Source organism: Verrucomicrobiia bacterium, from assembly GCA_035629175.1.
In the GTDB taxonomy this organism is placed as follows: Bacteria; Verrucomicrobiota; Verrucomicrobiia; order Limisphaerales; family DASXHY01; genus DASXHY01.
The window spans coordinates 1-57,671 of record DASPIL010000107.1; the positions used below are offsets into that span (position 1 = coordinate 1).

A 57,671-nucleotide genomic window follows, 5' to 3' on the forward strand; every position below is an offset into this window, starting at 1 on the left:
GCGGCACTGAAGGGGCTGGCTTGTCCTTCGTGTCACGCACGAACCTGATGGCTGCAGTTCAAACAGCAGTGATCCAATTCTTCGCATCGGTTGGTGTTGACCTTGCTCCTCAAAATGGCAAAAACGTGTTCTGGAACGACCGCGAAGGGACGCTGATGGTCCGTGCGACATCTCAGGAACTCGATGTCATCGAAGCTGCGATCAACACGCTCAATATCGCTCCTCCTCAAATCAACATAAAGAGCAAGTTTGTGGAAGTTACGCAGAATGACTCCAAGGCGCTCGGGTTTGATTGGTACCTCGGAAATTTCCTTATGGGCAATGGCTCGATGGGTGTGCAGGGCGGCACTGCGCCCAGCTTTGAAAACGGCCAGCCAGGCGGTGAGTTCCCAGGCAATATTGTGGGTGGGACCACGATTCCTCCATCCACCAGCGATCAATTGCTCACCGGCGGGTTGCGCAATACAGCCCCCGCGCTCGGAACGCTCACCGGCATCTTAACCGATCCCCAATTTCGCGTGGTTTTACGCGCGCTCGAGCAGCGCGACGGTGCTGACGTTCTGACTGAGAGCAGTGTGACTACGCTGAGTGGCCGCCAGGCGCAAATCCAGGTGATTGATCTGCGCTTCATTGTCACGGCCGTTGTTCCCTTTACCGGCGATGCTGGCGGAGGGGCCGCCGCGGGGGTGGGCCAGGTCGTGCAGCAAGCAGTTCCGTTCGGTGTTCAACCGATTCCAACTCCAATCCCCCTGGGCCCAACACTAGACGTGATTCCCTACGTTTCTGCTGATGGCTATACCGTCCAGATGACGCTCATCCCAACCGTGACTGAATTCATCGGCTATGATGATCCCGGCCAGTTCACGCTGCAGATCCAAGCGACGGGCGGCGGCAGCGGGGCGTCGACGCCTCTGGCGCAACCCGTCGCGCTTCCGCGCTTCCGTGTTCGTCAGGTCACCACATCGGCTATTGTTTGGGACGGCCAGACCGTTGTCCTTGGCGGGTTGATTTCTGACAACATGATCCGCACGAAGGACAAGGTCCCCGTGCTGGGCGATCTGCCGTTCCTTGGGCGCCTGTTCCGCAGTGAATCGAATCAGACACAGAAAAAGAATCTGATTATTTTTGTAACTCCGACGATCATTGATCCTGCCGGAAATCCGGTTCACAACGAGGAGGAGTTACCATTCGCTCAGTCCAGCATCCCGGTTCAGGAACCCCGGATGTAACCGTTTGAACGAGCCACCTCGTCAAAATGCATCGACAAGTTTTCTCAATCTGATAGAAACAGTATAGAAGTATGCCTATCTCGTTGTCCCTCCGGAGTTTTCTAGTTTGCGGCTGTCTGTTACTTAGCCGGGGTTTGGGTGTTGGACAGAGTGTCAATCCGGATGGTGGCGAGTGGCCGGTTGTTGGGCCGGTCCTGGGGGACCAGTTGTTTGCGAGCGGGGCAGTTAATGATTCGGGTGGTTACCTCGTATGGTCCGACAATTCCGTCATTAAACTGGGAAGCCGGATCCGCGTCCAGCGACTTGCCTCGAATTTTGCACCCGTCGGGGCTCCTTTCACCGCCACCTCGGCGTGGAAATCGAAAACGGCAGGCGATCAGAACGATCCTGACATTGGTGTTTTTGCGGACGGACGCGGAGTCGTTGCGTGGTCTGGCGGAAAGAATGGCAGTCAGCAGATTTATGCGCGGTTCCTTCGAGCAGACGGGGTTCCCCTTCGTAGTGATATCAGGGTCAGCGGCGGAAAGACCCAGAAGTCCGATCCTGCAGTCGCTGTATTAGCGGATGATAGTGCCGTTGTGGTCTGGAGCAGTCACGGTCAGGATGGCAGCCTGCAGGGCATCTATGCCCGGCGCTACTCTGCAAATGGTGCTCCTCTTGGAAAAGAGTTTCGGGTGAACGAATGGACAGAAGGCAATCAGAGAAGTCCTGCAGTTGCCGCTCTTGCCGGGCAGGGCTTTGTTGTGGTGTGGGTTTCGGAGCTGCAGCGCGACGAAGTAAGCGTCGATATTTATGGCCGCGTGTTTGACTCTGCGGGAAGCGGTGGGCCCGAACTGCTGATCAACAGTGCCACCCAGAAGCTTTGCGCAAACCCTGCGGTAGCTGGGTCCAAGGCAGGTGGTTTTGCGGTGGCTTGGAGCCAGCGGGAGATTTCAAGACATTCTGCGCCAAGCGACCCCAATGATCCTACAGGGTTTGAAGACCCGATCGCAAAGCCATGGGCCACGCGATTCGAAAGCACCCAGAAGAATGCGGATGGCTGGGACGTGTATGCCCGGTTTTATGACCTGGAAACAATCGGTTCGGACACAATCCGGATCAACGCTCATACTTTCGGCGATCAGTACGGCCCCCGGCTCGCGAACAACGGAAATGGTTATTTCATCGTGTGGACGAGCCTCGAACAGGATGGCGACCAACGGGAGGGAGTATTTGGGAAGCCATGCTCTCTGACGGGAGCCCTGCCAGGGCCCGATGTTCATGCCAACACCACGACAATCAGTCGCCAGTATCTGCCGGCAGTGATTGCCAACGGACAGGACCGGTTCCTGGTCGTGTGGTCAGGCATCCTCCCGACATTCGGCGTCGATCTCCAGGCCCAGGTCTATTCGTTCTCAAGCAACTAAAATATGTCCTGCAGAATCTATTCACTATTTTTGGGCGTAATTCTTGGTGCGGCTCCCTGCGCCTCGGCCTTTTCTCTTCTGGGTCCGGAGCCCGACTGGCAGACATTCCGACTTGGTTACCAGGTGGGCGGTCTCGATATCGGCGGCACGATGAACCTCACGGAAGAGTATCGACTGAACATCAAAACCATCTCGTATGGTTTCGACAAAACCTTCATCGATTATTTTGGCAAGAGGGGAGTTGAGGAGGTCAACAAGGCGATGGCGATCATGAACGCGCTCCCGCCTGTTTCGAAAATGAGCCGGAATCTGCTGGAGTTTCCGAACGATACACGCCGTTACAATTCGCGTGCCGCAGCGCTGAACATTCTGGATTTGAAGTCGGCTACCATGGCGAATTTGCTTGAGCAGATGGGACTCGCCAGTCCTGAACGGTTTGTATGGTCGCTTCGGTCCCGTGTTCCCGTGCCTGGCGCACCTGCGGGTGTGAATTGGTATGCGGTTATCATGCGGAACTTTGATCCTGTCACGTGGGAGCCATCCCGTTATATCAATGGAACTCTTTACACCTATACCATTATTGATGCGTACTGGGCTGCAGACAGTTCCGAAGCCGTTGAGATTCCCGTCGATCCCCTGGCACCGACTTACACTGCGGTGGCAAGTTATTTTTATTCCTCCGCTGTTTCGGTGAACTTATACGGGATGTTCTACACCGGGTTGACCCGCGACGACGTCGGTGGGCTCCGCTACATTTTGCGACCGAACAATTACAACTACGAGAACCTGCTCCCCGGCACGCTTCCGGGTACCGCGGCATGGACTCCTGTCGGCGGAACCAACAATCAGAATACCAACCTGCTGGTCAACCTGGCACTTCGGCCCGGGGTCGACAAAATCGTGTTCAAGCGCGTAGGCAATGAGAGCGGTGTTGGGTGGGTGAAGGTGGTTACCAACCGGTATACTGACACATACATCCTGAACGGACGAAAACGATCACAAAAAACCCAGCGCGTTCTTGCCGGTTCAATCAACGGCGGCGTGACCAACGGACTTCCTGATCTGCTGTTTGCAGCGGGGGACATTGGGGTCGGAGCGTCCGGATATCCCGCGATTTTGGAACGTTTGACCGTTCTTTGGGAAAACAACTCGGCATTAAACTCGCAAAGTGGAAATCTGCAGGCTGGGCCTGGCGTCATTCAACCGCCCGCGGTCATTACGTTCAACAACGTTGGGCCGTTTAATTTCCATCAGTCTCCCGCCTTCGCGGATGAAGCCAACGTGCTGGAGGTCGGGTATGTCTGGGGAGCGTTCGATGGCACTACTAACCCACCGGTTATATTTCCTGAACGGGAGAGCGTGGAAGCTTTGGAGAACAGGGTTCTCAGAGGCAACAATTAGTCAGCCAGCTGGATTTCTATGAAGCGATTGTTCACTGCCTCGCTGTTCGTCAGCATGATTCTATCCGGGCCCATCGCCGCGGGTCAGAACTTCTTCAACGACACGACGACCACTTTCTATTATAACAACGGGTTTTCCGGGGATTCTCCTCCGATCGACGCCCTCAACTTTATCAACAACGGCACGTTCATCGCCCAGAATGGTTTGGTCTTGACGGTTCTGCAGCAAATCCCATTTGAGACGTCCAGCACGCTCAACTACACAAATACGGGAACGATGTCTGCCAACGTGGGATTTCGCTTTCGAAATAATCCCAGCAATGTTGGCATCGCGGTCCCGTCGCGTAGCTTTTACAATGGCCGGCTCGGAATTGTCGACGCCGCCAGTCACCTCATCATCCACGCAACAAACATCATCAATCGCGGAACGCTGTCCATAGGTTCCGGCGGTGTTATGGCGATTGCCGGTGGCAACGTCGATGTGGCGGAGAGCGTGCTCGCTGTTCCTTCTCTGGCGACGTTTTCAAGCTTCAGCTTTTATCCGTTCCAGACGAACTTCTTTATCCCGGCTGTTTCTGTGTACGACCAGAACTGGAGCACCACGAACCTGGCGCCGATTGTTCGTCAAATTAACACCGCGGCCCTATGGAATGTCGGGGTGTTCGGCACCAATGCGACTGCGCCTTCGGTCCTTGCTGCGCCGGCGCCGTCGCTGCCGGCCGCGGGTTTTACAATTCCAAATGCATCGACTGATGAATTCATTGCGGACTCGCATATTCGAATCCTTCAATCGATTCCCCTTGTCGTGACAAACCAGGATCTGAGTACGACTAACGTCCTGGTCGGCAGCAACATCGTAAAGCAGGCGGCATTCGTCGCGATTCCAGAAGGATTCGATGGGCGTGTCGCATTCGAGGCGGATGGCACGATCAGCGTCTACTTGTCATCGGTATCGACCGATCCGCTCACAGGAATCACCACGACCAACACGATCCAGTTTATCGACACACTCGCTGCCGATGATGATCGGGGACGGTTGTTACAGAACCTCAACGATGGAACCTACCGGCCTGTCAACTACAGCATCGACCGCTTGGGGAGCTTCCCGCCGTTTATTTTTGGTCCTGCCTCAGGAAACAATGGGGTTCCGAATTCTGATTTCTTCCAGGTTTCAGGAAATGCGGAACAAGGGGGCTTTTCCAACCTTGTGAACCTCGTCGGCATCGAGTTTCCCACGAATACTATCATTACGAATGGAGGAATTTACTCAGCATACACAGCGGTGATCGACAACGTGATTTCCCGGCCTCCGAACGTTAGCGGTGGAACATTCACAAACCTTCCGGGCAGTATTCGAATTGAGTCCCAAAATCTGGACCTCTCCGAGACCAAACTGGTCGCGCAAGGCCAGATCTCAATCGTGACGGACCACCTGGTTCCAAGCACAAATACCCTGCTGGATGTCGACAATATCGCTCTCGACATCGGTTCCACCAACGGAACGCTCATTGTTAATGATTTGATTCCGGATTCAGTGACGGGGCGAACCCGCGGAACGATTCAGGCGTGGAGCGGATTTTGGACGAATACGGTGACCGTCATTATCGATGAGAACTACGGACCGGACACGAACGGCATCGTCGTGCAGCAGCCACTTACCAATGTCGTAACGGTGATCTACCATGCTCTGATTCTGGATGCGACGGGAATGGCCAGCACCCTTCCGGCCTACGTTTACGATTTCATGGCGCATGCGGACCATGTAGAAGTGAACGATAACATGACGCTTGTTCAGCATCTCTTCCTCGATGCCCGGAGCGCCTCTCTCAATGGAATCATTAACGTTCCTGGCGTGTTTCCGGTGGATCCGATTAGCGGGCTGACGGCTCCTGGCAATCCGCTCGCTGACTGGTTTGGAACGAATGCGCCGAGGCTCCTCTACCTTACTAACTCTGGCACCGTCTCATTCCCGAATACGATTCATTGGGGCGACGACCGTTCCCGGTTTGCAGCGGTGGTGAACACCGGCACCGTCCGAGCAAGGAGCGTCCAGGCGAACAGTTGGGACCTGCACAACTCCGGAACGGTGGATTCGCTGGGATTGATCGACTTGCGATTCAATACAGCGCTGCTCACAGGCGGGGAGATGTCCTCGAGCAACTACATCCGTTTGACGGGGAACAATCTCGTTCTGACTAATCATCACCTCATAACGCTTGGATTCCTGGATCTTCGAATCTTCGGTGTGCTCAGCGATTTGGGTGTTACCAATTTCATCGAGGTGAATGACGGATTCAATTTGCGAACAAAGCCCGTTGTGGGGGACCTACTTGCTACGACGTTATCCAGCTACGGCCCGAAGTTCGGCGCAAGCACTATTCGACACACGTGGGGAGCCGAGGATCGCGGGCCCACTGTTGAGGGTTTTCAAGATAATGCAGCCGTTGGCCGCGTTGTCCTGAACGCCGCCACGCCGGCAGCCCAGTTCCGATTCACCGGCGCCGGAGTCATTGGAACAACCAACGCCATCTATATTGACGAACTGGTGTTCGGAGACAACGTCGATAATTTCGACCCATCATTCAACGCGACGAATGTCGTCATCGATTCCAACATCCGCATCTACTATGCAGAAGCCACGGCGGACGGCGTGTCTATCGCTGAGAAATTGGACGGCCGCAATGGTGGCAGGTTCATTTGGGTGCCCAGTTACTCCGGTTCATTCAGTGGAGTGACCCTGGACTATGGCAGCGGTCCGCTGGCTTTCAACCGTGCCTTGGTGCAGAGCACGACCATAAATTCCGATGGCGAAGGGGATGTCAACGCATTTGATCCGACGCCCATCCCGGCAGCAGAGGCTTTTGTATCAACACCCAGCATTCCCAACTTCTCGGATCTGCCATTGCGCGACGAACTTGCCAATAACTTCAATCCGGGGTTTGCCGGAGCAAGGGGAAATTACAGCGGCCTTTTCTATGCGCGAACAGGCGTGATGCCTGAATCCTCTGGGTTCTTCACTGCTGCAACCACGACAAAAGGACGTTTCAGCGCGAAAATGCGCTTTGGGACGCGATCGACTTCCTTTAGCGGCCAATTCAATTCTCTCGGGCGCTGGACCAATTTCGTCGGAAGTGCCGAGATCGAACTGCAACTCGACCTGGAAGGTAAGGGACAGATCACGGGACGCATCATCACTGATGAATGGACTGCCGATCTGACCGCCGACCGCAGCGGCTTTACCCGTGGTTTCAACCCGGGTTCCGTCGCCGGCAAATATACGTTGCTGATCCAGGGAGAAGCCGGCGCCACCGATCGGCCGGCGGGTGACGGCTTTGGAACCGTAAGTGTCTCAAAGAACGGTGTTCTTACCTTCTCAGCGGTCCTCGCTGACGGAAGCAAGGTAAGTCAAAAGAGTGCGCTCTCGATCGACGGTCACTGGCCGTTATACGCGCCACTGTATCGTGGTGGCGGGGTCCTGATTGGATGGATCGATTTCCGTGACGAGGTGGAGACTGATTTCAGTGGGCAAACGCTGTGGATCAAGCCGGAGGGGGCAGGCGGCGCCTACCCATTGGGTTTCAACCACACAGCCTGGACAATGGGATCCCGCTATACGCCCCCGCCGAACATTCGACGCGGCGTGGCAGTATTGACGGATGGTGATCTCCTTTCCTCTCTGACAAACGGATTTGCCTTGGGCAAAAAATTCACTGCCTCCAGGCAGCAGCCCCACGACTTTTCAATCGCATTCACGCCGCAAACAGGTTTGTTCCGCGGCAGTGTTCGAGACGAGGAAGGGACCGCGATCGTCTTTCGCGGCGCCTATCTGGAGAAAGCAGGGTTCGGAGGCGGCTTCTTCCTCGGATTCGAGAATAGCGGACGAGTCCATATCCGCGCCACACCCTAGGAATAGGGAATTAGTGCGGCGAGGATAGGAGTTGGTGTCGCGTGCAGGTGTCGCGTGCCGCGTGCAGGTGTCGCGTGCAGGTGTGATTTCTTGGAATCGCGCCTGCCCCATAAAGGGGTGCTCGGGGAAGGCAGCGTTGGTTGCGCGGGGTCAAATCATATCAGTCAGAAGAGTGTCTATGCATACAGCAATTCAGGCTTGGAATCCGTTTCTTAAACTGAGGCGGCTTGCCGCGGTCGCGTTGGCAATCGGCGGACTGCAATCCGTGGTGGCGCAGCCGCTAAACGATAATTTCTCAAGCGCGGAAGAAGTGTTCGGCGATTGGGGCAGCATCGCATTCGACACTACCAACGCTACCAGCGAAGTCGGGGAGCCGAGTCATGCCGGCCATCCTGCGCAGGCTTCCATCTGGTTCAAATGGACAGCGCCACGCGATGGGGAGGTTACCCTCGATACGCTCGGTTCAACGTTTGATACAGTGGTCGCGGTTTATTCCGGAACGGAATTGTCGACCCTTGCTCAAACAGCCGCGAACGATGACCTGTTCCCAATCAGTGTAGTGCCGCAGTTCACATACTCCGGCAGCGGAGATTATGCGGCCCTTGCCGGACGGGGCAGCTTGCCCATTCTGACCTTCACGCAAAACTACTACGGCCCAAGCGGATTGAGGTTTAATGCAAAAGGAGGAGCGACCTATTACTTCGTTGTGGGTTCAAAAACAATATTTGGTGTCGGTGAGGGAACACTTAGTTGGGCCTACAAACCCTCTGGCGTGTTCCGATTCGCAACGGAGGACATGGACTTTTCAACGGGACTCCCTCTGTATCAAACCGCAGACACCGAAAGCTTCCCGCCTGTCGGTAACGACGTGAACAGGAACTCGGTAGTTCTCACCTATTACACTTTCAACGCGCCGGGAGTTTTGCTGACCGTGACACGCGTCGGCGGTGCTGTTGGACGCGTCATGGTGGATTACCAAACAATCGACGGCACTGAACTACCTCAGTTACCGACCAACAACGCCGCAGGCATCGCTGGCTTCGATTACGCACCGGTAAGTGGAACGCTCATTTTCGACGACTTCGAAATGAGCAAAACCATCCTTATTCCGATCATCTCAAGCTTCTCCGGGAGCGACCTCAGCAATGTCGTTTTCGGAGTCTCACTTTCAAATCCGCAGTATGATCCCTTTGAATCTGGAGACGTGGCACCGCCGCGCATCGACTCGGACCGGAGTCTGGCACTGGTGAAGATTCTCAATACTTCTGCAGATCCTTACGGCCCGAACACGATTGAGGTCGTTGACACGAACACCATGACCACAAACATGATGATCGTCTCTCCCACCAACGCGATCTTCAATTTTCAAAAAGCTAATTTCCGGGTTCCTTCCGACGTGAACGAGACGAATACGGACTGGCCGGAAGTTTCCCTGTATATCTCGCGGTCTGGCACGAACCGGTCTGCAACCACCCTTCAATATCGGGTTAATAATTATTTGGGAGACGGCGAAGACGGCGACGAGCAGCGGAACATCTTTTTCCCCTTGCAGCCGGGATCGGACTACGCGGTTCCTACTCCGCCCGACTGGCCGCCCATCCGTGGCGCGAATCCCGATTTCGAGATGGCCCGGGGCTCCGTCAGTTTCGGCGAGAACGATTTCATCCCTAAACGGATTACATTCACGGTTCCCCCGAACGCGCTTCCGAGGTTCAACAAGGATTTCCGCGTTCAGCTCTACCGCGAGGTTCAGATTAACGGAAGAAACACCCCCGTGCTGGTTGGAATGGTCAATGAAACAGCCGTAACCATCCTGTTCAACGATCGGACCCCGCCTGCGGGTTCAGTGGACCAGCTCTATAATGCGGACTTCAATGCGAGCTTGGCACTTCCACCCGACATCGTTCCCCAAACCTGGCCGAACAATAACCTCGCGCATCCAGGTGTGGCGGGTCAGGTATACGCGATGGTGGTGCGAACCAACGATCAGACTCTAGCTGTCGGAGACTTCGTGTCGTACAACGGCTATCCGCAGGGAAATATTGCTTTGATCAATCCGGACGGCTCGCTCGACCTGTCTTTTCAAACGGGCTCGGGCGCCAATGGGGCGATCTTCGCTGTCGCGATGATGCCTTCGGGTGCGCAATGTGTCGTTGCAGGCGACTTCACGTCGTTTAATGGAAACGGATCATCAGGCATAGCCCGGATCAACATGGACGGAACCTTGGATGCATCGTTCACGCCCTTTGCCAACGGCGCCGTCCAGGCAATGTTGGTTCAGCCCGACGGGAAGATTGTCATCGGCGGAGATTTCACCGAGGTAAATGGCATCCAGCGACTTCATGTGGCGCGCTTGAACTTCGATGGAACCCTGGACACGGATTTCGATCCTGGCACCACCTTCAATGGTCCTGTTTATGCCCTGTCGGCTCCAATGCCGTTCGTCATTCACGCAGGCGCAGAGTCGACGGGAGGCAGCAACGAAGTGGTGGAAGTGATCAATTTCGCGCCAGCGACGACTGGCATACTCCGGGTCGATTATGACATGTTGGGTGTCCCTGACAGTCTTCGGGTGTATTACGGCGAGACCAATGGAACTCCAATCTTTCAGACGGGAAATGTCAGCGGGACTGGAACGATCCAAATCCCATTCGGACCAGCCAACGGCGTCACTACGAACTTCATAACACTGGTGATGAACATGGGAGGCGGCGAGAGCGGCACCTTCTGGTCTTATTCAGCTTCCGTTCAGATTCTTCCTTCCGTAACCGAGGGCATTGCCGTCGGGGGCCGTTTTGACGTTGCGGGGCGCCCATATAAAAACATCGCGCTGCTGAATTCATTTACCGGCCAGATTGATCCAGCCTTCAACCCGGGAACTGGTCCCAATAACACGGTCCTGTCCCTTGCGTGGCAGCTGAACGGTCAAATTCTCGCAGGCGGCGTGTTCACCGCGGTGAACGGCAGCCCCAACAACCACCTGGTCCGCCTCAACCAGAACGGCACCGTTGACACTACCAATTTCTTCATCGGAACAGGTGCCGACGATGTTGTCTACACAGTCATCCCGCGACTGGATGGAACGATCTATGTGGGTGGCGCATTTTCGAAATTCAACGGCACTCACCGTCGTGGATTCACCCGTCTTTACCCGAACGGGACGGTCGATACCACTTTTCTGGATACAGCATACAACCAATTCGCCGGGCTCAAGCGGGTGTATTCCTGGGACTTGCCCGCAGTTTTTTGCGCGGGCGTGCAGACCGACGGGAACGTCATGATAGGCGGTGCCTTCGAACAAGTGGGTGGCGGGCAGCCGAACACCAATGTGTTCAACACGCTTAACGATTCGTTCGGGTATCCCAAGAGCTTTGAAGACCCGAACCTTTGGGTTGAGCCGAAGAGCCGCGATGGAGCACGAAATCGCCGAAGCATTGCACGCCTCATCGGCGGAGCGACGCCGGGGCCGGGAAATATCGGTTTGAAGTTGAATAGCTACACAGCGAACAAGAGCCAGTCATCGCTATTTGTCAGCCTGCTCCGAACCAACGGCGTCCTCGGCCCGGTCTCCGCCAATTTTTCAGTGAATCCAGGCCTTGCGTTGACTGGGCGCGATCTGGTCTACACCAGTGATGCGCCGCTGTATTGGATTGGCTGGCAGTACCTCAGCCGTCCGACGCGCGAGCGTTCGGATGGTTTGTTTGGAACCAGCGGGTTCCTGATCGATCCCTACGGCCTGAACCTGTTCAACTCCGACTCTGAGATCAACAACCTGTCGACGGTAACTGTCAGCATCATCAAGAACACGGAAATCGCCGGAAACCTGAATGCGAGCTTCCAGCTCTCCAATCCGAGCTATTCCGAAAACTTTCTGCTGGGCGGGCAGAATATCCCCATTGCCGCCGCGCTCGGTGTCTCCACCGCGCCTTTGGCACTGATCGACGATACGCAGCAGCCGGGCGTCTTTGGATTCGAATCGCCAACCTTCGTTGCGACGAATGCCAACGCACTGATTACAGTCCTGCGCAGCAACGGCACATTCGGAACCGTGTCGATGCGGTATTCCACAGCAAACGGCACAGCAACGGTCGGAACCGATTACGTTGGCCTGACGAACCGAACCCTGTTGTTTAATCAGAACGTTGTGAGCAATGGATTTGTTGTGACGATCCGGAACAATGGGTTCATCTACACGAACGCACAGGAGAAAACGGTTCAGATTTCTCTCTCGAACCTGGGAACCACCCCTGGCGCTACCTTCGGCATTTCCAATGCAATCATTCGGCTCATCAACCCCAACTACCAGGGTTATGTCACGCTGAGCACCAACCAGTATCAAGGCGCGCAGAGCGCCGGCTTCGTTAACTTCATTGTCAATCGCGTGGCAGGCAGCCTCGGGAGTGTCTCCGTGCGCTATGCCACTCTGAACGGATCAGCCGTCAATGGCATCGATTTCATCGGAACCACGAACACGCTTGTTTGGAACAGCGGCGATGTGGCGCCGAAGGTGATATCCGTGCCGTTGCTAAACGCGGGTGTCGTGGGCGCCAACCGGCAGTTCAATCTTGCCCTTTCAAACTTTGCCCTCAATGGCACGAACACCCCCGCGCTCGCTGGTCTCACAACAAACGCGATCGTTACAATCATCAACGACAACAGCTATGGGAAGCTGCAGTTTAATGCGCCCTCTTACACGGTGAACGAAAACGGTGGCGTTGCGACCGTGACAGTGATTCGGACTGACGGTGCCAGCGGAGCAGCCTCGGTAAGTTACTCAACCAGCAACGGACCGAATGGCGCCGCCGGAGTGAACTATGTCGCCACAAGTGGCGTGCTTTCATTCAGTGCCAACCAGCTCGCCGCCTCATTCGACATCCCGCTGTTGAACGACGGGGCCGTAAATCCTCCTGGTGTTCTGACGTTCAACGTTCATTTGTCGAACCCCGTAAACGCCACGCTTGGGGCCTTGCAGGATGCTCTCGTGAACGTCATCGACGCGAATTCATTCATTCGCCCGCCTGGAGGGGCTGATACGGAATTCGATATTGCAACCAAGTTCAATGACAGCATCCATTCGCTTAAATTGCAGGCGAACGGACAGATTATTGCCGTTGGCAGTTTTACCGCCGTTGGACCTATTCTCCGTAACCGGATCGTTCGCCTTAACACCGAGGGCGCCGTGGATGCAGACTTCCTTGCCGGAATGGCGGGTGCTAACGGTCCTGTGCTAACAGCCGCAATCCAGACAGATCAGCGCATCGTTCTCGGTGGCTCATTCACATCGGTCAATGGCGTGCACAGAAACTTCCTGGCCCGGCTGATGACTGACGGTTCGCTGGACACGAGCTTCAATCCTGGAGCTGGAGCCGATAACAGCGTGCTCGTAGTCGCGGAGGATTTCATTGGCGGCGCGCGAAAGGTTTACGCAGGCGGAATGTTCAGCATGGTCAATAGTTTCCTGAGCCCGCGTCTCATTCGGTTGAACAATGACGGTTCTGCCGATCCCTCATTTTCTGTGGGAACCGGTGCCGACGGGATTGTTAAAGCACTTGCTGTTTACCCGACAAACTCAATCCACGCTGGGAAACTTATCGTTGGGGGCAGTTTCACACACTTCAACGGAGTTCCGGTGCCTCGTCTGGCAAGATTGAACGCTGACGGCTCACTGGATACGGTGTTTGTCGCGAACCTCGCTTCCGGCCCCGGGGCTGACGTAGATGCGATCGTCATTCAACCTGACGGCGGGATTCTAGTTGGTGGCAGCTTCACGAATTTCCATAGCACGCTCGTGAACCGATTGGTCCTTCTCACGTCCAACGGCAATCTGGATTCGGCGTTCCTTGCCAACCTGGGCAGTGGATTCAACGACACGGTGAATGCAATCGCACTGCAGAGCGACAACAGGATTGTGGTGGGAGGGCAGTTCACCCAGGGTAACGGCGTCACCCGCAACCACGTGACGCGCCTCTTGGCCAACGGTTCTGTTGATCCCACGATCAATTTTGGAGCTGGAGCCAACGGGGACGTGGAGGCTGTGCTGGTCCAGCCCGATGGCATGATAGTGATCGGCGGTGCGTTTACGGAGTATGACGAACAGCCTCACGAGAACATCGCGCGCGTTTACGGCGGTTCGACCACCGGTTCTGGTGCGTTCAGCTTTACGTCGGCGAACTACGAGGTCACGGAATTTGGATCATTCGCCGTTGTTACTGTCCGCCGAACCGGTGGGACCAGCGGGCCAAATCCCGACGGCAGTGGAAATATCAGCATCCTGTTCCGCACCGCAAATGGCACGGCTGTTTCAGGGATTAATTACCTTGGAACCACCAACACTTTGATCTTCCCGCCCGGGGAAGTGCTGAAGATTGTCACCATTCCCATAATGGATGACTTTGTGGTCACTTCAAACCTCACTGTCAATCTTTCGCTTTCAAACCCCACACCGCCCGCAGGTATTGGTAATCAATCAACAGCGGTTCTAACGATTGTGAATACTGACACATCGGTCAGTCTCTCCTCCTCCATTTACAGCGTCCTGAAGAATGTTGTCACTGGGGGTGCTGACATTTCAATTGTTCGTCAGGGCGGGTCAGCGGGGACGGCGTCAGTGGCCTTTGCGACGACGACTGGCGGTACTGCTGTCGCGGGAGTGGACTACATTCCGACCAACACCATTGTGACCTTCCTTCCGGGCGAAACGGTGAAATCCGTCCGGGTTCCTGTCATTGACAATGGCCTGCCTCAGGGGAATAAGACCGTCGCGATCGCCTTAAGCAATCCAAGCGGATCATTTCTGCAGGAACCGTCTACGGCAATCTTGACGATCGTTGATACGGTAATCGCTCCCGGAACGATCAGCTTCGCCAGCCCAACCTATTCCGCGAGTGAAGGGGATTCGAGCGTGCTTGTGACTGCGATTCGCACAGGGGGAACATCTGGAAACGTTTCAGTCAGCTATACAACCGTTGCAAGCAATGGTGTTTCGGGCGTGAATTACGTCCATAGCAGCGGGTTGCTGTCCTTCAACGACGGCCAATCCAGCCGAAGCTTCACTGTGCCGCTCGTTGACAACAGTGCGGTTCAGGGAACGGTGCGGTTCTCGATCGTCCTGTCTGCGCCCACGGGCGGCGCCAGCCTCGGTGTGCCATCCACGACGGTCGTTTCAGTGGCTGACAACGACGAAGCGTTGTCGATTGCAGCATCGGGCGCAGCCCTGATTTCAGAAAGCACGCCGAATGGCTGGATCGACACCAACGAAACGGTGACTCTCGCATTTGGATTGCGGGTCGCAAGTGGCACGAACATCGGAAATCTCACGGCGACACTGCTTGCGACGAACGGAATCGTTTCGCCAAGCCCTGCATCCAATTCTTATGGAGCGTTGTCGGTTCGCGGGCCGTCAGCGTCCCGGAATTTCAGTTTCACCGTGAATCCCACATTTACGAACGGCCAGCAAATCGTGGCTGTTCTGCAGGTGCGGGAAAATGGAAACCCCATCGGGTTCGTGCAATTCCCATTTGTGCTCGGTTCCTTCACCCGGGTGTTTTCGAACGCGACGCCAATCGCCATCAACGACAACACATCCGCGTCGCCATATCCCTCGACCATTACTGTTTCGGGACTTGGACGAATTCTCACGAAAGCCACGGTTTCATTGAATCGGGTGAGTCATAGTTTCCCGCGCGACATTCAGGCTTTGGTTGCCTCGCCGGCTGCGCCGTCAGTGATGGTCCAGGGCAATGCGGGCGGCTCGTTCACAATCAACAACGTGAACCTCACATTCGACGATCTCGCTGCCGCTTACCTCACGACTAACCAGATTACTGCGGGCACGTATCGCCCAACGGTGATGGGAACTGTCACATCTCTTCCGAATCCGGCTCCATCAGCGCCCTATTCAACCAATCTCTCCACATTCAATGGCGCCAATCCCAATGGCGTGTGGTCCTTGTTCGTAAAGGATAACGCTCCGTTCAACACTGGCTCTATTGCAGGGGGATGGTCTCTCTCCCTCACAACCGTTGATCCCTTGGCTGGAGCGGCTGACGTGGGTGTCTCCGTGAGCGCGGCGGGAACCAACATTCCGGTAGGTGCACAACTGGTCTATGTCATCGCCGTAACGAACTACGGCCCGTCAATTGCATCGGATGTCGTCGTTACCAACCTTCTGCCTGCAGGGCTGTCCTTTGTCTCTACAACTCCGACGGCCGGTTCGTTCGTCCAAAGTGCTGGCACCATCAGGTGGAACGTTGGCACGCTGGCGGTCAATGCGGGCGGCCGAATGACCGTAACGGTGAACGCCACCACCGTGGGAGCGAAGGTCAGCACGATTCTGAGCCGCACAGCGACTGCGGATCCCAATGCTGCGGATGATGTCGCATTCCTTGTGGCAAATGTCACCACTGCAACGCCCCCCACCGTAACGGGTGTGCGTTCAGGTTTTGGAATTCAGTTGTCGGTCGGCGGGGCTGCTGTTCCAACAGTGGTTCAGGCTTCAACGAACCTGACACAATGGCTGCCGATCTTCACCAACGTGCCGCCGTTCATCTTTACCGATCCGAATGTGGGGACGCAGCCTTACCGGTTCTACCGCGCTGTTGCCCAGTAGTACCAGCGATGAAACTGTGGGGTTTGACGGGCGGGGTGGGAATGGGCAAGTCAACGCTGGCCGCAGTCTTGCGGAACCTCGGGTTCGAGGTGGTGGATACAGATTCCCTGGCCCGTGAATTCACGCGACCAGGGGAGCAGGCGCTGTCGGAAATTGTCAGGACCTTCGGATCCTCTATTGTCGATGAAAAAGGCGAGTTGCGCCGGGGAGCCCTTGCCGACCTGGTTTTCTCCGACTCTTCCGCCCGCCACCGCTTGCACGAGATCCTGCATCCGAGAATCCGAAATGCCTGGAAGGCGCGACTCATGGCGTGGCGCCGCGCGGGAATAGAGAACGGCGTAGTAGTTATTCCCCTCCTTTTCGAAACGAACGCGGAAGAGGAGTTTGATCATACTCTTTGCGTAGCTTGTTCGACGACGTCGCAATGGAATCGCTTATCAGCGCGCAATTGGATCTCAAAACACATTGAGCAGCGAATTGCATCCCAAATGCCTATCGAGGAGAAGATGCAACGATCCACCTTCGTGGTTTGGACCGAAGGGCCCATGGAAATAACGGTGCAGCAGGTGAAGCGCATTCTCGCGCACCTGTAAATAGGGGTTGTTTTGCATGTCGTTTTCTGAATGGTCTGCTACATTGCGGCACCATGGTTTTGACCCAACAGGAACTTCAAAGGCTCGTTCAGGTGAATCATCGCACCCCACACGAGTTGCTGGGCATGCACCCTCTCGGAGGCCGCGCAGGCCTTGTCGTCCGGGCTTTTGTTCCTGATGCGACGAAGGTTGAGATCGAGCCTGTCCACGAAAAACAAAAGCCCCGCCTGCGTTTGGAGCGCATTCACCCGGCAGGCGTCTTCGAAGCTGTCACGAAGGAAGCTCACGACGTCTACGCATACGACCTTGTCATCACCGGAGGCGACAAGCAGGTCCGCCGAACCCGGGATCCTTATTCGTTTCTTCCGACGCTCGGCGAATCCGATTTATACCTCTTTGGCAAAGGGGATGAGCGGCGAATTTACGAAAAACTCGGTTCACAACTGCGCACAATAGACGGGGTGCCGGGGACCAGCTTCGCCGTTTGGGCTCCCAACGCGCAGCGTGTCAGTGTGGTTGGTGACTTCAACGGTTGGGACGGACGACACCACATGATGCGGTCGCTCGGCTCCTCTGGGGTGTGGGAGCTCTTCATTCCCAGCGTCGGCGAGGGGGCGCACTACAAGTACGAACTTCGGGACCTTCACGGCCATGTATCGCTGAAGACTGATCCCTATGGCGTGTTCTTCGAAACTCCGCCAAAGAACGCCGCCATTGTCTGGAACACCCAGAAATTCGAGTGGTCGGATCAACAGTGGATGCAACAGCGGCGTGGCCGCGATCCCTTGAGATCTCCGATGAGCGTTTACGAGGTGCATGTCGGATCGTGGCGGAAGAAGTCGGCAAGCGAGTCATTGAGCTATCGGGAAATGGCGGAGCCTCTTATCGCTTATGTGCGCAAAATGGGTTTCACGCATGTTGAATTTCTCCCGATTGCTGAGCATGCGTATTATCCCTCCTGGGGCTACCAGGTGACGGGATTCTATGCGCCCACCAGCCGGTTCGGAACTCCTGAAGACTTCAAGTACCTCGTCAATGAGCTGCATGCAGCAGGTATTGGCATCATTATCGATTGGGTTCCAGCACATTTCCCACGCGACGCCTGGGCATTGGCAAAGTTCGATGGCACGGCGTTGTACGAGCATGAGGATCCGCGCAAAGGCGCGCATCAGGATTGGGGCACCCTCATCTTTAACTTCGGCCGGCACGAGGTCACCAATTTCCTGCTCGCGAATGCGCTGTTTTGGTGTGACCAGTTTCACGTCGATGGCCTTCGGGTCGATGCGGTCGCGTCGATGCTTTACCTCGACTACTCGCGCAAGCAGGGCGAGTGGATTCCCAACCAATTTGGCGGGCGCGAAAACCTGGAGGCGATCGAGTTCCTGCGGAAGTTCAATCACATCACGCACGTGGAATTTCCCGGAGTCATGACCATCGCCGAGGAATCCACCGCGTGGCCGCTCGTCACTCGTCCTCCGTATCTCGGTGGATTGGGATTTTCATTCAAGTGGAACATGGGATGGATGCATGACACGTTGAACTACTTTGCCCTCGATCCCATCTATCGCCGATTCCATCAGAACGACCTCACGTTCGCGATGCTCTACCACCATAACGAAAACTTCGTCCTGCCTCTTTCACATGACGAGGTGGTGCATGGAAAGCATTCGCTGCTCGGCAGGATGCCTGGCGACGACTGGCAGCGGTTCGCCAATCTCCGCACGCTGCTGGGTTATCAATGGTTGTTTCCTGGCAAGAAGCTGCTGTTCATGGGATGTGAGATTGGCCAAAGCGGGGAGTGGAATGCAAACGGCGAAGTCGATTGGTGGCTGCTGGATGCGGGCCCCTATCACAAAGGCCTGCAACAGTTCGTTGCGGACTTGAACCGCTTGTACGCATCGGCACCCGGATTATGGGAGGGGGATTTCGATTCGGGCGGGTTCTATTGGATTGATTGCCTAGACAGCGACAACAGCGTCCTGTCCTTCGTCCGTCAGAAGAACGACGGCACCGCAGCAATTGCCGTCGTGGCAAACCTGACGCCGGTTCCGCGATACGCCTATCGCATAGGATTGCCGTGCGGCGGCAGGTGGCTTGAAATTCTGAACAGCGATAGCGCGGTTTACGGCGGGAGCAATGTCGGAAACATGGGCGGCGTTGTTGCGGCCGAAGGCAAGTGGCACAATCAGGATTTCTCCGCGCCGATGACGCTTCCCCCTCTGAGCATCATTGCATTCAGGCCTGAAAAATAATTACGACCAGCGAATCTGCTGAATGCCAGGCAGTGACCGAAGATCCTGAACGATTTTGCCAACAACATCGGGCGCTTTCTTGCGGTTGAATTGAACCTCAACCGACACCGTGATCTTCTGCGCCTCGAGGTCATACCGCATTTTGACGCGCTTCGGCTTCAGGCCTGCGATAATGAGCCGCCCGCGTAAATCTCGCTCGCTCAGGCTGTCCATGGCCCCGATCACCGTTAATGTTGAATACCAATCAACGGGCAGGAGCTTCTCGAGGGCTGGAAGCGCACCCAGGCTGATTAGGGCGATGACGAGCCCGATGAACCCGAGGAAATAAAGGCCGGTGCCGAAGGCAAGGCCCAGGACCGTCACGAACCAGAGACTCGCGGCCGTGGTAACTCCCCGGATGGTGTCGCTGTTGCGCATGATGGTTCCCGCGCCAAGGAAGCCGATCCCGGTGAGAATTCCGGCGCCGAGGCGGGCAGGGTCGGGACGCCATGCAGTGTTCGTTCCGCTATCTACAAAGAGGCTCTCCGACACCACCATTGAAATTGCAGAGGCAACGCATGCAAGAATGGTGGTACGAAGTCCGGCTGGCCTTCCGCGCGTTTCGCGTTCCAATCCCACCACGATTCCGGCGACAGTCGCAGCAAGGATCCGCAGCAGGATTTCGTGATACGTCAGGGGTGCGTTCATGTATCGAGAGTCCAATCGTTGCGAAGACATCTCAAGGAGAAGTTCACCTGGAATGACCGGCCACGAAAAAACTGGCGGCCTGCTTTCGCAGGCCGCCAGGAACCAAACCCAATTCAGAAGACAAACGCTACATAGCCAGCGATGTGCCAAATAATCCGTGCACCGCGTTTTGATCGTTGGAGACGGCAAATGTCGGGCGAAAGACCCGTTTTATGGGGTTCGCGGCGTTGATGTCGCAAATAATTCTGTCTGCGGCATTGCGCCCTCGGAGGGTGTGTGGCACTGCGAAGCGCCCGGCTCTGTCCTGTTTGAAGGCAGCCGTGTCCCGTTTGTGGCGCAAACCTTTCGCATCAGAGGATCAATTGGGTTGATTTCTCCCGCAGCTGATTCAGCCAGCGATCATAAAATGCAAGTCGATGATGCAGCTGCCGCACCTGCTGAAGGCAGCCGGCGCGCTGTTCGTTTTGCGATGCAGCCGTATCCCAGACAAGATCGAGCTCCCGAACTGCGGAGAGCGCGGCGTCACGTTTTTGTTCGATGCTCGCGGCAAACTCGCGGAGTTCGGTGCCCAGCTCCTGGCCTGCTGCAAAAACTTCAACTTTCAGCAGTGGAGAAGTGGTTTCTGCTTTTCTGCGCAAATGAGCGTCGGCCTGCCGGCAGAGTTTGCCCGCGTCCATGAAGTCGGTCACCAGTTCTTCAGGCACCTGTTGAATGTCTGTAATCGGGGTGTCGGACTCGAGTTGAAGCAGGTGACGCAGCCGTTCACGTGGTTCACGAAGACACTGGTAGGCGCTGTTGAGCCCGGCATAACGTTCCTGTGCCGCTCGGCGCTGTGGCTCGTCCAAATGACTCAGGTGATCCGGATGCCAGCGTCCGGACATTTCAAGAAATCGGGCTTTCAGAATCCCGGCGTCCAGCCACGGACGGCGCACCTGTCCAAACAACGCAAAGTAATCAGTCATGCTCCCGCATCATGCGCTGAAGCTTTCGCCGCAGGAACAGCTCGTGGCCGCGTTGGGATTGGTGACCTTGAATCCGCCTTGCAAACCTTCTACGAAATCCAGTTCGCTTCCCGTCACGTACAGTGCGCTTTTCGGATCGACGACCACGCGAATGCCGGAGGTCTCCACAAGGAAATCCCGGTTCGCAGGGGCGTCCTGCAAATCCATCTTATATTGCAAACCCGAGCAGCCGCCGCCCACCACCGAAACGCGAAGGACACCTTGTGCGCGTCCCTGTTTTTGCAGCAACGTCCCGACACGGCGCGCGGCCGTCGTGGTTACCTTGATGAGCCGCTCGTCGCTGGTTCGAAAACCAGCCGGGGCGGATGAATTATTCCTGGATACGGGTGCGATCATGCTGCGCGACAAGGCTAATGGCGCTGAACCTTCGCGTCAATTGGCCTGAATTGATTGATGACATCACTTAAGATCCCGGATTATCGACTTTGGTTGGCCAACGATGAACCCGTGCGGCTCCCCAGATGGGTCAGGGCATGGAGCATCACATACGCGACGAACAGAAATGCGGCGAAGAGGAGCAGGAAGGCCACAGCGTGGCCATTCCACATGTTGGCTTGCGTCCATGTGTCGAGGGTCCGAAATATTCGCCCCGGTCGCAGGACCACATCCCAGCTGTTGAGCCGCAGGAAGCGCCCGATATACACGCCGAAGCTGCTCAAGGCGGTCGTTGCAAGCACGAACACCCAGCCGGCCGCGCGCCCGCAAGTCTCTGCAACGAGCGCCTGCATCAAATAGAGCGACAGGAACCCGACGAGCAATCCGGTGAACGCGAAGAGTAGAATGAGCGTGAGCTCAACCCAGAACGGATTGTGAAACCAGAATCGCAGGTGGGTCAGGTCGGTGAAAATGTAGGGCGAGTTCGGAAAGAACAGGAGCCATCCCGCTGCCAATCCCAAAAGCAGCCACTTCCGCCGCGCGCCATGGCGAAATTCATCATCCGCAAACAGCGCCAGCCCGAGCGGAATCCAGGCGAGGAAGAGATTCCAAACCAGGAATCCTTGCGACAATCTGCCGGTCAGGAGAAAACGGCCAAAGATCACGGCGAGTCCGACCGCTGAACCAAAAGCGAGGGCGGCCATGGGCGCCAATGTTTCACGCCGGCACAGTATCCGGTTGGTTCGTGACAGGACCTGTCCGATTGCGAGCACTGCGCCTGCGATCAACGTCCGGGGGCTGAGAAATGGTAGCGGCGCTGTCTTCATTATCTTACTCGCGATTCTCGAGGGAATCCCCCCAATGACCCAGGAAGAACTTCTTTTGCGTGGGCAACAGGGTGTCCGCAGTTCCCACAATGGGTCTCAAGGCAGTGGTCATTTGGAGGACCACCAGGATGAAGACAACGACCCACGTGTTCAACCCCGCTTTCGACCGTGCCTGCGACTGCGTGAAACCCGCATCCAGGAACCGAAGGCCGAAAATCGTGGCAATGCCCCAGAAGACGAGGTGCAGGATGCCCATCCAGATTTTTGAATCCGTCGATTGCGAGAACAACCACGCGATTGGAGCGAAGCCAATCAGCAGCAAAGTCATCAGCATGAGAAGCCCGGCGACGAGCCCGATTATCTCAATCAGCCGGGCACGCGAACCACTCAGGCAGGCAAAGATGTAAAGGCTCGGCAGACAGATTACGGCGGCGAACAGCAATCCCCCTGCAATCTTCACTGGCGCCGCCCACAATTGCGTTCCCATCGAGAACGATCCCACGACCACGCCATAGATGAGGCTGCACGCGATGCCGATGATGACCATGGAAAGAATAAGCCCTCCAGCGCCCGGTTGGCGCAAATGATACAACACGCGGCGGGGCTGGCGAAGAATCGCTTCAATCGCTGCCATGCTGTTAGGGATGGGTACGCGTTCCGCGGGATCGTCGCCGATTGCGGCGGGCGTTTGTGAAGCAACCGCGGCTGGAAATTGCGGCGGCACGGAGGGGTGGGGTGGAGGTGTGTTTTCCATAATATTTGAAAGGGATTTCAGGAGATCAGGCGCATCAGGGATCGGAATACCGCTTCGTAGAAGTTTCCGGAGAGCGGTTCATCACGGAGAAATTGGAGTGGCAGGCCAGGCGCACCGATGAATGGGCGGAATACCCACGAGAGCTGGCTTCCGACAAACAGGTTCGCAGCCAGCCAGGCAAACAGAACCCGGTTCGCTGCCGCAGGTCCCCCAATCACGCGGAGAAGCTGGCGCAACCGCACGTTTGCCGCGATTCCAGCAAACGCAATGATGATGACGTGAGTGAGCAGAATGAAGCTGTAGGCGCCACTCCGCATGGCTGCATTGTCAATTGGCGGTGCATTCCAAATCATGAACGCCGCGACCGGGCTGAAGGCTCCAAGGATGGCCGCGGCGATTGAAAAACTCATGAGGATGGTGAGGAATGACTGGCGGAATGGGATGTTCAATCCGAGCAGCGGCGCGAGCATGCCGTTCAACAGCGCAGTCCCGCACGTTGTCAGCAAAACCAGCAAGGGAAATTTGACCGCTGTGTACAGTGCCTGTTGCGGTGCGCGCCACCAACCCACTGCCGCGCCGAAACAACCCGCACCGATGACGACAATTAAGACGTGCGTGGCCAGCGAACGTGCCTGCCACTGACGCGTCCATCCCAGCACCGGCTCGGGCTCTCCGCGCAGCAGAGTTCCGATCTTGAATCGATGCAGTGATGGGATTTCGGGAGGCACGTTAGGTCCTTTTCGATGTTATTCGACAGCGGCCAGCCAGTCCCGCGTTCAATGTCCATTCGCCGTCGAGTCCAGCAATTGGCTGCGCAATTCGTCAGCGATCCGATTCATCCGCCGCTCGACTTCGTCAATGATCCAATCCGGTGTCGACGTGCCGGCCGTGATCCCGGCGGTTTCTGCGTTATGAAACCATTCCTCCCTCAAATCGACCGCGGACTGCACGTGATGCACTGCGGCGCAATGCTGGCTGCAACTTCGAACCAGTTCCCGCGTGTTGTTGCTGTTGGCACCACCGATGACAACGACCACGTCACATCGCCTCGCCAGCTCAATCGCTGCGAGCTGCCGTTGCTTGGTAGGCTGGCAAACGGTATCGACGAATCGCACTTCGCTTTCGGAGAACCGTTCTTCGATCAAATGAACCAAATGACGAACGCGCTCAATCGGTTGTGTGGTTTGCGCCGCGATGCCGAAACGCGGACGTGGCACGAGCGCCGCGACATCGCCTTCCGACAGGACGACGTCGAATGCCTCCAGGTCGCCGGTCAGACCGCGAACTTCCACGTGATCGCGCTGGCCAACGATGATCGGATGAAAACCATCCGCGACCAGCCGCGCCACAGCGCGATGGGCATGATGCACGAGCGGGCAGGTGGCTTCGACGACATTTAATCCCAGCGCGCGCGCGCGTGCTTTGGCGCGATTCGACGCACCATGGGCGGTGATCATCACTGTGCGGCTTTGGGCGGCTTCGGGCCGTTGCGCGACAGTTACGCCCCTGGCGCGCAGCGCGGCAAGGACCGACTCGTTGTGGACCAGATCGCCAAGTACCGTGAGCGGCGCGGTATCGGCGGTACGCATCGCCAGGTTAATGGCATCTCTCACTCCGAAGCACATTCCCAGATGATCAGCTCGCAGAATCTTCATAAGCTTTGTAATACAAAGTAAACGACGCCATGAACGGCGGAAGTGTTCAAAAAAATTATTTCTGTCTGGTTTGCTGGACGATTTGCTCGAGCAGCAGGATGTAATCGGCAAACGCTTTCCGGCCGGCAGGCGTCAGCGAGCAGGTGGTGAGCGGGCGGTTGTTCTGATAGGACTTCGACACCACGACATAGCCCGCTTCCTGCAGGGTTCGGATATGGGTGGTGAGGTTGCCGTCGGTCATCTCCAAGGCGTCCCGCATTTCGGTAAACGCGAGTTCCGGGGTTGCGGCGAGCATCGACATGATGGCGAGCCGCCCCTTCTCGTGGATCACCCGATCGAGCTGGAGGAACGGTTCCGGGTTCACGTTCCGTTCTTTCGTTCAGTCGCCGACAGGTAAGCGCCGTAAGCCAGGTGAACCACACCAAAGAAGAAGCCCATGAGCAGGTGGCCGGTTTGCTGGGGACGCACGGACCCCAAGACGTTTGTGAGCACCCAGGACGCAAACGCAATGGATCCACCCGTGATGAAAATCCACCCGAAAAGCCGCAGCCCGCGCGGGGTGAATGCGCCCGAAGCGTGTATGGCACAGCCGTAGAGCATGATCCAACTCAAGGGCAGCCACATGAGATCTGCACCTGCTGCAGAAGGCAGGAGGACGTCGGGATCGCCGCGCTGCATTTCAGCCGCAAGCAGCACAATTCCTAGAACGAAGCCGATTACCAGGCATGGAAGCATTGCCTGAACGATGCGCCGTGCAGGCGGGGTGAAGAGCGGCTCCTTCTGTTTCAAAGCCTGCTGGCGCACCAGCAGAAAGGCGCTGAGGGCGCCCAGCATGCCGACGCACAGCCAGTATGCCGTAAAGACGACCGGCGCCTCGAAGTTCAGCAGCCATCCAGCGCCGGCCGCAATTATCCCGATCGTGCCTGCCAGCGTCATCACTGGACTGAGCGCGCGCCGGTAAATAGCCGAACGCTCCATTAACGTGCGAATCACTTCAAGGTGCTGCGCTGCATGACTCGAGTCCATACGTTGGACTTTGCACTGCAAAGTGGATCTCCGCAACTCTAAGTTGATGGAACGCTTGAAATGAGGGTGCAGCGCAGACGTCTAGCGGGGCCGTATCGACGATGCATAGGCTGCTTGAGCGGTGATCGCCCACCCGGCTTGGAAGCGCGGCGATACAGCAGATTGGAATCTGCGCTGCGCGTTCTACTTCGATTCGATTTTGGGAAAGATCTCCTTGAACGCGGCCAAGAACCGCGCCATCTCGTCCGCTGTTCCAATTGACACGCGCAAGTGCTCGAGCATTGGCGGGAACGGACGCCCGACGAGAATATTCCGCTGGCGAAAATCCTGGATCACTTCACCCACCGCACGGCGGACATGCACCATGAAAAAGTTGCCGTGAGAGGGAATTACGGCGTAGCCGTGCCTTTGGATTTCCCTGGATGTGTCCGAGCGAAGTTGGATGGTGGCCGTGCGAACCCGATCGTAACCAGCCTTGTCCTCCAAAGCGGCGACGCCTCCAAACCGCGCCAGGACATTGACATTCAGGGATCCGGCATAAGGACGCATGCGCTGCATCAGTGGAGCTGGAGCGAGGCCGTAACCCAGGCGCATTCCTGCCATGCCGAAAATCTTTGAGAAGGTACGCGCAACGATCACTGGCCTTCCCTCGTTCACTGCGGGAATGGCAGAGTCGTATTCAGGCGTGTCCACGAAATCGTGGTAGGCTTCATCAACCAGGATGGGAATTTCGCGCGGCAATTCATTGAGCAGCTCCCGGATTTCATTCCTTGGAACAATCAGTCCAGTCGGATTGTTTGGATTGCACACGTAAACGAGCCCGATTTCGTTGGCGTGTTGCCCGACGGCTTTGATCAATGCCTGGGTGTCCTGGCGGTGATCGGCTTTGAGAGGCAGGCGGATGGCGTTTGTTCGCAGGCCCGTTGCGAATTCATAAACCGAGCTGAAAGTCGGTTCCACGCCGATCACCTTTTTCCCATTCTGTAAAAACGCCATTGCGGCGACGTGCAGGATTTCCGTCGAACCTGCGCCCAGTAATACGTTGTCCTGCCGCACGCCGTGATACGCGGCAATGGCTTGAATCAGCCCGGGATCGGGGTAGCGATAGCGATTGGCGTATTTGGTCGCGCGGCTCATTGCATCCAGCACCGATTGGGAAGGGCCATAGGGGTTCTCATTGCTGGCGAGTTTCGCGACCGAGTCATAGTCACCGCCTGTCGATCGCGCCGCGACGTTCGTGTTCTGCGCCTGAAGGTGGGCTGGGACGCTGAGGCCCGCGACCGTGGCCGCCAGTTGTCCAACAAAGGTTCGCCGAGTGACTGGATTTTTCATGCGCTAGTTTTGGAACGGGCGTTCGTGTTGATGTGTCCGCGTGGTGACGCCATCAGTCTCCTTTTCCGTCGCAGCCAACGCAAGCGTCGTGAAGCATTCCCATCCACATGGAATGCAGGGGTGGCGCTGTTGTAATCGGGCGAAACCATTTGCAATCGAATGCTTCGTCCGTAATCTGTGCCACCTGATTGGCCAGATGCGACAGTTTGTTACCATCGCAAGCAACACTTTTCTGGAACTGGTTCGGCAGCCGATTTTCCTCCTGCTGACGACCGTTTCCGCAGCGTTCGAGATTTTTCTGGCGACGCCGTATTACTTCGCATTTGGGGATGAACCCAAGCTCGTGAAGAACAGCGTGCTGGCGATCATGCTCCTGTCCGGGTTGTTCGGCGCGGTGCTGGCGGCTTCGGCGGCGCTGGCGCGGGAGTTGAGGGCGGGCACTGCTCTGGCCGTCCTTTCAAAGCCGGTTGGACGGGCGCAATTCGTCCTCGCCAAGTACGCGGGACTGGTCGTTGCCTTGACGCTCATGACCTACATCAACCTGGTCGCTGCGCTGGTTGCCAGCCGGATGGCGTTCGACGCGTATGGCACCACGGATCTGGCGGCGCTTGGAATTTTTGCGGGCGGCGTGCTGCTGGCTTACGGTATCGGCGGGTTCAGCAATTTTTTCCTCCGCCGGCCATTTGTGAGCGATGCGTTTTTCGCGCTGCTGTTCACTGTAACGGCAGCGGCGTTCATCATCATTCAGTTCACAACCCAGCAGCAAAGCCTCGGGGAAATTGCGAAGGTGGAGTGGAACATGATTCCCGCGGCCATCCTGATCCTGTTCGCGCTCTGGATCATCGCCGCACTCGCGCTCGCGTGCTCGACACGGCTCGACGTGATTCCGACGCTGGCGATCTGTTCGGCTTTCTTCCTGATCGGGATCATGTCTGATTACCTGTTCGGGCGCCCGGCCGAGAGGGGCGTGTGGTGGGCGTCGGTGCTTTACACGGTTACGCCGAATTGGCAGCTTTTCTGGCTCGCAGACGCGCTGGAGACCGGCCGGAGCACCTTCCATTGGGATTACGTGGCGAAGGCGTTCACCTACGTCGTTGGTTATGTTGGCGCGGCGCTCGCGGTGGCGGTGCTGCTGTTTGAAGAACGTGAACTCAGTTGAGCGAGCTAAACCAGGAATGAACGGGAAACGTCCCAGATCGATCCAAAATCCCGCGCGGGAATGGTTTTCGATGGATCTTATCCGCGGCTAAACATGGAACGAAGCACAAAGAAGAATGGACTGATCAACCTGGCGATCCTGCTGCTGGTAGCGGTGGCGGGCTTCGGAATAGCGCGTCTCACCCACTCGCTGTCGGGCGAGCTGAGCTCGGTCATCATGGCGATTGGAGTCCTGGTTGCCGCGGTGAGCTGGTTTCAGATGCGGCTCGAGGAGCGGGAGTATCTTGAACGCCTGGAGCTCGATGAGCTGGCCAAGAATCGTGGCAGCGGCACGTTGTTTGAAGGCAAGGATGCGGAAAGCTTTCCCGCGCAACGCTCGCGCGAACAGTTCGAACGGTTCTTTGTACCCGGTTTCACTGCGCTGCTGTTCGTTGCCGAGGCTGCGGGCGCATACTTCATCTGGAAAGGGCTTTCGCGCCCGGATGCCGCGACCGACCTCGAGCGGCCCACTCTAGGACTGGCCTTGTTCGGCCTCTTTGCGCTGATCCTGTTTCTCCTCGGCAAGTTCAGCGCAACCATCGCCCGGATCGAGAATCATCGGCTGCTCAGGCCCGGCGCCGCATGGGTCCTGCTGAGCGCCTATCTCTGTTTCGCGGTAACCGTGGCGATGGTGATTGTGGAGGCTGGCTTTCCAAATGCGGACCTATACGCCGCCCGCGGGCTGGCTGTGCTGCTTGCGGTGATTGCCTTTGAAACACTGCTCAACCTGATCCTTGAAATTTATCGTCCGCGGATTCGGGGCAAGGTGGTGCGTCCATTGTATGAAAGCCGCGTCGTTGGATTGCTGGGACAACCTGAAGGGTTGATCACGACTGCCGCACAGGCGCTCGATTATCAGTTTGGCTTCAAGGTTTCAGACACCTGGTTTTATCGATTCTTCGAACGCGCGCTCGGGTGGCTGTTGCTGCTGCAGCTGGGTATCCTGTTTCTCTCCACGTGCGTTGTGTTCATTGAGCCCGGAGAACAGGGCGTGCTCGAACATCTGGGTCGTCCAGTCCCTGGCCGCACGATCTTGAACCCTGGCGCTCACCTCAAATGGCCGTGGCCCTTTGACCGCGTCTACCGGTTTCATACCGAGCAGGTCCAGAGTTTCGATGTGGGATTCACACCCGACCCGCAGTTTGAGAATGCGCCAGCACAGCTCTGGAATGTTCCGCATGCGAATGAGGAGAATTTTCTCGTCGCCAACCGCGAGCCTGCGGTCTCCACGAACGCGGCGAGTGGCACGCGTTCTACACCGCCCGTCAGCCTGCTGACAGTCAGCATTCCGGTGCAGTTCCAAATCACGAATCTCCTGCACTGGGTTTACAACAACGATCAGCCGACAAACCTGCTGCGCAATATCGCGACGCGGGAAGTGGTGCGCCAGCTGGTCAGCGCTGACATCAACGAGATCATGTCAACCCAGCGCGGGGCCGCGGCTGCGGCCCTTCAGGACCGCGTTCAACAGGCGGCCGTGCAGCATCAACTCGGTGTGCGGATTGTGTTCGTCGGCCTGCAGGATATTCATCCGCCGACGAAGGTGGCTCCCGACTACGAGAAGGTAATTGGAGCCAAGCATCAGAAACAGGCGCGCATCCTTGCCGCCCAGGCAGCTGCGATTGCGACGAATGCCGTGGCGCGAGGCGAATCAACGAACCTGATCAATCGCGCAATCGCGCAGCGGGTGAATCTCGAAATTGGCGCCAAGGCGCGGGCCGGCTTGTTCACGAACCAGATTCCCGCATTCGCCGCTTCGCCATCCATTTACATGCAGCGATCCTACCTGGACGCCTTCGCGCGTGCGTCGGCTCAGGCGCGGAAATACGTGATCCTGACCACCAACACGCAGGATGTGATCAGCATTGACCTGCAGGACCGAATCCGCGGCGACTTGCTGGGCGAACTCAGCGTAACCCCGGAGAACTGAAAGAATTTTCGAAGACATGAAAAGAAATCCACTGACACTGGTGATCGGCGCGGTGCTGATCCTGATTTTTGCGCTGCTCCTTTTCACCTTCCAGGTGAGAACAACGCAGGTGGCCGTTGTGACGACGTTCGGCAAGCCGAGCGGCGAAGGCATCACGCAACCGGGGTTCTATTGGAAACTCCCGTGGCCGATTCAGCGCGTATATTACTTCGACAAGCGCGTGCAGAGTTTCGAAGACAAGTTCACCCAGGACTATACCGCGGATAACGTGACGCTTCTCACCTCCATTTATATTGGGTGGCGCATCACGGACCCGAAGGCGTTCTTCCCGAAGTTTGCCGGCGGCTCGGTGACTGAGGCGGAAAAGGTCCTCAGCCAGATTGTCCGCGGCGCCAAGACCGACACCGTAGGCAAACACGCGCTTTCGGACTTTGTTTCAGTGGATGGCGGACGGTTTGCGGAGATTGAAGCCGCCATGCTGGAATCGATCAAATCGCAGGTGCAGGTGAACAATTACGGCATCTCGGTGGATTTCCTCGGCATCAAGAAGCTCGGATTCCCTGAGAGCGTTACCCAGGAGATTTTCACTCAGATGACCTCAGAGCGAACTGTGCTGATCGAACAGTTACAACGCCAGGGCGAGGCAGATGCGCAGATCATCAGGTCAGAAGCCGATCGCCGTGCCGCTGAATTGCTGGCATCTGCGCGCGGTGCAGCCACTCAGATTCAGGGTATGGGTGAACTCGAAGCGACGAAGGCCTTGTCCGTGTTCGAGCAGAATCCCGAGCTCGCGAGTTTCCTGTTCCGTTTGACGGCTCTCGAACAATCGCTTCGCGAACGTTCCACGCTGATTCTCGATCCGCAAACGCCGCCATTTGACTTGTTGCGGGGAATCTCCACGAACGCGGTCCGACGCTGACCAGAAATGATTAGTCGATGAACGATCATCCTCATTCTCACGACGATCCTTCGCATCAGCACCCGGCGCCGCCTGAGACGCCGATCGATGCTGGATCGCAGGCGCTCTCCGAGGCGCTGCGCAGCAGCTTCGCCATTGTCAAAGTGGTGATGTTTATCCTTTTGGTCGCATTCCTGGCATCGGGCTTTTTCCAGGTTGGCCCGCAGGAACAGGCGATGGTGTTGCGCTTCGGCAAACCTGTTGGACAAGGGCAGGACGCCCTGCTCGGCCCGGGGTTGCATTGGTCATGGCCGTATCCCATCGATGAATACGTGAAGGTCCCGATAACCGGCTTGCAACAGGTTCAATCGTCGGTCGGCTGGTATGCCACGACTCCCGCGCAGGAAGCTGCGGGAACCGAACCGCCGCCGGGGGCGTCACTGAATCCCGCTGTGGACGGTTACGTGATCACCGCGGACGGAAACGTCGTTCACTCGAGGGCAACCTTGTTCTATCGCATTGAGGATCCCGTGCAGTACGAATTTGGATTCACGAATGCGGCGCGGCTTGTGCAGAACGCCTTGAACAGCGCGCTCGTGGAGACCGCGGCGCGGTTCAAAGTGGACGACATTCTCACGGCCGACGTCATGGGTTTCCGCGATGCTGTCCGCCAGAACGTGACGCGTTCGCTGGAGCAACATGCATTGGGCGTTGTGGTGGACCGCTGCGAGGTGCAGAGCATCCCGCCCCGTTATCTCCGCGGCGTCTTTGATCGCGTCGTGAGCGCGGGCCAGGCGCGGAGGACAGTGCTCGACGATGCTCAAAAGTATCGCAACCAGGTGCTCAGCCGGGCCACGGCCGATTCCCAATCGCTGACCAATATCGCCGAAACCGAGCGCGTTGTTTACGTCCAGAACATGACGAGCCTCGCCACCAATTTTCAGCAACTGCTGCCGGAATATGCCGGGAATCCACAACTTTACCAGCAGCGCCGGCTTCACGAGGTTCTGGGCCGCAGCCTCACGAACGCGGAAATCTGGCTGTTGCCGGGGCAGGTCGATGGAAAAAGTTCGGAACTGCGGTTAATCTTGAATCGCGAACCACCGAAGCCGCGGAACCAGGCGCCTCCGCCTTGAGCACGAACCGCTGTTTGTTTGGCATTTAATATTTTTAGCATGCAAGTCACATCTTTAATGAGCCATGAGGATCATTCCCATGCGCACAAGCACGAACACGGCCCGAGCTGCGGCTGCGGCGAGCATCACGAGCATGCCCCCGTGCGCCTCAAGCAAACGCTGGTCGGCGTGGTGTTTGTGCTGAATGCCTTCATCGTGGATTGGTTTTTTGTCCAGGGATCCACGATCGCCAGCGCCAGCGCCATGATCGGAGCGATTATTCTTGGAACACCGATCATTCTCATCGCCATCAAGGATCTCAAGGCAGGCCGCCTGAGCATCAACGAGCTTGTCGCGATCGCCGTGCTCGCCGCGTTTGCATCGGGCGACTACAAAACCGCGGGAGTCGTCGCATTCTTCATGTTGATGGGGGAAATCATCGAGACGCGCACCGCGCAAGGCGCGCGGGAATCCATTGAATCATTGATCAAACTGACGCCCACCAAGGCGCGCCGCATCCGCGCAGACAAGTCCGAGGAGGAGGTTCCGGCGAGCCAGCTGGCGATTGGCAATGTCATCCGCATCCGTCCCGGCGACAACGTTGCTGCCGACGGATTGATTGTCACGGGACAGGGTTCGTTCAACCAGGCGACAATCACCGGTGAATCGCTGCCGGCCGACAAAAAGCCCGGTGATGAAGTGTTTGCTGGAACACAGAATTTGACGGGTGTCCTGGAAGTAAAAGTCAGCCGTGCGGGAACAGACACGACACTGGGCCGCGTGCGCGAGCTGATCCTTGCGGCCGAGCAGACGAAGCTGCCGGTGCAGAAGATCGTTGATCAATACATGGGTTTTTACACGCCGCTGGTGCTTGTGATCGGCGCGCTCGTCTGGGCCTTCACCCACGATCTGACTCGCGTGATTGCGGTGCTGGTGGTTTCGTGCCCCTGCGCTTTTATTCTTGCAACGCCCACGGCGATGGTTGCCGCGCTGTCAGCCGCTGCGCGTCTCGGAATCCTGATTAAGAACGTCGCGGATATTGAGCTGGCGGCGAAGATCAATGCGTTTGTTTTCGACAAGACGGGTACGCTGACAACAGGCCAGCTGGCCGTGAGCCGTCTGGCGCCGATCGGGGAAATCAAGCCGGCCGAACTGTTGTTGCTTGCAGCGTCTGCTGAAAAATACAGCAACCATCCGACAGCCAAGGCGCTCGCCCAACTGGCAGGTGACGCGAATGTTCCGTTGATTGAACCAAAGGATTTTTCGGAAACCGCGGGTCGTGGTGTGCAGGCTGAAATTAATGGCGCCAAGGTCCTCGTTGGCCGCGCAGCATGGCTCAAAGACAACGGGGTCGAGAGTGGATTCGAAAAGTCTGTGGACCTGAATGAAGCCGAAGGCTGGAGCCTCATTTTTGTCGCGCGTGGCGGCAAATGCGTCGGCTGGGTCGGCTTGCAGGACAAGACTCGCGTGGAAGCCAGGGAAGCATTGGCTGATCTCCGTGACAGTGGCGTGCGGCGCATCTCGATGGTTTCCGGTGATCGCCAGGCGGTCGCAACCCGCGTTGCCAAGGAAATTGGGTGCGAAGAAGCCGTGGGCGAATGCCTTCCGCAAAACAAGGTGGAATTCGTGCGCGCCGTGAAGAGCAAGGGCTACAAGGTGGCCGTGATTGGCGACGGTGTGAACGACGCTCCTGCGCTTGCGGCGGGCGACATCGGAATCGCCATGGGAGCCGCGGGAAGCGAAGTGGCGATTCACAGCGCGACGATCGCACTCATGAACAACGATCTGCGGCGCTTGCCGTTCCTTGTGCAGCTCTCGCGCAGCACGCGCACCGTGATCAACCAGAACTTTGCGTTCGGCGTGCTGTTCATCATTGGCGGACTGACGCTGACCAGTCTTGGATATGTCGGGCCGATCCTTGCATCGATCCTGCACGTGGGCGGAACATTCCTCGTGGTGTTCAACAGTGCGCGACTGGTGCGCAAGGGTGAGGAGCTGGAGCATTATCACGCTGAAACCGGCAAGCCCGCGGACCGGGGCGGTTCACATCCCGCGCCGGCGCCGCGGCTGCAGCCGAAGATTGCATAACGCTTGCTGGCCGCGTCGCGCTGTTTCGGTGAGCCGTCCTGCAGTGAATAATGAAGCCCGGCCGTGATGGCGCTTCGGAATTTGCCGAAATGAAATGAATATCTCGTCCCAGATTAAATCGGATCCGCAGCCCGAAACGCGCAATGTAAAGTCGGAAACTGTCGTCGCCGTTCGGGGCCTCACCAAAGTCTTCAAGGATTTTTGGAATCGCCCCAAGGCCCGCGCAGTTGACAATGTCGATTTCGAGGTCCGTCGCGGGGAAGTCTTCGGCTTGCTCGGGCCGAATGGGTCGGGGAAGTCGACCACGGTAAAGCTGTTGCTGGGTTTGCTGCATCCGACCAAGGGGCACATTGAAGTCTTCGGACGCTCTCCGCGCCACGTCCAAACGAAGTCGCGGATTGGTTACCTGCCGGAGGAATCCTACCTGTATCGCTATCTCAACTCGCGCGAGACCCTCGATTTTTTTGGCAACCTGTTTCACCTGTCGAAGGACGATCGCGGAAACCGCGCGGAGCAATTGCTGGAAATGGTGGGATTGAACCAGACCCGCACCCGAGCCATCGGCGAATTTTCAAAAGGCATGCAGCGCCGCATTGGTCTGGCGCAGGCGCTGATCAATGATCCCGACCTGGTGATCCTCGATGAACCGACCGCGGGTCTCGATCCCATCGGCTGCCGCGAAGTAAAGGATCTGATCCTGGCGCTCGCGCGCCGCGGCAAAACCGTGATCCTGAGCAGTCATTTGCTTTCCGACGTGGAAGATGTGTGCGATCGCGTCGTGATCTATTACGGCGGCAAAATCCAGGCGATGGGCACTTTGAAGGAATTGCTGGCGAAACCGGACGCTGTTCGCATCACCACTCCCGTGTTGCCGCGAGAGACAATGGAGCGCGTGCTGGAGCTGATTCGGCGCGATGTGGAGATGGAGAAGATCCGGATCGATAATCCGACACAGAATCTCGAGAGCTATTTCCTGGATGTGGTGCAGAAGGCGCGCGCGGCGCAGGAAACCAGTGGTGCGCAATCGGGCGCGCGGGTGGCCGCGTACCTGCGTGGCGATGCCGATTCCACGCAACAAACGGATAAGTTGCTGGAGCGCCTGACCGCTGGGCCGGAGACGTCGAATGTCGAAGAGCCTGTCATTGCCGCAGGATCAAAAGCCGACGAGCAGAAGCTCGCGGATTTGTCGCGCCCGGCTGGACCAGACTCCACGCCACCGCCTGCAGCCGCGCCCAAACAGCAGGCGCCCGACCTCTCCAAAGCCGATGAAAAGCTGTCATCGCTGCTAGGCGGCGGTCCCAAACCCTGAGCATGCAACGCCTCCTTGCCATTACATGGCTGACCTGGAAAGCCGCGTTGCGCTTCAGGTTGTTCCTTGTCATTGCCGCGCTGCTGCTCCTTGCAGTCGTGGGCTTGCCGATTCTGATCAAGGACGACGGCACCGCCCGTGGTTTCACGCAGATTCTCCTAACCTATACGTTGAGTGTCATCACGGGATTGCTGGGATTGTCGACCTTGTGGCTGTCCTGCGGAACACTTGCGCGCGACATCGAGGAGAATCAAATCCAGGTGGTGGCGACGAAGCCGATAGCGCGATGGCAAATCTGGCTCGGCAAGTGGCTGGGAATAGTGTCACTGAACGCGGCGCTGCTCACGCTGGCTGGGGCGAGTGTCTATTTCCTGCTGCAATGGAGAGCGACGAAGCTTCCTGCCGACGAGCAGGCAATTCTGCGGGATGAAGTGCTTGTCGCGCGCGGTTCGGCACGGCCGCCTGACAGGACGCAGGAAATCGCCGCGCAGACCGAGCGCGTATTACAGGAGCGATTGCAGAATTCACCGCCCTTGAAACGCGATGAAATCCGGGAGGTGCGCCAGCAAATCGCGGAGCAGATCCGCGCGGAGTTCCAGGTGGTGCCTGCTGGTTATACAAGGGTTTGGGAAATCGATCTGGGAGTCGCCCGGCATTTTCTCAAGGACAAGCCGCTGCAGTTGCGCGTGAAGTTCAACTCCGCGGACAAGAGTCCCACGGGAACTTTCGCGGGGATGTGGCGTGCTGGCATTCCCGAAAAAACCGAGCTCTGGGGAACAGCAGAGCCGATGAGCCTCGCGCCCGATACGTTCCACGAATTTGTGATCGCGCCGAATACGTTTGATGAAAACGGCCTGCTGCGGGTTGAGTTTTGGAACCTTCGTGAAAACGGCACGACGCTGTTGTTTCCCCTCGAGGAAGGGTTTGAGGTGCTCTACCGCGAAGGGGGTTTCGGACTGAACTTCGCGCGCGGGCTCGCGATCATCTTCTGCTGGATGGCGCTGCTTGCGGCACTCGGTTTGTTCGCGGCTTCATTCCTTTCATTTCCTGTTGCGGCTTTTTTCGCACTTGGCCTCCTGACGATGGCGCTTTCGAGTGGAACACTCGCCACGGTCGTGGAGGAAGGAACGGTCATGGGTTCCAATGAGGAGACTGGCGAGGTGGGTTCTTCAATCATCGACATCGTGATCGTGCCTGCGTTCCGGGTCGCCCTCGCGGTCATCAACCTGGCGCGCGATTTCTCGCCGATCGAGGCGCTCAGCAGCGGGCGCAGCATCACCTGGGTGCAACTCGCCCGCGCAGTGGGGCAGATCGTCTTCGTGCTCGGAGGGATCGTCGCTCTTCTCGGCATCGGCATTTTCAACCGCCGCGAATTGGCAGCGCAGGGCAGTCCGTGATCCTATGAACCCGCGCGTGAAAAAAATCCTCCTGCTTGTGCTCGCTGCGGCGCTGCTGTTCGGGACATCGCAAATCCAGGGCTCGCTCAACCGCGACCGGAATCGGCTTGGGTTAACACGCGTCGAGCCGCTGGAGAACGCGCCCCCGGTTCTTGCGTTCACAACCGTGGCGCTTGGCGGGTTTCGCGGCTTGATCTCCAACATGTTGTGGATTCGCGCGAACGACCTTCAGGAGCAGGACAAGTTCTTTGAAATGGTCCAGCTTGCCGATTGGATCACCAAGCTGGAACCGCATTTCGCCACCGTCTGGACGCATCAGGCCTGGAACATGGCCTACAACATTTCCGTGAAGTTCAAGCAGACGGCGCCGGGTGAGTATCCCGATCGCTGGCGCTGGGTGAAACGCGGCTTTGAACTCATCCGCGACGAGGCGCTTCGTTACAACCCCAATGATCCCAGCCTGCACCAGCAGATCGCGTGGATCTTCCAGCACAAGATGGGAGCGAACCTTGATGACGCGAACGTGTATTACAAGCGCGAGTGGATGCTTGAGATGAACGAGGTCCTGGGGACTTCGTTGGACTCGGGCCTGGATGAACTGATCAACCCCGAGACCGACGATCAACAGCGCCGCGCAAAGTTGTTGCGCGAGGAGTATGACATGGATCCCGCCTTCATGAAGTCACTGGACGAACGGTATGGTCCGCTCGAATGGCGCCTGCCGGAATCGCATGCGATCTATTGGGCCGCACAGGGATTGCAGCGGGCAAAGGAGAATCCAACGAAGGTGAAGCAGGATGATTTGATGCAACTGCGGAGGGCGATTTATCAATCGATGTTGCTCGCATTCCAGCGCGGACGGCTGATGACGAACCGTTTCGCGGGCGGCCTCGACTTCGGGCCCAATCTGGACATCATCCCCAACGTCAATCGCTCGTATGAGGAGCACATGGCGGAGGACCCGGCCAACCGTGATAACATTGAGAATGGGCATCGAAGCTTCCTGCGTCAGGCCGTTTACACGCTGTATGTGAATAATCGAATGCAGGCGGCGGCGGGATGGTTCAAATACCTGCGCGAGCAGTATCCCAACAAGCCGGTGATTGACGGCCAGCCGAATTCCCTGCCTGCCAACCTGACGTTGGAGGAGTACGCGCTCAGCAACCTGCAAATTGATATCAACGAAACTTCGCGGGATCGCGTGAAGGCAGCGCTTGAAGGATTTATTGGAAACAGTTTCCTGGCGTTGATCGAGGGAAACCACGATCGCGCTGCGGGACTGCAATTGCTGGCGCAGCAGGTCTGGGCGAATTACCGGAAAAAGATCCCACAGGATCGCTGGGCGGCGATCGGGCTTCCAACGATTGCGGAAACGAGACAAACCGTGCTTGCCGAATTCATGGATGAGAACACAGGCCTGACGCCTGAGGCTCGCGCGATTCTGAGCACCGAGCTCAACCTCCCGGCTCCCGCAGTTCAGGGCACGAATTCGGTCCCTGGTCGTTAGCGGATTGGCGCCGTCCTGGCGCGACGATGCCGAAAACTAGGGAGCAACAGTGGATCGTTCCCTCAGCCAGGAAAGATCCCCGTAGGCAGGAGATTGGCTGGCATCGGCCCGGATAAAGACGGCTGTGGCATTGAGGACGGCTCGATCGCGCCAGCGCTTCATTTCAGCGCGTCCATCGGCAAATGAAATGCCTCCTGACTGATTGTGGTAACTCGCAGGAATATCGATCCAGGTGAACGCGTTTGCCCCGCTTTGCGACGCGGAAACACAGAACCAGCCATCATTAATCGTGTTGTGATTCTCGTCCATCAACACCCACCACTGCGCTGGCGAGAAACCTCCTTCAAGATCCGACTCGCGGCGAAAAACACGGGCTGGTGCCGACAATCCGTTCTGATAGAGAGTCGAAACAGGATTCATCCACGCGTTCATGGAAATGCTGCGCACGGTGGCGGCGCCATTTGAGACCCGCTTGATGTCGGCTGGACATTTATACAGCGCTACCGACCTGGCATACGGCCAGAGAAGTCCGCGTTGGATGTGATTTGTATTGGTGGATTCGATCGGAATATCCATACGCCCGTGAACCCATTGTGGTGAATTTGGGTGCGCCGTTCCCGCCGTTGGACAAATCACGCCCATGTGGTCGGCCGAATAGGTGCTCCATGCGACCTGCATTCTGCGAAGATTGCTAAGACATTGGAAAGCCTGGCTCGATGAACGCACTTTCGACAGCAGCGGCAGCAGCAGGGCTGCCCCGATAATGAACATTGAAATTAATGTGAGCAGCTCGCAAAGGGTGAATGCCCGAGACGTCGCGGATCCGCGCCGGATGAAAGTATTACAGTTCATTCGCTGACAATTCTGTAAAATCGTGCGTCCGCAGCGGGTGCAAGGTCCCGCACATACGCCCGTTTCCCAATGAACAGGATATTGCCGATCACGTCGCGCCAATGATTTTCATTCCAGTGTTCCTTAAACTGCACGTGGAAATCGACTTGATTACCAGCCAGCCAGCTTAGAACTGGACCTCCGCCAGGAAGAGCAGGATCCGGCGCAGACACCCACTCGGGCGTATCGATTCTTAAATCGCGGACATAGACGTCGCTCTCACGGTTTGAATCGTTCGCAACCAGGGCGGCCATGGATTCGAAAGCAACGACATTTCCATCGGAACTGAGCGCCGTCTGAGCCGACGGAAACACTGCTGGCGCTTCACCCGATTCCTCATCCACCCGCACGGTAGAGCCCGCAAGGTGATCCCACCGATAGAGGTGGAATTCTGAAGTCGTCGCGCCGAGGAACGTGACGAAACGGCCATCGGCGCTCACTTTTGGCGAGGCGCATAGTCCGCCCTCCTGCGGAAGACTCGCCAGCACGTTTGATCCAGGTGAGGTTTTCCAGAGGTAAAGAGCGGACGTTTCGCCGGCGGATCCCGGCGGGCTTCCCACGAACGCCACAAACTGTCCATCAGGACTCATGTCCAGATTGTTCAGCGATTGGTACGTCTGGGTTGAAACGTAGGCGTTCGAATGCAGAATCGTGGTCGCGCCACTTTCCAGGTCATGACGCAATACGGCGGATTTTCGGGGAAGGAACCCGATCGAAGCATTGGTGGAGGCGATGAACACAACGAATTTGCCGTCATCGCTTATGCGGGGATTGAAAGACGCGACGACAGTGCCTTTCGAGACTTGTCGCGCATGAATACTGGCCCACGCTGTTGAGCCGGCGATGAGATCCCGGACGTATACGTCATTCGCAAGCATCGATCCCGGGACCAGGTTCGTGGCCGCGCTGAAAAAGGCCACGTGTGTACCGTCGGGCGTGATGCGCGGCGAATGTGAGCCGGCCCCCGGCTGCAGCGCGTTTCCTGCAATTGCGCCCACGCTGACCAATGCAGTCGTCCCAGAGAGGAGATCCCGCACAAAGACATCTGGAACCCGGTTGGTATCGGCCATCACCAGGTTGGTTGCGGCACTGACAAACGCAACATAACGACCGTCGGGCGTCATCACGGCGTCGCGCGAGTCGCCGTTGCCACACGCGCCGCCGAGCCCGCGGCTGACCAGCAATGTCGTCTGAAGAACCAGGTCGCGGACGAACACGTCCCGGGTTCCATTCGTGTCACCCGTCACGAGATCACTCGCCGAGCTTTCGAATAGAACGAAACGGCCATTTTCGGAAATTCCTGACGGCAGGGAATCGCCATTTCCGCCTGTGTTCCCAGCGTGGTGGACGCTTGCCAGCGATGTTGTGTCGAGGACGCGATCGCGTACGAAGACGTTGATTGGTGGCGGGAACAATTCCGCAGTGGCTGGTTGCTGTGCGCAATCAAGTTGCCGGCGGTGCTGGCGAAAGCCACATAACGTCCGTCCGAACTGAGAATGGGAGCCCCGGAATTCCCTGCCGCGAGAATACGAAAAGTCGAGGGCCCGCTCTGAAGGGAAAGAGTGACGTTTGTCGCAGCAGAGGCAGACAGGACGGCTAAAAATGTGAATAAGGTTATTGTCATCCTCCACGATGCTGCTTGTGGGTGCATGGCGTTCCCTGTTGTAGGTTCGACGAGCAGCAGCGTCAAGAACGCACTGGAACCAGTCGACTTCCTGGCCGGCTTCCCGCCCGCCCGACCGCGGTTGCATGTCGGTGGTTGTCCGCATTTGGCTTTGTTTGTAAATTCGTGCCGTTGCCGCACCTGAAGTTTCCTGGCTTGGCAGCTTTAAAATGACGACAAAGCATCGAATTTTCACGACGAGTTTCGCGAGTGTGTATCCTCTTTATGTCGCGAAGGCGGAGAAGAAAGGGCGGAAGAAGGCGGAGGTGGACGCCATCATTTGCTGGCTCACAGGCTACGATCAACGGGCTTTGGAAGAACAACTTAGGAAGCAGGTTGACTTCGAAACCTTCTTCGACGAAGCGCCGCGGCTGAATCCTTCGCGAACTTTGATCAAGGGCGTCGTTTGCGGAGTTCGAGTCGAAGAGGTGGAAGATCCCTTGATGCGGGACATTCGTTATCTCGACAAACTCGTTGATGAACTGGCCAGGGGAAAAGCCATGGAAAAGATTTTGCGGAGCTGAGAAGAAGCAGAACGCTCAACGCTCCTGCAAACGGAAGAACAGTTGCGGCGCGGAGTTGCTGACGATGATTCCGGTGATGGGAGTGCCATCCACAACGGTGTGCCAGTTGGATGACTCCGCTTCGGTTGCGAATTGCAGGTCGAATTGGCCAGGGGCGCCCTGCCAGTAGATCACGTTAGATCCTGAGGCATCACGCGCGATCCGACCCGAGGGCGCGGATGTCGGAGTGGTGTTGATGTAAATCTGAATCAACCCGTGCCTGTCGCCCGATACGATGTCCGCTTTGCCGTCCGCATTGAAATCACCCACTGTCAATCCCGACCGCTCGGGTGCGGTCACCATCGTCCTCGCGACGGCAAAAACGCCATCCCCGCGATTCGTTGCGACGACAAATCGATCGTCGGGTTCCGACTGAAAAACACAATCCACCCTGCCGTCGAGGTTGAATTCCGCGGCAATCAACACGGCGCCACGAGCCTCATTCGTTGCGAGCGGTCCCAGCGCTGCGGTTGATGCGGGAACGAAGATTCCGTTGCCCGCATTGGTTGCCACTTTCAACACGTTGAGAAACGGTGCGGCGTTGGTCAGAAATGACGGACAAAGCAAATCAGGCCGGCCATCGCCATTGACATCCGCAATGTCGCCGATCGAACGCTGACGCGCTGTGGTCGTGCCGAGCATGTTTGTCACCACGGAACTCAGCGCGAAGTTCGTGCCCATCGCGTTCGTGAAAATGCTCACCGAACCTGCCCGGTCTCCGCAAATCATGTCCGCGCTTTGATCGGAGTTCACGTCCACAAGGCGCACCCAGACTGGGCCGAACAGGGCGTTCGTGATGCTGGTCAATATCGTAAACGTTCCCTGGCCATCGTTGGTCAGAACATTCAGCGGCCCCGCAGGCTGCCGATGCGCGATCGCAAGGTCTGGGATGCCGTCGCCATTCACATCCGCGGCACTGAGAGCCCCAGGGGTGGGGTGGCCCAGCGCGACCAGCGAGCTGGCGCTGAGCAATCCGGAATGGTTCGTCAGAATTTGAAGGGAAGCGCTTCCGAGTAGCGGCGTTGCAATGTCCGGGAATCCATCGCCGTTCAAGTCCGCCGCCGCGCTCTGCCTCACCACGGCGTCGATCTGGAGTTGGTTCAGGTTGCCCAGGAGCCCGTCGCCTCGATTCAGTGCAATCCCATGCGTGGCGAAGAGATCGATGCGGCCGTCCTGGTTGAAATCGGCCGCAAGGAAGAACCCGTCCGCGGAAGCATTGCCAGACAAGGTTGAATCCAGCACGAATGACGGCGCGGCGGCGGAGGCGGAAGCAGAAAACGAAAGGAAAAATAAAAAGCCGGGCAGGGCGAAGCATAGTGGAATCACCCGCTTTTTTTTGCAGATGCAGTGTTCGCTCGCAATCCGAAAAAAAGGTTCCCTGCAATTACGAGTGGTTGGACCGGCTGGCGCAACTGCCTCGAACAAGCTTTGTTGATTCGCCGCTTGCAGGAATTGTTCGTTGTGCATCCTGTGAACACCATTATTTTTAAGGCCACATTTTGAATGAGATCTTCCAAACGCATCCTGGATGTTTCCAACCTGCGCATTGAGCGCAACGGAACGGTCATTCTCCACGATGTGTCATGGCAGGTTCAAAGAGGACAACACTGGGCGATTCTCGGCGCGAACGGCTCAGGAAAGACTTCGCTGCTCAGCGCCCTCACGGGTTACCTCATGCCGACGGCAGGGGACATTTCGTTGCTGGGCCAGCGCTACGGAGAATCGGATTGGCGCGAACTGCGGCGCAGGATTGGAATTGTCAGTTCGTCCGTGCGCCAGATGATGGCGGACGACGAACCCGCGCTGGAAACCGTGGTCAGCGGAAAGTACGCGATGATCGATTTCTGGGGCCGTCCGCGGCCAGCCGACGAGCGCGAGGCACGCCGCTTCCTGGCTCAGGTGGAATGTTCCGAACTCATTGATCGGCGATGGGGTGTCTTGTCGCAAGGTGAGCGTCAGCGGGTGCTGATCGGCCGCGCGCTCATGGCCAAGCCTCAGGTGCTGATTCTTGATGAACCCTGCGCGGGTCTCGATCCCGCGGCGCGCGAACAGTTCCTCGGATTCGTCGAGCGTATCGGGAATCGCCGAGATGGCCCGACGTTGATCCTGGTGACGCATCATGTGGAGGAGATCATGCCGGCGTTTTCTCATGTTCTGCTGCTCAAGAATGGACGCGTAGGTTCTGCAGGGGTAAAAGCCGATGTTCTAACAAGCCGCAACCTGTCCGATACCTTCACTGCACGCGCGCGGGTGAAGGTCGTTCGACATCGATATCAAATGACGATTGCTCCGGGACAGCGCAGAGACCGCGTCGCGTAGCGGGTTGCGTGGCTATGCAGCGCTTCCCAGCCTGCTCGGCGTGGATCACATTTGGCGGCTTGGAAGCACGGCGATACAGCAGGTTGGGAAACCTGTTGCGGCACGAAACGGTGGCAGACAATGCCGTTGCGCCGTGAGTCGCGCGCGATTACGGTTCGGCAAAGGAAAGGTAAAATAAATCCAGGCTATGCGGTACGTGATGAAACAAAAGTTTTGGTCGTGGGGCGATGACTTTACGATCAAGGATTCCAATGGCGCCGATGTTTTCCAGGTCGACGGCCGCGCTTTCAGCTGGGGCGACAAGCTGTCGTTCCACGATGCCGCTGGAAAAGAGATAGCGTTTATTCGGCAGAAACTTCTCTCGTGGGGACCCACGTATGAGGTCGAGGTGCACGGGAGACTGACTGCGGTCGTAAAGAAACATCTGTTCACGCTGTTCCGGGCAAAATTCACGGTCGACGTGCCAGGACCAGACGACCTGGAGGCAGCGGGCGATTTCCTCAGTCATGAGTATGCGTTTTCACGTGGCGGCAGAGCCGTGGCCCAGGTGAGCAAACGCTGGTTCAGTTGGTCGGATACATATGGGATTGATGTCGAAGACGGCGAGGATGACGTGCTGATCCTGGCGAGCGCCGTCGTGATCGACATGGTATGCCATCAGGAGAGCCGGAAAGGGTGAGTGCCGTCAGAATGCGCGGCATGGGCGTGACTAAAAGTGGGTGATCAAACCTGGTTTATGCAAACTCCCTCTTTCGGGGGAAGCCGAAGGAGAAGTTCCCGAAACTCTAAGCCGCCCGCAAAGAAGCCGCATGAGGGTGGCGTCAGGCATCTTGCCTGACGTAGAGGGCGGCATCCTTGCCGTCCGGAAAAACCGTTAAGCACGAGAGACACTCAGATCCTCTCGATGCGCTCGGCTTCGTTTGAGGTTCCTTCCACCGGGCTGGAAGCCCGGTTCTACGGCCGGCAAGGATGCCTGCCGCCACCGTGGGCCCATAGGCGCCGCATTTGGCGCCTACCGTTTTATTGACACTCGAAAGTTCGCTGGTATTCTCCCGCGTTCCGGTTTCCGGGCTGTTCCCATGCGCCATGCGCGGCAAGTGTTTTCCGGGGCAGCAACAGATTTGATTTTATGAAGAGACAGTATCAACCGTCGAAGATTCGCCGTAAGCGGCAGCACGGATTTCTTTCGCGCAACAGCAAGAAGAGCGGAAAAGCCATCCTGGCGAATCGCCGCCGCGTGGGCCGCAAGCGCCTGACTCCCGTCTAGGAACCGGCCCATGGCCGCCGCTTCCCAGCCGCTGACGTTTACCCGCGCGATGCGGATCAAGCAGGGGCGGGACTTCTCGCGCATTCGCCAGCAGGGCCAGCGTGTGGTTCACGGTTGCCTGATTGCTAACTGGCACAAAATGCCTGCGGGTGCGCAACCCCGGCTGGGGTTGGTGACGAGCGCAAAAATCGGGAATGCGGTGGTTCGCAACCGGGCACGACGACTGATGCGGGAGGCTTTTCGATTGCATCAACATGATTTACTCGGGCCGGTGGACCTGGTCCTCGTGGCCCGCGCATCGATAGTGGGAAAGCCACTCGCAAGCGTGGAGAAGGACTTTTTGACAACCCTGCGCAAGGCGGGATTGCTGAACTGACGAGCGAGGAACGATTCAAATGAATCCGGCGCAACACATTCTTGTCCTGCTCGTGCGGATCTATCGCTGGGTGCTGTCCCCCGCCAAGACTTTCCTCTTTGGTCCGCTGGGCCATTGTCGCTTTGAACCGAGTTGCTCCCAATATGCCATGGACGCAGTGATGGCGCACGGCGCTGCCCGCGGTACGTGGCTCGCCTTTCGTCGCATTTGCCGGTGTCATCCCCGCGGTGGATGCGGGTGGGACCCTGTGCCTCCTGCCAGCCAGCGCCGACGCGGCGTTGAGGTGCAGGCCGCAGCCGTTTCCAAATAACTTTCATGGATCGTAAAACCATCTTCATCATCGTCGCTTGCATTGGCCTTCTGCTCGGCTGGAACGCCCTCATTTCACGGCTTTATCCACCCGTTCCCGTACCCGTTCAAAGCTCGACCAACAACGTGGCAGAGGTGCCCCCCGTTACTGTTGCAGGAACGAACAGTGCGAATGCCGCGTTTTCACCCGCGACGAGCACGCTCGGCACCAACATTGCGCAATTGACGGACACGAATGTGGCGGAACAAACCCTCGTGGTCAGCAACGAGAACGCCCGTTACACCTTCAGCACGCACGGCGGGGGCTTGAAGCAGATCGACCTCGTCGGCGCGAGCACATCGCGGGAGCGCCGCCAGGGTGTTGCGCCCACGCTGAACGCAGGAGCCCGCATCGCCACCATGGCTGCAATGGATGGAACGATGCTTGACGGCAACGGCGTGTATCATCTTTCCGAGACACCCACGGGTGTCCGTGCGGAAAAGCAGCTGCCCAATGGACTGGCGATCATTAAAGAGTTCACCATCCGCTCGAACTACATGGTTTCGGTCGCGTTGCGCCTGCAGAATGCCTCGCAGCAGCCGATTGCGTTGCCTGAGCAGAAATGGGTGGTTGGAACGGCGACGCCCCTCACACCCGACGACGATGGATTGACCCTGGGAATTTTCTGGTCGAATGGTGAGACACCCGAGGACATCAGTTCCGGCTGGTTCGCCAATCGCACGCTAGGTTGTTTTCCAGGAACACCGCGGACGGAATATCGCGACGGACAAAGCAATGTCGTCTGGGCCGCGGTTCACAACCAGTTCTTCGCGATCGTGGCCATGCCCCGCGAACCGGCGAATCAGATCTACGGACGTTCATTGTTGATGCCTCCGCCGAGTGCTGAGTTGATGCGCACCAACTCGCGAGTGGTGAAGGAGCCGAAAGCCTACGAAGCAGCGCTGGTGTATGCAGCGGCCACGCTCGCGCCGGGACAGGCGATCGATCGCCACATTGAGCTCTACGCGGGACCCAAGGAATACAAAACCCTGGCGAGCATCGCGGGAACGCACAACGACATGGTGAACGTCGTGATGGGATTTGGCGGGTGGTTTGGCGGCTTCTTCGGGTTCTTTTCGAAAATGCTCCTGCTGGGCATGAACGGCCTGCACGATCTGCTCAGCCTGCCCTACGGATGGTGCATCATTGTCATTACGGTCATCGTCAAGCTCCTCTTCTGGCCCCTCACTGCGGCAAGCACCCGCTCCATGAAGCGCATGGCGGCATTGCAGCCGCAGATGAAGGCGATTGCCGACAAATACAAGGAAGACCCGGTCAAGCGGAACCAGAAGACCATGGAGTTCATGCGGGAAAACAAGGTGAACCCGCTGGGCGGATGTCTGCCCATGCTGCTGCAGATGCCGGTGTTCATCGGATTCTTCTACATGATCCGCAGCGCGATCGAGTTGCGCGGCGCGGAGTTCCTGTGGGTGCCCGACCTGTCGCGGCCCGACACGCTCTTCTTTATTCCCGGAATCAATTTTCCGTTCAACGTGCTGCCCCTTCTGATGGGTGGAACGATGCTATGGCAGGCGCATTTGACGCCGCCATCGCCCGGCATGGATCCGATGCAGCAGAAGATCATGAAGTACATGCCCCTCATGTTCATGGTGTTCCTCTACAATTATTCCTCGGGCCTCGCGCTGTATTGGACCGTGAACAATCTGCTGACGATTCTTCAGACCAAGCTGACGAAAACGAATCCGCTGCCCACGCCTGCGCCTGCTCCCGCCTTGACGGCGCACGGGAAAAAGAAGAAATAGACGCGAACCATTCGCCAACGCCCTTTACTGACATGCCTGCCCAACCCAAAGAAACGCTGGAGAAGGTTCTGCAACTGCTCGGGTTCGATGTCACGATCGAGGAACATACGCTGGAAGATGGCGTTCTCCTCGACGTGAAAACGGAGGAATCCGGGCGGCTGATCGGACGCCAGGGCCAGACGCTTTCAGACCTTCAATACCTGACAAATCGCCTGCTGTTTCAGCAGGATCCGGCCGCGCCCAAGGTGATGGTGGATGTAGGCGGTTATCGTGCCGAAGCCCGCGAAGCGCTGGTCAAGAAGGCCAAGGAAGCGGCCGAAAAGGTGCGGCGCTGGGGTGACGTGGTGGAACTGGAGCCGTTAAGCGCGTTCGACCGGCGCATCATTCATCAGGCCTTGCGAGATGATCCCGGCGTTGAGACCCACAGCGTGGAAGTGGAAGGCACGGACAAGAAGGCTATTCTGCTGCGGCCAAAACATTAAGTCCGCCTGGCAAGGCGACAGCCAAACGGTGCGAACGCAATTTTCCCGTCGGTTTTTCCCAGCTTATTGCTGAGGCAGCTTGTGCGACGGGTCGGAACACGTGGGAGGTTGATTGACGGCGTTCAACGTATAGGTTCCGCCGACAGGACACGCAGGAATGGCATTGCCGAGATAGGATGCGATCTCAGCGGGTTGGGGCATGGCTGTGGCAGGTTTCTGATGCTCGAGAGCCCACTGCTGTTTCGCTCCATCCAGCCGCCGCAGGTTGTTCACACAGGCGTTCATCTGCATCTGTAACGCCCGTTCGGCGCGAATGTTGGCAACCATCATGGCGTTCGACTGCGCATTTTGCGCGACTTGGGCGACCTCGGTGCGAGCCGCTTCAGCCTGACTCTGCGCGCGCGACAGGTCCTGGGTGAGCCGCTTGGATTGATCCCGCAACTGGCTGACTTCGCCGCGCAGGCGGATCAACTCGTCCTTGTCCTTGCGGGACACCATCACTTGATCTTCCGAAAGCTGGCTGCGTGATTCGAATTCGGCGACCTGTGTCTGGAGCTGTTCGGCGAGGGCGGCGGTTTCGCGGAGTTGGGCTAGTTCTTTTTCCTTCGCCTGGCTCTTCACATACACCGCGGCGAGGCCTGACCCGAGTCCGATTGCAAGAATCCAGGGCAACAAAATGTTCAGCTTCATGTGATCCTTAGGAAAGTGGTGCGCGAGGCGGGGGTCGAACCCACAACCTTCGGCTCCGGAGGCCGACGCTCTATCCAATTGAGCTACTCGCGCGTGTTGCGGCAAAAACTAGGTCAATTCCCCGCTGCGGGCAATCAGTTAATGGCGAGCGCCTGAAGACGCGCGCGCATCCTTAAATACTTGGGAACGCCGCAACCAAGACGGGAATGAAGAAATCCCTGAGAGGGGCATTCTCCTGGGAGTGACCTTTCACCCGATTGGGTGGGGGTGAGTTTCTTGACGCGCCCTGTGCGAACGAGTTTTTTATAGACCATGTCGGCCGAAGCCCGTAATTTATGCGAGTTCCTTTTTTCGAACGCCAATGTAGCTCAGTGGTAGAGCAACGGTTTCGTAAACCGTAGGTCGTGGGTTCAATCCCCACCATTGGCTCCACCCTCTTCGTTCAAGGCTTCGATCCTCTATCGAAAGGTCATGATGAACTCTGTTAGCCATTTTTGCGCGGGCCGCTCATGGCGCCGTTTTGAAACACTGCTGACCGCGCTGGCCATCGCTGGCAATGTGGTCCTCACCAGCGCCGCAGCCGATGCAACCAACGACTGGGAACGGCCTAAACTCACAGGCGTTAACAATGAGCGGATGCATGCCACCATGGTGATTTGCCCCGATGTGAAGACGGCACTGTCGATCGGTCCGGTGTCGAACGAAGAGCGTGTGAAGTCGCCCTTCTATCGCTCGCTGAATGGCAACTGGAAATATCATCTCAGCTCAAATCTTCTCACCCGCATTCCGGATTTTTGCCTCACCGACTTCGACGATTCGAAATGGCCAGAGATCCGCGTGCCATCCAATGTCGAGAAGGAAGGCTGGGGCGTGCCGATCTTTGTGAACATCCGCTATCCCTGGCCGGAGCCCTGGAATCCGCCGTTCGTTCCGCCTGACGATCCCAACAACTCCGTCAATGCGTATCGCCGCTCGTTTGATTTGCCGAAGGATTGGGACGGACGAAAGATCTTCGTCACGTTCGATGGAGTTAACTCCTTTTTCTACCTTTGGATCAACGGCCAGAAGGCCGGAATGGGCAAGGACAGCCGCACGCCTGTTGAGTTCGACATCACGAAATACCTGAAGCCCGGCAAAAACCTGATCGCGGTCGAGAACTTCCGCTGGTGCGACGGCTCCTATCTTGAAGACCAGGATTTCTGGCGTTACAGCGGGATCTTTCGCGACGTGTACCTTTGGTCCGCGCCCGGCGTGCATGTGCGCGACATCGAAGTCACAACCGATCTCGATCCTCAATATCGCGATGCCGAGATGCGCGGAAAGTTGCACCTCGTGAACTACGGCAGCGAGAGGACGACCGTAAACATCAAGGTGGACGTCCTCAATCCAAATCGAGATTCGGTCTTTTCCCACGCATTCGACCAGACCCTCGAGGCGGGCGAGGAGCGTTTGCTCGATGGCAACGCCGCCTTCACCAATCCGCTGAAATGGACCGCAGAAACCCCACACCTTTATAAGCTGCTGGTCACCCTCAAGGACCTTGATGGGAAGATCATGGAAGTGATTCCTGTCAATGTCGGTTTTCGCGAGGTGGAGATTCGCGACGGCAACCTGCTCGTGAATGGAAAACGCGTCCTCTTCAAGGGCGTGAATCGGCACGAGACCGATCCGGATCATGGCCAGGTGGTGACGATGAAAGGAATGGTCCAGGACATTGAGTTGATGAAGCAGTTCAACATCAATGCGGTCCGTACCTGCCATTATCCCAACGTGCCGGCCTGGTACGATCTTTGTGATCAGTACGGCATTTACCTCATCGACGAAGCCAATATCGAAAGCCATGGCATGGGTTATGGGAACCGGACGCTGGCGAAGGACGCTTCCTACGCCGAGGCTCACATGGATCGAACCGTCCGCATGGTGGAGCGCGACAAGAATCACCCCTCAATTGTGATCTGGTCCCTGGGTAATGAAGCGGGCGATGGCCCGAATTTCGAGGCGACATCAAAGTGGATCAAGCAGCGTGACTCGACCCGTCCGGTCCATTACGAACAGGCGGGGCGCCGTCCGCACACGGATATCATTTGTCCGATGTATCCGGGCCCGAACGAACTCGCGCGCTATGCGGCGGAACCGCGCGATCGGCCTTACATCATGTGCGAATATTCCCACGCGATGGGCAACAGCCTCGGAGGCATGTGGAAGTATTGGGACCAGATTTACAGCAAACCGTATCTGCAGGGCGGCTTCATCTGGGATTGGGTGGATCAGGCGCAGAGGGAGCGTGTGCCTGGAAGGAAAGATGAATTCTTTTGGGCCTTTGGCGGTGACTACGGCCCTCCCGGAACGCCGAGCGATTTGAATTCATGCAGCGACGGCGTGGTGGCTCCGAATCGGGATCCGCATCCGGGCGCGTATGAGATGAAGCATGTGTATCAATACGTTCATACCAAAGCCATCGATCTTGGAAAGCGCACGTTCGAGGCGAAGAACTGGTATGACTTCATCAACGTGAAGGAGATCGCACGCGGTGAATGGAAGTTGAAACAGGATGGAAAGGTGATTCAATCCGGCGCGTTGCCTGAACTGGATATTGCTCCTGGCGCGACGCTGCAATTCACCGTTCCCGTAAAGGAGTTTCGTCCCGCACCCGGTGCTGAATACTTTCTGGAAATCAGCTTCATCCTCAAAGCAAACGAGCCATGGGCGAAGCGAGGACATGAGGTCGCGTGGGACGAGTTCAAGCTGCCGGATTCAGCTCCAGCGGAAGTGGGTTCCGCCCCGCGCCGCGCGAATCTCCGATTGGTTCAAAACGGCGACACGGCGCGAGTGATTGGGCGCGATTTTGAAATTTCCTTTGATCGGGGGGCAGGAATGAAATCGTGGAAGGCAGGCCGAACCGAATTGATCCGAACGCCGCTGGTTCCGCATTTCTGGCGCGCCCTGACTGACAATGACCGCGGCCGGCGCGGACGCAATGGTTATCCGCAGCGCGCCTGGCGCACGGCGCATGAAGAACGGGCGAACCGCAATTTCAAAGCCGAGCAGAGGGGCGAAGTCGTGGAAGTGACGTCCGAGACCACGCTCCCGAATGCAGGCGATGCGGTTTGGTCGACGACTTACACGATTCATCCCAGGGGGGATGTGGTGGTGTCCGCGCGATTCTCTCCGGGCCAGACCAGCCTGCCTGCGCTGCCGCGGCTTGGGATGCAGATGACCCTGCCTGAAGGGTTCGATCGGATCACGTGGCTGGGACCCGGGCCGCATGAGACGTACGTTGATCGCAAAGACGCGAAGGTGGGCGTCTACAGCGGCACGGTTGCGGAACAATTGTATCCGCATTATTCGATCCCGGGAGAAACCGGCAACAAGGTGGACGTGCGCTGGGTGGCGCTGACGAATCGCCGCGGCGTGGGTTTGCTTGCCACGGGGATGCCGTTGTTGAGTGTCAATGCGCTGCATCATGAGACCGAGGATTTGAATTCGGGCAATCACCTCCATCAAATTCCGAAGCGCGACTACGTGACACTTAACATTGATTTGATGCAACAGGGCCTGGGTGGGGACAACAGCTGGGGCGCCTGGCCGCATCGTGAGTTTCTGATTCCGCTGAAGGATTACAGCTACAGTTTCCGCCTGCGGCCGCTGCGGCGCGGAGACACGCCGGAGGAAATCGCGCGGCATTCACTCAAGTAGTCAAGCCGCACAATAAGCTCACATAGTTTTCGCTGGTAAGCGCCGGTTGAGTGTGATTCGCTCAGCCGGACTTGTCCGGACCTTGCGGACACCTCAACACCGCGAACGGCAGAAACAGAACCGAACACAGAACTGGAACCAACTATGGAGACCATCAACCTTGGTGGAATTGATTACGCTATCCTGCTTATTTACGTAGCCGCCGTTGTGGGGATTGGGTTTGCCCTCAAGCGCTACATGAAAAGTTCGTCCGACTTCCTCACGTCGGGACGATCGATCCCCACATGGGTGACCGGACTTGCGTTCATTTCAGCGAACCTGGGAGCGTTGGAACTGGTTGGGATGGCGGCAAGCGGCGCGAAATATGGCATCGCCACGAGCCATTTCTATTGGGTGGGCGCGATTCCAGCGATGGTGTTTCTGGCGGTGTTCATGATGCCGTTTTACTACGGCTCAAAGGCGCGATCCGTTCCCGAGTACTTGAAGATGCGGTTTGATGAACGCGTGCGGGCGCTGAATTCCGTCGCGTTCGCCGTCATGACCGTCTTCGCGTCAGGCATTTCGATGAACGCGCTGGCCAAGCTGCTGAACCAGTTGCTGGGATGGGATTACCATCTGGCCCTGTGGATCTGCTCGGGCGTCGTGCTGTTGTATGTGCTCAAGGGTGGCCTGACTTCCGCGATCTACACCGAGGTGCTGCAGTTCTTCATGATTGTGCTGGGCTTTGCTCCCGTTGTTTACCTGGGGCTGAAGGACGTTGGCGGCTGGGGTGCCATGAACAAGACCCTGGAGACGGTAGCAACCAATCCCTCAGGCGTTTACCTGGCCGAAGCTGGCAAAACCTTTGAGCCGAATGCATGGACCAGCGCATGGCAGCCGCTGCTCGCCGGCCCCGCCAACAATCCGATGGGCGTCGATATTTTCGCAATGGTCTTCGGACTCGGCTTTGTGCTGTCGTTTGGTTACTGGTGCACCAACTTCCTCGTGGTTCAACGCGCCATGGCGGCGAAGAACATGACGGCCGCCCGGAACACCCCTCTTGTCGCGGCGGTGCCGAAAATGATTTTTCCAATCCTGGTGATTGTTCCGGGAATGATCGCTGTTGCGCTTACGGCGATGCCTGAAAAAGGCTTTCGCATCCCGCCGCCGCCGATCAGTTCGCAGGTGTATACCGCTTCAGCGGAAGTGGTGAAGCAGGCCAGCCCCGCTGATCCCAATGCGGCTGTCGAATCCATCACGAAAGCCATGGGCAAGAAGATGGACAACGTGAAACTGGTCGCGCTTGTAAGCCAGGCTCCGACCTTGAACGACGACCAGATCAAGACGCGCCTGCACGACGCCGTGGCTGAATACGATTACGACGGCGTGATCCTTTCGCTCGTGAAGAAGTATTGTCCGCCGGGCCTGCTGGGGCTCGCATTGACAGCGCTGCTGGCATCGTTCATGTCCGGAATGGCGGGCAACGTCACAGCCTTCAACACCGTCTGGACCTATGATCTCTATCAAGCCTACTTCGCTCCCAACAAGAGCGACTCCCATTACATGTGGATGGGCAAGGTGATCACAGTGGTGGGAATCCTGTTGAGCATCGCCTGCGCTTACTTTGCCAAGCAGTACAACAATGCGATGGACATCATTCAGCTCGTGTTCGGATTTGTGAACGCGCCGCTGTTTGCGACGTTCCTGCTGGGAATGTTCTGGGCGCGCTGCACTGCGACGGGAGCGTTCTATGGGCTCTTCGGAGGGATTGGTGCTTCCGCCCTGTTCCATGCCCTGACCATTGCGGGCAGCAACGCGCCGGGGGTGAAGGGCGGCTATCTGGCCGTGAAGCAGGTATTCCCGAGCGAAATGGCGCAGAACTTCTGGCTGGCCGCCTTCGCGTTCATCGTGTGTTTTGTCCTGACGCTCGTGATTTCACTGGCAACCAAACGGACCAAAACCAATGAAGAGCTGACGGGCCTGGTCTATTCGCTCACGCCCAAGATCAAAGACGAGAACCAGGCCTGGTATGTGCGTCCTGCAGTGGTCGGAACGATTCTGCTGATCGCCTGTGTGATCCTGAACATCATCTTCTGGTAAACCTTAACCAAGCACCGAAGGACTTTTATGGGACTCGACCTACGCTGGCCAATCGGCCTCATGTTCACGCTCATCGGAGCACTGCTGACGATCAATGGGATGCTCACGGGATCGAATCCCGAAGTGCTGCAACGCTCGCTCGGGATCAACATCAACCTGATCTGGGGCATCATCCTGCTTCTCTTCGGAGCGCTCATGCTGTTTCTCGCCATGCGCGGCGGAAAGAAATCAGGCCCCACCAAATAGAATCTCAGATTTCCAATCTCAAAGTTGAGATTTGAACGATGCTGAGGGCGCCATCGCAGAATGCCGCCGCATGAAGCGAATTCCGCAGCACCTCCAAATCCTGGGCGCCATTGCCCTTGGTGTGGGTTTCGGAGCAGTCATCGATCCTGATGCAAGCATTGGGGATCTGAAGGTCGTATCCATTCTTCAAGTTGTCGGAGATTTGTTCCTCAACTTGTTGAAGATGCTCGTTGTCCCACTGGTCGTCGCCACGATCATTAGCGGCGTGGCGAGTCTCGGTCCCGGCCGCGACTTCGGAAGAATCGGAACAAAAGCCCTCATTTACTTCGTCAGCACCACATTCATCGCCGTGTTGATCGGCTTGATGTTCGTGAACTTTGTCCGGCCGGGCACGCGGGGAGACGGCGTTGCGCCACTCGCGATGACTGAGGAGGCTCGAACACAGCTCGCGAAGGTTGAGGGAACGGGCGCGGGGACGGTGATGAATGTGCTGATGCGTTTCGTTCCGCAGAATGTCATTCGCTCCGCGGCCGATGGCGACATGCTCGGACTGATCTTCTTCAGCATCGTGTTCGGCTACTTCGCCGGGCGCCTCACCGGTGAACGGCATCGGTTGGTGCTTGGATTTTTCCAAGGCATTCACGAGGTCATGCTTCTCGTGACAAACTGGGTGATGCTCTTCGCGCCGCTCGGGGTGTTTGCCCTTGTCGCTAAAGTCGTCGCGACAACCGGGCTGGACGTCTTTCGCACGGTGGCATTGTTTTTCGTAACGGTTGTCGCTGGGCTCGCCCTCCATTTATTTGTGTTTTTGCCGCTGCTGGTGCGGCTGATCGGACGAGTCAATCCGGTCCGCCATTTCCGCGCAATGATGCCTGCGCTGGTCACGGCATTTTCCACAGCATCCTCGTCCGCGACCCTGCCGCTGACTTTGAAGTGCATCGAGCAACGGGCGGGCGTGTCGAGCCGAACTTCGGGAATCGTGGTGCCGCTGGGCGCGACCGTGAACATGGACGGAACCGCGCTTTACGAATGCGTGGCCGTGTTGTTCATTGCGCAGGTTTACGGGGTGGAACTCTCACTCGGCGCGCAGTTCACAGTGGTGCTGCTTGCCCTGCTGACAAGCATTGGCGTCGCGGGAATTCCGGCTGCAAGCCTGGTTGCAATCGTCATCATCATGAATGCCGTCGGAGTTCCCGCCGAGGGATTGGGACTCATCCTAGCGGTCGATAGGATCCTCGACATGTGCCGCACCGCAGTGAATGTCTTCAGCGACAGTTGCGGCGCCGTGATCATCGCGCGAACGGAAGGCGAGCAACAGGTTCTCGCCGCGTGAACCCACTCTGCGCGCCTGATTGATCGCGCCCGCTCATTGCGGCTTGAGCTTTGCCAATGGCGTGAAGCTTACGGGTCCGAGCAGGCCTGAATCGGTGAGCGGCCATTCCGAGGCGTCAAAGGGACGGTAGTTGATGTTCACAAAATTGATGTCACGGAAGTTGCGCCAGTTCACCTTGCGTTGATCCAGGTCGCGGATTCGATTTGCTGAGACGTTTGCAACTTCCACTTCGAGCACATTCCCTCGGCGTTTTAAATTGTCCACGTTCAATGTGAACGGGGCTGTGATGAGCGTGCCGAGGCCGCGTCCGTTCAGCGTCACGCGCGCGCTCTGTCCGACATTGCCGAGATCCAGGCGATACGTTTTTCCGCGTGATCCGGGTGCGTCGAAGCGCAGCGTGTAACGGCCCGTTCCCGCGAAGCGTTGTGCGTTGGTATCGTCCAGGGTCGTCCATGACGCTGTCCTTCCGATGTCCGCGGAGTTCGGCAACTCGGGACCGCCTTTCACAAAGTTCAGCTTCCACTCTGGGGGAAGGGGCAACGGCCCGGTGTTGTCCGCAACCGCAAAGTAATTCCACTCTGCGCCTCGCACGCGTTGTTTGCTGTGTGTACGGACGATGATTGAAGCGCCTGGGGGAAGCTGCAGGTACAGGTCAGCACCTTGAGTTGACCGCGCACGCATCCGACCAACCCCCGTCGCGCCGCTCAGCGGGTCCATCAGCACGACCCTGCGGGCTTCAGTCGCAAGCGGCAGCCATCCTTCGAATGCATTCGTGCCGCGATTGGCGATGAAGTAGTACCGTCCATCATCCACCTTGCGCCGAATGCACATCAGTCCTGGTTCATCGAAGAGTTGTTCACGCGGCGTGCCGCTGGCAGGAAACACGGACTCCAGCGCGCCGATCAGGATTCCACCAGTTCCCGGCTCGTTTCTTCGCGCGATCCTTTGGGCGACATCAAGCCTGCGTTGAAAAGCTTCCCGCCGGCTTTCGAGATTGGCCAATCCGGGCACGTCCCGGGGAAGCTGTTTTTCAAAAATAACGGTGGCTCCGGCCTCGGCGAGTTGAACGAGTTTGCTGAGGGTTGGAAGCGGCATGAACTCGCAGGCCGGGACGAGTATGACGCGGTAATCACCGCCGGGAACGCGCACAAATCCATTCTGAACGCGGGCGCCGCCGAGCTGCTTGTCCGAGATGAAGTCGAATTGATAGCCTCGCTGCCACAGCCATTCGGCAGCATGGCCGATCGGTTGCTGTTCAAACCAGTCGCGGGCGTGAACTGTAAACGGCTGCACCATCCCGCGTGCGTCGTTCCAGCGGTCGTGAATCGGCCAATAGACCAGGACATCGTTGTCGGGAGATCCGGCCTGCAACACGGATTGGCATCGAGCCGCATAAAGGTTGAGCGCATCCACGTGATGCCACACAGAATTGCGCGGGTT

General features: G+C 57.4%; 42 protein-coding genes and 2 tRNA genes (1 of these 44 running past the window's edge). 28 read left to right on the forward strand and 16 right to left on the reverse strand.

Translation table 11 applies throughout. The annotated features are described in order from the left end of the window. The 7 genes from VEH04_19805 to glgB all read left to right on the forward strand — a co-directional run. Positions 1-1,229: hypothetical protein (locus VEH04_19805; GenBank protein ID HYG25019.1), on the forward strand; the 1,229-nt coding region annotated here is incomplete at its 5' end. Positions 1,230-1,363: 134 nt separating this feature from the next. Continuing rightward, positions 1,364-2,635, forward strand: coding sequence for a hypothetical protein (locus VEH04_19810; GenBank protein HYG25020.1), 1,272 nt, complete (start codon positions 1,364-1,366; stop codon positions 2,633-2,635). Positions 2,636-2,665: 30 nt separating this feature from the next. Beyond that, a complete protein-coding gene (locus tag VEH04_19815; protein HYG25021.1) occupies positions 2,666-4,036 on the forward strand; it encodes a hypothetical protein in 1,371 nt (456 codons plus the stop codon). A gap of 18 nt (positions 4,037-4,054) precedes the next feature. Continuing rightward, a complete protein-coding gene (locus VEH04_19820) occupies positions 4,055-7,942 on the forward strand; it encodes a hypothetical protein (GenBank protein ID HYG25022.1) in 3,888 nt (1,295 codons plus the stop codon). Positions 7,943-8,120: 178 nt separating this feature from the next. After that, positions 8,121-16,550 (forward strand): Calx-beta domain-containing protein, encoded by an 8,430-nt coding sequence (locus VEH04_19825; protein HYG25023.1) that lies wholly within the window; start codon positions 8,121-8,123, stop codon positions 16,548-16,550. Positions 16,551-16,558: 8 nt separating this feature from the next. Next, positions 16,559-17,143 (forward strand): dephospho-CoA kinase, encoded by a 585-nt coding sequence (gene coaE, locus VEH04_19830; protein HYG25024.1) that lies wholly within the window; start codon positions 16,559-16,561, stop codon positions 17,141-17,143. Positions 17,144-17,196: 53 nt separating this feature from the next. After that, positions 17,197-19,395 carry a 1,4-alpha-glucan branching protein GlgB gene (gene glgB / locus VEH04_19835; protein ID HYG25025.1) on the forward strand — a complete coding sequence of 733 codons (2,199 nt, stop codon included), beginning with the start codon at positions 17,197-17,199 and terminating at the stop codon, positions 19,393-19,395. Here glgB and VEH04_19840 read toward each other — a convergent pair whose 3' ends face one another. The 10 genes from VEH04_19840 to VEH04_19885 all read right to left on the reverse strand — a co-directional run bounded on the left by VEH04_19840 (position 19,396) and on the right by VEH04_19885 (position 27,073). Then, on the reverse strand, positions 19,396-20,082 hold the full coding sequence (locus tag VEH04_19840) for an MgtC/SapB family protein (protein ID HYG25026.1): 687 nt from the start codon (positions 20,080-20,082) through the stop codon (positions 19,396-19,398). 350 nt (positions 20,083-20,432) lie between these two features. After that, the gene (locus VEH04_19845; protein HYG25027.1) at positions 20,433-21,044 is read right to left on the reverse strand and encodes a hypothetical protein; all 612 of its coding nucleotides are present in this window, start codon (positions 21,042-21,044) and stop codon (positions 20,433-20,435) included. 9 nt (positions 21,045-21,053) lie between these two features. After that, the gene (locus tag VEH04_19850; protein ID HYG25028.1) at positions 21,054-21,440 is read right to left on the reverse strand and encodes an iron-sulfur cluster assembly accessory protein; all 387 of its coding nucleotides are present in this window, start codon (positions 21,438-21,440) and stop codon (positions 21,054-21,056) included. Positions 21,441-21,520: 80 nt separating this feature from the next. Continuing rightward, complete coding sequence (locus tag VEH04_19855; protein HYG25029.1) at positions 21,521-22,306, reverse strand: DUF1361 domain-containing protein; 786 nt, start codon at positions 22,304-22,306, stop codon at positions 21,521-21,523. A 4-nt stretch (positions 22,307-22,310) separates the two neighbouring features. Next, positions 22,311-23,060 (reverse strand): hypothetical protein, encoded by a 750-nt coding sequence (locus VEH04_19860; GenBank protein ID HYG25030.1) that lies wholly within the window; start codon positions 23,058-23,060, stop codon positions 22,311-22,313. Positions 23,061-23,077: 17 nt separating this feature from the next. Next, entirely contained in the window at positions 23,078-23,788 is a 711-nt protein-coding gene (locus tag VEH04_19865; GenBank protein ID HYG25031.1) for a hypothetical protein, read from the reverse strand. Between the two features lie 48 nt (positions 23,789-23,836). After that, positions 23,837-24,715, reverse strand: a complete 879-nt coding sequence (ispH, locus tag VEH04_19870; protein ID HYG25032.1) for a 4-hydroxy-3-methylbut-2-enyl diphosphate reductase — start codon at positions 24,713-24,715, stop codon at positions 23,837-23,839. A 55-nt stretch (positions 24,716-24,770) separates the two neighbouring features. After that, positions 24,771-25,079, reverse strand: a complete 309-nt coding sequence (locus tag VEH04_19875; protein HYG25033.1) for a transcriptional regulator — start codon at positions 25,077-25,079, stop codon at positions 24,771-24,773. After that, complete coding sequence (locus tag VEH04_19880; protein HYG25034.1) at positions 25,076-25,741, reverse strand: hypothetical protein; 666 nt, start codon at positions 25,739-25,741, stop codon at positions 25,076-25,078. The genes VEH04_19875 and VEH04_19880 overlap by 4 nt, the downstream gene beginning before the upstream one ends. Before the next feature lie 183 nt (positions 25,742-25,924). Then, a complete protein-coding gene (locus VEH04_19885; protein HYG25035.1) occupies positions 25,925-27,073 on the reverse strand; it encodes a histidinol-phosphate transaminase in 1,149 nt (382 codons plus the stop codon). A gap of 196 nt (positions 27,074-27,269) precedes the next feature. On the opposite strand from VEH04_19885, the gene VEH04_19890 reads away from it, so the two are divergent. The 8 genes from VEH04_19890 (at position 27,270) to VEH04_19925 (ending at position 38,514) form a co-directional block, all read left to right on the forward strand. After that, a complete protein-coding gene (locus VEH04_19890) occupies positions 27,270-28,232 on the forward strand; it encodes a hypothetical protein (GenBank protein HYG25036.1) in 963 nt (320 codons plus the stop codon). Between the two features lie 93 nt (positions 28,233-28,325). Further along, a complete protein-coding gene (locus VEH04_19895; protein ID HYG25037.1) occupies positions 28,326-30,200 on the forward strand; it encodes an SPFH domain-containing protein in 1,875 nt (624 codons plus the stop codon). A gap of 16 nt (positions 30,201-30,216) precedes the next feature. Beyond that, a complete protein-coding gene (locus tag VEH04_19900; GenBank protein HYG25038.1) occupies positions 30,217-31,119 on the forward strand; it encodes a protease modulator HflC in 903 nt (300 codons plus the stop codon). A 17-nt stretch (positions 31,120-31,136) separates the two neighbouring features. After that, the gene (locus VEH04_19905) at positions 31,137-32,234 is read left to right on the forward strand and encodes a protease modulator HflK (GenBank protein HYG25039.1); all 1,098 of its coding nucleotides are present in this window, start codon (positions 31,137-31,139) and stop codon (positions 32,232-32,234) included. Positions 32,235-32,273: 39 nt separating this feature from the next. Continuing rightward, a complete protein-coding gene (locus tag VEH04_19910) occupies positions 32,274-34,301 on the forward strand; it encodes a cation-translocating P-type ATPase (protein ID HYG25040.1) in 2,028 nt (675 codons plus the stop codon). A gap of 94 nt (positions 34,302-34,395) precedes the next feature. Then, complete coding sequence (locus tag VEH04_19915; GenBank protein HYG25041.1) at positions 34,396-35,610, forward strand: ABC transporter ATP-binding protein; 1,215 nt, start codon at positions 34,396-34,398, stop codon at positions 35,608-35,610. A 2-nt stretch (positions 35,611-35,612) separates the two neighbouring features. Then, on the forward strand, positions 35,613-37,007 hold the full coding sequence (locus VEH04_19920; protein ID HYG25042.1) for a hypothetical protein: 1,395 nt from the start codon (positions 35,613-35,615) through the stop codon (positions 37,005-37,007). A 16-nt stretch (positions 37,008-37,023) separates the two neighbouring features. Beyond that, the gene (locus VEH04_19925; protein ID HYG25043.1) at positions 37,024-38,514 is read left to right on the forward strand and encodes a hypothetical protein; all 1,491 of its coding nucleotides are present in this window, start codon (positions 37,024-37,026) and stop codon (positions 38,512-38,514) included. 36 nt (positions 38,515-38,550) lie between these two features. On the opposite strand, the gene VEH04_19930 is transcribed toward VEH04_19925, so the two are convergent. Together VEH04_19930 and VEH04_19935 are read right to left on the reverse strand one after the other, a co-directional pair. Further along, positions 38,551-39,285, reverse strand: a complete 735-nt coding sequence (locus VEH04_19930) for a hypothetical protein (GenBank protein ID HYG25044.1) — start codon at positions 39,283-39,285, stop codon at positions 38,551-38,553. Between the two features lie 77 nt (positions 39,286-39,362). Then, on the reverse strand, positions 39,363-40,820 hold the full coding sequence (locus VEH04_19935; protein ID HYG25045.1) for a hypothetical protein: 1,458 nt from the start codon (positions 40,818-40,820) through the stop codon (positions 39,363-39,365). Between the two features lie 418 nt (positions 40,821-41,238). Between VEH04_19935 and VEH04_19940 the strand changes: the two genes are divergently transcribed. Next, positions 41,239-41,592: a DUF2200 domain-containing protein gene (locus VEH04_19940; protein ID HYG25046.1), complete on the forward strand. Its 354-nt coding sequence runs from the start codon at positions 41,239-41,241 to the stop codon at positions 41,590-41,592. Between the two features lie 15 nt (positions 41,593-41,607). Here the strand turns inward: VEH04_19940 and VEH04_19945 are convergent, their stop codons facing one another. Beyond that, positions 41,608-42,858, reverse strand: a complete 1,251-nt coding sequence (locus tag VEH04_19945) for a VCBS repeat-containing protein (GenBank protein HYG25047.1) — start codon at positions 42,856-42,858, stop codon at positions 41,608-41,610. A 276-nt stretch (positions 42,859-43,134) separates the two neighbouring features. Between VEH04_19945 and VEH04_19950 the strand changes: the two genes are divergently transcribed. The 7 genes from VEH04_19950 (at position 43,135) to VEH04_19980 (ending at position 48,187) form a co-directional block, all read left to right on the forward strand. Continuing rightward, positions 43,135-43,950, forward strand: coding sequence for an ABC transporter ATP-binding protein (locus tag VEH04_19950; protein ID HYG25048.1), 816 nt, complete (start codon positions 43,135-43,137; stop codon positions 43,948-43,950). A 199-nt stretch (positions 43,951-44,149) separates the two neighbouring features. Continuing rightward, the gene (locus tag VEH04_19955; protein ID HYG25049.1) at positions 44,150-44,629 is read left to right on the forward strand and encodes an LURP-one-related family protein; all 480 of its coding nucleotides are present in this window, start codon (positions 44,150-44,152) and stop codon (positions 44,627-44,629) included. Positions 44,630-45,079: 450 nt separating this feature from the next. Further along, positions 45,080-45,217, forward strand: a complete 138-nt coding sequence (rpmH, locus tag VEH04_19960) for a 50S ribosomal protein L34 (protein HYG25050.1) — start codon at positions 45,080-45,082, stop codon at positions 45,215-45,217. A 10-nt stretch (positions 45,218-45,227) separates the two neighbouring features. Beyond that, a complete protein-coding gene (gene rnpA, locus VEH04_19965) occupies positions 45,228-45,593 on the forward strand; it encodes a ribonuclease P protein component (protein ID HYG25051.1) in 366 nt (121 codons plus the stop codon). Positions 45,594-45,612: 19 nt separating this feature from the next. After that, entirely contained in the window at positions 45,613-45,903 is a 291-nt protein-coding gene (yidD, locus tag VEH04_19970) for a membrane protein insertion efficiency factor YidD (protein HYG25052.1), read from the forward strand. Between the two features lie 5 nt (positions 45,904-45,908). Continuing rightward, complete coding sequence (gene yidC / locus VEH04_19975) at positions 45,909-47,705, forward strand: membrane protein insertase YidC (GenBank protein ID HYG25053.1); 1,797 nt, start codon at positions 45,909-45,911, stop codon at positions 47,703-47,705. A 32-nt stretch (positions 47,706-47,737) separates the two neighbouring features. Then, on the forward strand, positions 47,738-48,187 hold the full coding sequence (locus VEH04_19980) for a R3H domain-containing nucleic acid-binding protein (GenBank protein ID HYG25054.1): 450 nt from the start codon (positions 47,738-47,740) through the stop codon (positions 48,185-48,187). A gap of 63 nt (positions 48,188-48,250) precedes the next feature. Here VEH04_19980 and VEH04_19985 read toward each other — a convergent pair whose 3' ends face one another. After that, a complete protein-coding gene (locus VEH04_19985) occupies positions 48,251-48,877 on the reverse strand; it encodes a hypothetical protein (GenBank protein HYG25055.1) in 627 nt (208 codons plus the stop codon). A 16-nt stretch (positions 48,878-48,893) separates the two neighbouring features. Then, positions 48,894-48,970 (reverse strand) — tRNA-Arg (locus VEH04_19990). Positions 48,971-49,234: 264 nt separating this feature from the next. Between VEH04_19990 and VEH04_19995 the strand changes: the two genes are divergently transcribed. The 5 genes from VEH04_19995 (at position 49,235) to VEH04_20015 (ending at position 56,231) form a co-directional block, all read left to right on the forward strand. Next, a tRNA-Thr gene (locus VEH04_19995) sits at positions 49,235-49,309 on the forward strand. A gap of 39 nt (positions 49,310-49,348) precedes the next feature. Beyond that, positions 49,349-52,573 (forward strand): glycoside hydrolase family 2 TIM barrel-domain containing protein, encoded by a 3,225-nt coding sequence (locus VEH04_20000; protein ID HYG25056.1) that lies wholly within the window; start codon positions 49,349-49,351, stop codon positions 52,571-52,573. Between the two features lie 144 nt (positions 52,574-52,717). Continuing rightward, complete coding sequence (locus VEH04_20005) at positions 52,718-54,652, forward strand: sodium:solute symporter family protein (GenBank protein HYG25057.1); 1,935 nt, start codon at positions 52,718-52,720, stop codon at positions 54,650-54,652. A 27-nt stretch (positions 54,653-54,679) separates the two neighbouring features. Continuing rightward, positions 54,680-54,898, forward strand: a complete 219-nt coding sequence (locus tag VEH04_20010) for a hypothetical protein (GenBank protein ID HYG25058.1) — start codon at positions 54,680-54,682, stop codon at positions 54,896-54,898. A gap of 70 nt (positions 54,899-54,968) precedes the next feature. Continuing rightward, the gene (locus tag VEH04_20015) at positions 54,969-56,231 is read left to right on the forward strand and encodes a dicarboxylate/amino acid:cation symporter (GenBank protein HYG25059.1); all 1,263 of its coding nucleotides are present in this window, start codon (positions 54,969-54,971) and stop codon (positions 56,229-56,231) included. A gap of 33 nt (positions 56,232-56,264) precedes the next feature. Here the strand turns inward: VEH04_20015 and VEH04_20020 are convergent, their stop codons facing one another. Continuing rightward, a protein-coding gene (locus VEH04_20020) for a glycosyl hydrolase (protein ID HYG25060.1) crosses the window boundary here: on the reverse strand, positions 56,265-57,671 show its 3' portion. It continues 1,281 nt past the right edge of the window; only the last 1,407 of its 2,688 coding nucleotides appear in the window; the start codon falls outside the window, past its right edge — the gene reads right to left on this strand; it ends in the stop codon at positions 56,265-56,267.

What these genes read in the sequence shown, in the direction of transcription:
- VEH04_19905 (HYG25039.1), top strand. Translation starts at nt 31,137, where the DNA reads ATGAACGATCATCCTCATTCTCACGACGATCCTTCGCATCAGCACCCG.
- rnpA (HYG25051.1), top strand. Translation starts at nt 45,228, where the DNA reads ATGGCCGCCGCTTCCCAGCCGCTGACGTTTACCCGCGCGATGCGGATC.
- VEH04_20000 (HYG25056.1), top strand. Translation starts at nt 49,349, where the DNA reads ATGATGAACTCTGTTAGCCATTTTTGCGCGGGCCGCTCATGGCGCCGT.
- VEH04_19825 (HYG25023.1), top strand. Translation starts at nt 8,121, where the DNA reads ATGCATACAGCAATTCAGGCTTGGAATCCGTTTCTTAAACTGAGGCGG.
- VEH04_19880 (HYG25034.1), bottom strand. Translation starts at nt 25,741, where the DNA reads ATGGACTCGAGTCATGCAGCGCAGCACCTTGAAGTGATTCGCACGTTA.
- rpmH (HYG25050.1), top strand. Translation starts at nt 45,080, where the DNA reads ATGAAGAGACAGTATCAACCGTCGAAGATTCGCCGTAAGCGGCAGCAC.
- VEH04_19980 (HYG25054.1), top strand. Translation starts at nt 47,738, where the DNA reads ATGCCTGCCCAACCCAAAGAAACGCTGGAGAAGGTTCTGCAACTGCTC.
- VEH04_19855 (HYG25029.1), bottom strand. Translation starts at nt 22,306, where the DNA reads ATGAAGACAGCGCCGCTACCATTTCTCAGCCCCCGGACGTTGATCGCA.
- ispH (HYG25032.1), bottom strand. Translation starts at nt 24,715, where the DNA reads ATGAAGATTCTGCGAGCTGATCATCTGGGAATGTGCTTCGGAGTGAGA.
- VEH04_19850 (HYG25028.1), bottom strand. Translation starts at nt 21,440, where the DNA reads ATGATCGCACCCGTATCCAGGAATAATTCATCCGCCCCGGCTGGTTTT.
- VEH04_19915 (HYG25041.1), top strand. Translation starts at nt 34,396, where the DNA reads ATGAATATCTCGTCCCAGATTAAATCGGATCCGCAGCCCGAAACGCGC.
- VEH04_19985 (HYG25055.1), bottom strand. Translation starts at nt 48,877, where the DNA reads ATGAAGCTGAACATTTTGTTGCCCTGGATTCTTGCAATCGGACTCGGG.
- VEH04_19860 (HYG25030.1), bottom strand. Translation starts at nt 23,060, where the DNA reads ATGGAAAACACACCTCCACCCCACCCCTCCGTGCCGCCGCAATTTCCA.
- VEH04_19910 (HYG25040.1), top strand. Translation starts at nt 32,274, where the DNA reads ATGCAAGTCACATCTTTAATGAGCCATGAGGATCATTCCCATGCGCAC.
- VEH04_19900 (HYG25038.1), top strand. Translation starts at nt 30,217, where the DNA reads ATGAAAAGAAATCCACTGACACTGGTGATCGGCGCGGTGCTGATCCTG.
- VEH04_20015 (HYG25059.1), top strand. Translation starts at nt 54,969, where the DNA reads ATGAAGCGAATTCCGCAGCACCTCCAAATCCTGGGCGCCATTGCCCTT.
- VEH04_20010 (HYG25058.1), top strand. Translation starts at nt 54,680, where the DNA reads ATGGGACTCGACCTACGCTGGCCAATCGGCCTCATGTTCACGCTCATC.
- glgB (HYG25025.1), top strand. Translation starts at nt 17,197, where the DNA reads ATGGTTTTGACCCAACAGGAACTTCAAAGGCTCGTTCAGGTGAATCAT.
- VEH04_19820 (HYG25022.1), top strand. Translation starts at nt 4,055, where the DNA reads ATGAAGCGATTGTTCACTGCCTCGCTGTTCGTCAGCATGATTCTATCC.
- VEH04_19940 (HYG25046.1), top strand. Translation starts at nt 41,239, where the DNA reads ATGACGACAAAGCATCGAATTTTCACGACGAGTTTCGCGAGTGTGTAT.
- VEH04_20005 (HYG25057.1), top strand. Translation starts at nt 52,718, where the DNA reads ATGGAGACCATCAACCTTGGTGGAATTGATTACGCTATCCTGCTTATT.
- yidD (HYG25052.1), top strand. Translation starts at nt 45,613, where the DNA reads ATGAATCCGGCGCAACACATTCTTGTCCTGCTCGTGCGGATCTATCGC.
- VEH04_19890 (HYG25036.1), top strand. Translation starts at nt 27,270, where the DNA reads ATGCGACAGTTTGTTACCATCGCAAGCAACACTTTTCTGGAACTGGTT.
- yidC (HYG25053.1), top strand. Translation starts at nt 45,909, where the DNA reads ATGGATCGTAAAACCATCTTCATCATCGTCGCTTGCATTGGCCTTCTG.
- VEH04_19895 (HYG25037.1), top strand. Translation starts at nt 28,326, where the DNA reads ATGGAACGAAGCACAAAGAAGAATGGACTGATCAACCTGGCGATCCTG.
- VEH04_19840 (HYG25026.1), bottom strand. Translation starts at nt 20,082, where the DNA reads ATGAACGCACCCCTGACGTATCACGAAATCCTGCTGCGGATCCTTGCT.
- coaE (HYG25024.1), top strand. Translation starts at nt 16,559, where the DNA reads ATGAAACTGTGGGGTTTGACGGGCGGGGTGGGAATGGGCAAGTCAACG.
- VEH04_19885 (HYG25035.1), bottom strand. Translation starts at nt 27,073, where the DNA reads ATGAAAAATCCAGTCACTCGGCGAACCTTTGTTGGACAACTGGCGGCC.
- VEH04_19950 (HYG25048.1), top strand. Translation starts at nt 43,135, where the DNA reads ATGAGATCTTCCAAACGCATCCTGGATGTTTCCAACCTGCGCATTGAG.
- VEH04_19955 (HYG25049.1), top strand. Translation starts at nt 44,150, where the DNA reads ATGAAACAAAAGTTTTGGTCGTGGGGCGATGACTTTACGATCAAGGAT.
- VEH04_19920 (HYG25042.1), top strand. Translation starts at nt 35,613, where the DNA reads ATGCAACGCCTCCTTGCCATTACATGGCTGACCTGGAAAGCCGCGTTG.
- VEH04_19845 (HYG25027.1), bottom strand. Translation starts at nt 21,044, where the DNA reads ATGACTGATTACTTTGCGTTGTTTGGACAGGTGCGCCGTCCGTGGCTG.
- VEH04_19930 (HYG25044.1), bottom strand. Translation starts at nt 39,285, where the DNA reads ATGTTCATTATCGGGGCAGCCCTGCTGCTGCCGCTGCTGTCGAAAGTG.